This is a genomic window from Massilia sp. Mn16-1_5, assembly GCF_004798585.1.
GTDB lineage: Bacteria > Pseudomonadota > Gammaproteobacteria > Burkholderiales > Burkholderiaceae_D > Telluria.
Genome location: NZ_PPXQ01000006.1, coordinates 109,979 through 167,649 on the forward strand (window position 1 = coordinate 109,979; position 57,671 = coordinate 167,649).

Sequence of the window (57,671 nt, forward strand, 5' to 3'; positions counted from 1 at the left end):
GACGGCGGGCGCGTGCTGACCAGCATGCTGCCGAACCGGCTCGCCTTCAAGTTCGCCAAGATCGAGCCCTATGGCTTCTTCATCCTGCTGGCGCTGCTGTACTTCGGCGTGTTGTCGTTCTGGGTGCAGCCGCTCATGTGGATCGGCGGCCAGGCGGTGAAGCTGCTCGCCTCGCCCATCACGATGCTGCTGACCTGATGCACGCACCGCTCGACAACCCGTCTTCCTGGGTACGCCGCTTCGCCGCCAGCGTGCCGGCCGGCGAAGTCCTCGACCTCGCCTGCGGCAGCGGCCGCCACGCGCGCCTGTTTGCGCAGCTTGGCCACCCGGTGCTGGCGGTCGACCGCGATCCGCAGGCGCTGGCAGCGGCGGCCGGTCCCGGCATCGCGACCCTGCAAACGGACCTGGAAGAAGCGGGCGCGCGCTGGCCCTTCGAGGCGGGCCGTTTCGCCGGCATCGTCGTCACGAATTACCTGCACCGGCCGCTGCTGGCCGACCTGGTGAAGAGCCTGGCGCCGAACGGCGTGCTGATCTACGAAACCTTTGCGCTCGGCAACGAAATCTATGGAAAGCCGTCGAATCCGGCCTTCCTGCTGCGTCCGGGCGAACTGCTGGAGATGGCGGCCCAGGGCGGCCTGCGGGTGCTGGCTTTCGAGGACGGCGTGATCGCCGAGCCGAAGCCGGCGCGGGTGCAAAGGCTATGCGCCGCAGGGCAGGCCTTCCTGCAAACCGAGGTAAAGCTCGACCATTTAGTTGGTCGGGAATGAACCATATTGGCGGACGATCCGCTACAATCAGATTTTTATTTCTTGGCACGTTCCACTGATTATGATTAAGGGCAGCATTGTAGCAATCGTCACGCCGATGTTCGAAGACGGCAGCCTCGACAAGGATGGCCTGCGCAAACTGATCGACTGGCACGTGGAAGAGGGCACCGACGGCATCGTGATCGTCGGCACCACCGGCGAATCCGCCACCGTCACCCCGGAAGAGCACGTCGAATTGATCAAGCTGACGGTCGACCACGTCGCCGGCCGCATTCCCGTCATCGCCGGCAGCGGCGGCAACTCGACCGCGGAAGCCATCGCACTGACCCGGGCCGCCAAGGAAGTCGGCGCCGACGCCTCGCTCCAGGTCGTTCCTTACTACAACCGTCCGACGCAAGAGGGCATGTATCGCCACTTCAAGGCGATCGCCGAAGCGGTCGACCTGCCGGTGATCCTGTACAACGTCCCGGGCCGTACGGTTGCCGACATGAGCAACGAGACCATCGCGCGCCTGTCGACGATTCCGAACATCGTCGGCGTGAAGGATGCGACCGGCAACATCGGCCGTGGCATCGAACTGCTGCGCATGGTCGACAAGTCCTTCGCCGTCTACTCGGGCGACGATCCGACCGCGATGACCCTGATGTTCTGCGGCGGCGCCGGCAATATCTCGGTGACCGCGAACGTCGCGCCGCGCGCCATGCACGAACTGTGCGTCGCGGCCATGGCGGGCGACGTCAAGCGCGCGGTCGAGATCAACAACCGCGTGCTCGACCTGCATGCCAAGCTCTTCGTCGAGCCGAACCCGGTGCCGGTGAAGTGGGCCCTGGCCGAGATGGGCAAGATGCCGTCCGGCCTGCGCCTGCCGCTCGCACCGCTGTCCGAGCCGTTCCACGACACCGTCCGCGGCGCCCTGCGCGCTGCCGGCCTGGTCCAGTAATCCCGATGGCCTTCCGGTTCACCGATCCGTTAATCGATCCGAAATACGATATGACTAAAAGCAACAAGACGACCTCTCTTTCCACGCCTCTGCGCGTGCTGGCCGTGGGCGCAATGGCGCTGAGCATGGCCGCATGCACCACCGTTTTCGAATCCGACAAGGTGGACTACAAGTCGTCCAAGAAGGCTGCACCGCTCGACGTGCCGCCGGACCTGACCCAGCTCCAGAAGGAAAATCGTTACGCCGTGCCGGACGCCCGCGGCGTCGCCACGGCCTCCGGCATGCAGCAGGGTGCCGCTGCGCAGGCGGGTTCGGCCGTCATTCCGGCCGCCGGCAGCGCGGTCGTCGGCCCGATCGCGACCGATGCCGTGCGTGTCGAACGCGCCGGCGACCAGCGCTGGCTGGTGGTCAAGCAGACGCCTGAACAGCTCTGGCCGCAGGTGCGCCAGTTCTGGCAGGACGCCGGCTTCAACCTGGCCGTCGAATCGACCCAGACCGGCATCATGGAAACCGAGTGGAACGAGAACCGCTCGAAGATCCCGCAGGACTTCCTGCGCAACACCCTCGGCCGCGTGTTCGACCGCGCCTACTCGACCGGCGAGCGCGACAAGTTCCGCACCCGCCTCGAGCGCCTGCCGGACGGTTCGACCGAGATCTACATCAGCCACCGCGGCGCCGAGGAAGTCCTGACCGGCGCCCAGAAGGAAACCACCACCTGGACCGTGCGTCCGAACGATCCGGCCCTGGAAGCCCAGTTCCTGGCGCGCCTGGTGGCGCGCCTGACCGGCGCCACCGAGCCGGCCCAGGTCGCGGCTGCCGAGACCACGGTCGCCAACGCCGTCGTCGCGCCGCAGCACGCCAAGCTGCTGGGCGACCGCGTCGAAGTCGACGAAGGTTTCGATCGCGCCTGGCGCCGTGTCGGCCTGGCGCTCGATCGCGTCGGCTTCACCGTCGAAGACCGCGACCGCGTGCAGGGCATCTACTTCGTGCGATACGTCGATCCGGACGGTTCGAACAAGGGCGGCTTCTTCTCGCGCATCTTCGGCGGTTCGGACAAGGACAAGGAAGCCCAGCGCTACCGCGTGCTGGTCAAGGCCGAGCCGAACGCCAGCGTGAGCAGCGTGACCGTGCAGGATGGTACCGGTGCACCGGATGCGACGCCGACCGGCAAGAAGATCCTGTCGCTGTTGAACGAAGAGCTGAAGTAATCGGCTTCGAATAAGAAAAACCGGCCTCGGCCGGTTTTTTTTCGTCGTTGTAGGGTGGGCATGAATGCCCACCCTACAACTACAAAACCCTAAACGAAAAAAAACCGGCCCGAAGGCCGGTTCTCAAATCAGAAAAGATCTGATTACTTCTTAGCAGCGTCAGCAGCAGCGTCAGCAGCGGTCGAAGCAGCCGAAGCGGCTTCCGAAGCAGCAGCCGAAGCGGTAGCGGCAGCAGCAGCAGCGTCAGCGGCTGGGGTGGTAGCAGCTGCGTCGGTGGTGGTGGTAGCAGCTGGAGCAGCAGCGTCGGTGGTGGTGGTGGTGGTTGCAGCAGGTGCTTCAACAGCAGCTGGGGTGGTGGTAGCAGCTTCTTCTTTCTTCGAGCAAGCAGCCAGAGCAACGGCCATCAGGGAAACGATCAGCAGGGATTTTTTCATGGTTTTTCCTTAATTAAGTAAGTACTTGTTGTTGCGATGAATAATTACCGGTAATTATCGCTCGTTGGAATTCTCGTGTACTTTCATACTGGTAACAGTGCCTGATAGACAACGGAACCTTCCTAACCCGATATTATAGCCAAATTTACTGAATCGCAATAGAAAACACATGCCAAAATGGAAGTATTTTGTGAATTAATAAGCTTCATTTTGTTACAAGATGCTACAAACATCAAGATTAGTTTGCGTGTGTTGACATACCTCTAATTTACAGCCCCGTGATCGTCGGCGCCAGCGTTAAAACCGACTCTTCCCACAGCGCTTCAAAGCGGTGCGCGGGCAATTCGACTTCCGCCGGCGCGTCGAATGCCGCTTCGCCACGCAGGTGGTCGCAATGGAAGCGGCGCACCACGTGCAGGCCGTCGGCAAGTGCGAACGAGTCGCTCAAGTGGCGCAGCGAGCGCGGCGTCTGGCGGCACTCCACCCGGTGGCTGTAGTCGCGTACGGCGCGCAGGAAACGCGGACAGGCGCGCTCGATGTGCCTGCTATCGTGCAGCGCCAGGCGCAGGCTGCCGCCGGCGTGCAGGAAGGCGCGCAGGCGCGCCTCGGTATCTGGCGAGCCCAGCGGCCAGACCGCGAAATCGGGATCGAACAGGTCGAGCCGGCCCTGCGCCCGCGCCAGCAGCGCGTACCAGTGCGCCTCGAGCTCGCGGCGCGTATCGAAACGGGCGATGGCCGGCTCGTTCACGATTCAGCCCAGTTCGACCCAGCCGTCGCTGTACCAGGTGTACAGCGCTTCCAGCACGTCGTCCGAGCCTTGCGCCAGCTGTTCGCCCGTCAGGCGGCGCTCGTTGGCCAGCACGTCGAGGACAATCTTGTCCGCACGGCTGACCGCGAAGGATTCGCCGTTGATGAAGACGTGCTTGCCGCGGTAGAGCATCAGGGTCTTTGCCGACAGCTTCAGGCCGCGCTTGGCGGCCGTTTCCATGAAGCGGCCGACGGTGAGCGGCTTGGCAGGCGGCGTGAAGAACACGTTGTGCTTCGGCTCGGACATGTACTCGCCGAAGAAAACGGTCACGTCTTCCTCGTCCCAGCGCACCTTGTTGAGTTCCTCGGTGATGGACGTCAGCATCTCGCGCGGGATCTCGGCCGGGTTCTTCGCGGGCTGCAGCTCCGGGTCGGCATAACGGCCGGGCAGGTCGATCGAGTCGGCCATGAACTGCAGGAAGGCTTCGCCGATTTCCTGGAACGAAGGGGAGCGGAAGCCGATCGAATACGTCATGCACTCGCCTTCGGCGATGCCGTCGTGGGCATAGTGCGGGGGCAGGTACAACATGTCGCCCGGTTCCAGCACAAATTCTTGTTCCGGGGTAAAGTTCGACAGGATCTTCAGCGGCAGGCCTTCGACCAGGGAAAGGTCTTGCTGGGCGCTGATCTTCCAGCGTCGCTTGCCGTGCGCCTGCAGCAGGAACACGTCGTAGGAATCGAAGTGGGGACCGACGCCGCCGCCATCGGTGGCGTAGCTGACCATCAGGTCGTCCAGGCGTGCATCGGGCAGGAAGCGGAACTCGCGCAGGAGGGCGTCGGCTTTTTCGTCGAACAGGTTGACGCCTTGCACCAGCATGGTCCACTCGCGCTGGGTGCGCGGCGGCAGTTCGGTCAATGGGCCGTGCTGCATGTCCCATTGGCCGTCGCTGAGCGTCACCAGGCGCGATTCGACGTGGTTTTTCGTGGCGGCTTCAGCCAGCTTCGAGAAGGTGAGTAAGGGCTTGAAACCGGGGATGGCGTTGCGGATCAACAGGGGCTTCTTGTGCCAGTAATCGCGCAGGAATTGGGCAGGGGTAATGTTCCCGAGGAGCTGTAATTTTTTCATGCATCATTATAACCAGCCCGGCATGGCGTAGCAGCGCGGGCGGCAGCGGAGGAAGGGTATAATCCGCTCCTTACAACGAAAGGAAGTGCGATGAAGATTGCGAAGAATACGGTCGTGACGGTGAACTACAAGCTGTCGGATGCCCAGAACAACCTGATCGAAGAAGGCGCACAGCCGATGGTGTACCTGCACGGCGGCTACGAGAACACCCTGCCGAAGATCGAAGAGCACCTCGACGGCAAGGAAGTCGGCTTCACCTCGCAGCTGCAGGTCGAACCGGACGACGCGTTCGGCGACTACGACGCCGAGCTGGTCAAGGTCGAAGACCGCAAGCGCCTGCCGGAGCCGCTCGAAGTCGGCATGCAGTTCGAAGGCATGGCCGACGGCGCGCCGGACGAAGAGCCGATGATCTTCACCGTCACCGAAATCGCCGACGACAAGGTCGTCCTCGACGGCAACCACCCGCTGGCCGGCATGGCCCTGCGCTTCGAACTTTCGGTGGTCGACGTACGCGCCGCGACCGACGAAGAGATCGCCCACGGCCACGTGCACGGCGCCCACGGTCACCACCACGGTGAAGACGAAGGCGGCGACGACAGCGAGCCGGGCGATCATTTCCGTAGCCAGCCGCTGCATTAAATAGAATCGGGGACCTTGGTCCCCGTTTTGCATTTGGTGGGCACGGGGCGCCCACCCTACGGCTGCGGCATTTGTAGGGTGGGCGCCCCGTGCCCACCTTGTTCCGACGATTACTCCCCCGCGTCCTTCACGGTAAATAAGGCCTTCTCCCCCGGCGTCACCTTGATCTCGACCGCCTCGCCTCCCACCGACACGTGCCCGATGTTGTCGCGCCACTCGATGCGTGGATGCGCCTTCTTCGGCAGCGCCGCGCTGTCCACCAGCAGCACCTTGCCGTCGAATTTCTGGGCCAGCGCCTGCAGCTGCTTGCGCGTGGCCGCGAAGCCGTCCTGCGTGCTTGGGGCGCGCCGCAGCAGCGAGCGCAGGCCGGTCGGCTCGGCCAGCGGTTTCACATCGCCCTCGGTGAACAGCACGATCGCATCGACCTTGTCGCCGCGCGCCAGCGCGAACAGGCGGTTCAGCCAGAAGCGGGTCGCCACCAGCCGGTCTTCGTACTCGCTGTTGCGCCCGGCCGCGGCCAGGTAGTGGTTGTTGTTGGCGGGGAGGTTGACGGTGGCGTAGAGCACCGAGTCCACCGTCCAGTGGGCGTTCTCGGCATAGCTGCGAAAACGCGGGCTGGTCGAGAGACGGGTCAGCGCCAGCTTTTTGACGCCCAGCGATTGCGGATCGCCGTGGAACAGCTCGCGCAGCCGGTTCAGACGCTCGATCGCGTTGGTGCGGCCGGCCGAGTTGCGGCACTCGGTCCAGTCGCTACCGGCCGGCAGCACGATCATGGGGCGTTTGGCTTTCTCGACCAGTTCGCGCCTTTCCTGGTACAGCTTGTCGCCGCAAGGCTCGCCCGCCGCCTTGATGCCGGTGACGACGACAAAGGAGAGCGACTTGTCGTTGGTGCGCGCCAGCGCCTTCCTGAAATGCTCGTCGCCCGGCTTGTCGAAGCTGTGGCCGATGACGCCGAAGCGGTGGGCGTCATGCGTCTCGCGTCCGTCACGCGCTGTGGCCTGCAGCGGCGCCGACAGCAGGGCGCACAGGGCGGTGGCGAGGACGAGCCGCGGACTGTACATCAGGCGGCGAGGCGCTTCAGTTCGTACAGGCGCTCGAGCGCCTCGCGCGGGCTCAGGGCGTCCGGATCGAGGTCGTCGAGGGCGGCCAGCAGCGCGGGCGGCACAGCTGCGACCTCCGGCTGCGGCGCCTCGGCTTCCAGCTCGGGCTCGTCAAGCGGCTGTGCGAACAGGTCGCGCTGCGGCGTCGCATCCAGCGCCTGCGATTCGAGCCGCGCCAAGTGCTTGCGCGCGGCCTTGATCACGCTTGGGGGCACGCCCGCCAGCTGCGCCACCTGCAAGCCGTAGCTTTGCGACGCCGGCCCGTCCTGCACCGCGTGCAGGAACACGATGGTGTCCTTGTGCTCGACCGCCGACAGGTGCACGTTGGCCGCGCTCGGGTGGCTTTCCGGCAGCTGGGTCAGTTCGAAATAGTGGGTCGCGAACAGGGTAAAACTGCGGCTGATGTCGATCAGGTGCCGCGCGATGGCCCAGGCCAGCGCCAGGCCATCGAACGTCGAGGTGCCGCGTCCGACTTCGTCCATCAGCACCAGCGAATGCTCGGTGGCGCCGTTCAGGATCGCGGCCGATTCGGTCATCTCGACCATGAAGGTCGAACGGCCGCCGGCCAGGTCGTCGTTGGCGCCGATACGGGTGAAGATGCGGTCGATCGGGCCGATGGTGGCGCTGGTAGCGGGAACGTAGCTGCCCACATAGGCCAGCAGCACGATCAGCGCGGTCTGGCGCATGAAGGTCGATTTACCGCCCATGTTCGGGCCGGTAATCAAGAGCAGGCGGCGCTCGTTGGAGAGCCGGCAGTCGTTGGCGATGAAGCGTTCGATCTGTTTTTCGACGACCGGATGGCGGCCCTCGACGATGTTCAGGCAGGGCGCGTCGACCAGTGTTGGTGCGCACCAGTTGTGGCGCATCGCGTGGCTGGCCAGCGCGACCAGGGTATCGACCTGGGCCAGGCCCTGGGCAATCGTCTGCAGCTCGCCGATGTGCGGCGCCAGGCAGGCCAGCAGCTCGTCGTACAGGGCTTTTTCGCGCACCAGGGCCTTGTCCTGGGCCGACAGCGCCTTGTCCTCGAAGGCCTTCAGTTCCGGCGTGATGTAGCGCTCGCAGTTTTTCAAGGTTTGGCGGCGGCGGTAATCGTCGGGGACTTTGTCGGTCTGGCCGTTGGTGACCTCGATATAAAAGCCGTGCACCTTGTTGTATTCGACACGCAGGTTGGCGATGCCGGTGCGGGCGCGTTCGCGTGTTTCGAGGTCGACCAGGAACTGGCCGGCGTTCTCGGATAGCGCGCGCAGCTCGTCGAGTTCGGCGTCGAAGCCGCGCGCGAACACGCCGCCGTCGCGCACCATCGCGCTCGGCTCCTCGGCCACCGCGCGCTGCAGGAGGTCGAGACAGGGCACCGGCGTATCGATCGCTTCGTGCAGTTCGCGCAGCAGGCAGGAGTCGCCTGGGATGAAGCAGCGCGCCAGCTGGCGGCGCAGTTCTGGCAACTGCTTGAGGCCGTCGCGCAGGCTGGCCAGGTCGCGCGGGCGCACCGATAGCAACGCGATGCGCGTGGTGATGCGCTCGATGTCGGGCACGTCGTTCAGCGTGGCGGACAGGCCGCCTGCTGCATCGGCTTGCGCCAGCGCTTCGATCGCCTCGTGGCGCGAACGGGCGACTGCCTGGTCGCGGCGCGCATGGTGCAGCCAGTGGCGCAGCATGCGCGAACCCATCGCGGTGCGGCAGCCGTCGAGCAGGGAAAACAGGGTCGGCGCTTCCTGGCCGCGGATGGTTTCCGTCAGCTCCAGGTTGCGGCGGGTGGCGGCGTCGAGGCCGATGAATTCGTTTTCGGACTCCACCGCGAGACTCTTCACGTGCTGCAGGCCGCGTCCTTGCGTCGATTGCGCATAACGCAGCAGCGCGCCGGCCGCGCCGAAAGCGGCGCCGAGGCCGTCGGCGCCGAAGCCGGTGAGGGTGGCCACACCCAGCTGTTCGAGCAGGGCCTTGTGGCCTTTCACCACGTCGAAATGCCATTCCGGCACGCGCTGCGTGTGGGCGACGGGGTTGTCCTCGAACAGGTCGCCGTCGTCGGCGCGCAGGATCTCGGCCGGAGAAATACGCTCCAGTTCCTGCGCCAGGCGCGACGCCACCGTGCGTTCGTCGCCGGAGAATTCCATCAGGCGCAGCGCGCCGCTGGCCAGCGACAGCCAGGCCAGGCCGACGGTGGCGGACTTGCGCTGGGAGACGGTGCACAGGGCCAGCAGCGAGCGTTCGGCCTTTTCGGGCAGCAGGTCGGAATCGGTCAGCGTGCCGGGCGTGACCACGCGCACCACCTTGCGCTCGACCGGGCCCTTGGACAGGGCCGGATCGCCGATCTGTTCGCAGATCGCGCAGGACTCGCCCAGCTTGACCAGCTTGGCCAGGTAGGGATCCAGCGAGTGGAAGGGCACGCCCGCCATCTTGATCGGATTGCCGCCGTTGGAGCCGCGCGCGGTCAGGGTGATGCCGAGGATGCGTGCGGCCTTCTCGGCATCCTCGAAGAACAGCTCGTAGAAGTCGCCCATGCGGTAGAACACCAGCATGGTGGGGTAATCGGCCTTGATGCGTAGGTACTGCTGCATCATGGGCGTCACTTTTTCCGACGTTGCACGTGCGGCGGCGGCATTGATTTCGGTGGGAACGGTGGTCATTTCTGTTGAATTCGGTAAGGCCGGGCGAACAGCCGAGCCAAGACCGCCATTTTACAACCATCGGCTGGGCAGCAGCATGTCGGACCGGTCATGCCGGTGCCGCAAGGAGGGAACTCAGCTACGCAGCAGCTGCATGATCGTATCGAGCCGGTAGGGCTTGGCCGTGAACAGGTAGCTGCGCGCGCGGTCCAGCATCATCTCCGGCACCGTGAAGCCGGAAGTGAGCACGATCTTGACGCGCGGGTAGAACTCCGAGACGGCGTCGGCCAGCTGCAGGCCGTTCATGCCCGGCATCATGATGTCGGAGAAGACGGCGTCGATGTCGCCCTCGCTGCCGAGGAGGCGCAGCGCGTCCATCGCCGAGTAGGCGACCACGACCTCGAGCCCGCGGCTGCGCAGCAGCGCTTCGGCCAGGTCGGCCAGGTCTTCCTCGTCGTCCACGACCAGCACCTTGCGCACCAGGCCGGCCGTGCCCGCGAAATCGTCCTGCGCGGACGCATCGCGGCCTTTCACGCCGGGCGGGACGGCGTTCGACGACAGCCGGTAGACAGACGACGTACCAAACACGACAGCTCCTTCGGAAATGCGGGTGTTCCCCATGGAGGGCAGTATGCAGGAATGTGGAAATGCACCGCGAACGATTGCCCGTTCGAATCGTGCCGTGCGGAACGCTGCCAAAATAATTCGGCTGGCTGCCCTTGATTTTTGCGAAACAGGCGTAACCCCAAGCATATGCCCAACCATCGCAAAACGATTCTCGTCCTGTATCCAACTGCTTCCGATGCCGCCAGCCTGCGCCGCCTGTTCGGCAAGCTGGGGCATATCGCGGTCACGGCGGACGGCCCACGTGCCACGCTCAAGGCGCTCGACACCGTGCGCTTCGACATTATCCTGACCAGCATCGGCGCGGCCCGTGCCGGCAAGCAGTTCAGCTTCGTGCAGGAATTGCGCGTGGCCGCGCCCGGAAGCGCCGTGATCGGTATCAGGGAGGCGGGAGGAGAAGCCGTGAACGAGGCATGGCTGGGCGAATGCGATGCATCCGTGCCGGCGCCGCTGTCGCCGTCGCGGATGCAGTGGGTGCTCGATTTCGAGCTGCGTTATTTCGGCAGCTGAACCTGCCTGAATCAATCAGCAGGACGGTTGAGCGCGACGGTCGCAGCGTCGAGCAGCAGGTTGTGCAGTTCGGCCACCAGCTGGTCGCCCATGACCGGCTTGGCCAGGACGCGCACGCCGGGAATGGTGGTCTTCAATTCGTGGCCGAATGCCGAGACCATCATGGCCGGCAGGCCGGGCTGGCGCGCGCGCAGGGCGAGCAGCAGGTCGTCGCCGTTCATGCCCGGCATGCGGAAGTCGGTGATGACGGCATCGACCGCATGTGAGGAATGCAGGGCCAGCGCGTCGCGGCCGTTGTCGGCCATGAGGACGCGAAAACCCGCTGCGTCGAGGTAGCGCCGGAACACGTAGCTGACGGCGAGGTCGTCTTCGACCAGGAGGATGTTCTTCATGCTTATCCTTCGTGCTGGAATCCCGCCGCTTCCTGGCGCGGCGAGACCTCCAGCGCCAGGCGCACACGCTCGGTCAGGTCGCTGAGGCGATAGGGCTTGGACAGCACCGCGAAACCCGAGGTGGCGCCCGTGGACGGCGGCAATTCGTTCATGTAGCCGGTCGCCAGGATGACCGGCACCGTGCTCTGGCGTTCGCGGATGATTTCGGCCAGCCGGATCCCGTTCATCCCGCCCGGCATGATGATGTCGCTGAACAGCAGGTCGATGTCGCCATAGCGCTCGACCAGTTCCAGCGCCTCTTCGCCGCTCTGCGCGGCCAGCACCCGGTAGCCCAGCGCGCGCAAATGGGTTTCGGCCAGTTCGCGCACGTCGTGGCTGTCGTCGACCACCAGGATGGTGCGCCGTCCGAGGATCGCGGCCGGCGTCCAGTTCAGGCCCTGGCCTTTGCTGCGCTCGCCCATCATCTCGATGCCGGACTGCTGGGCCAGCGGGAAGATCATGCGGATCGTCGTGCCCTTCTGCGGGGTGCTGTCGATCTCGAGCCGTCCCAGCGATTGCTGCACGAAGCCGTGCACCATCGCCAGTCCCAGTCCGGTGCCCGGCCCCTTGGTCGTGAAGAAGGGTTCGGTGGCGCGTTCCGCCACTTCGGGCGGCATGCCTTCGCCTTCGTCGATGACGCAGATCACGACGTAGGTCCCGGGCGGCAGTTGCAGGCGCTCGAGGCGTTCGCTGTCGGCCAGGGTCGAGGTCGCGATCGTCACACGGCCGCCACGCGGCATGGCGTCGCGCGCATTGATCAGCACGTTGAGCAGGGACATTTCCATGTGCGTGGCGTCGAGCGTACAGGAGGGCAGGCCGGGCTTCAGGTCGAGGTGCAGGTCGACCTTGTCGCCCAGCGTGCGCACCAGCATCTCGCTGAATTCGACGACCAGGGCATTCAGGTTCAGGCGCTTCGGCTCGAGCCGCTGCTTGCGCGCGAAGCTCAGCAGCTGCTGGGTCAGCTTGCCGGCCTTGTCGCCGGCCAGCTGCGCGCGTGCGATCGCCTGCAGGCTCGCCTCGCGGTCGTCGATCGAGGAGGTGGCCACTTCCAGGTTGCCGGCCACGACCTGCAACAGGTTGTTGAAGTCGTGCGCGAGGCCGGCGGTGAGCTGGCCGATCGCTTCCATCTTCTGCGCCTGCAAATACGACTGCTCGGAGACGCGGCGCCGCGTGATGTCCATCTGCGAGGCGAACCAGTACAGCAGCTTGCCTTCGGCATCGAAGACTGGGCCGGTGAACAGGCCGTTCCAGAACGGGCGACCGTCGGCCTTGTAGTTGAGGATGTCGACGGCCACGGCGCGCTGCTCGCGTACGGCATGGCGCAGCTCGGCGACGGTGTTCTGGTCGGTCTGTTCGCCCTGCAGGAAGCGGCAATTGCGTCCCAGGACCTCGTCCTCGCGGTACTGGGTCAGGTCGAGGAAGGCGCGGTTGACGAAGACGATCGGATTGTCGGGCTGGTTGGGATCGGTCAGCACCATCGGCATGCGCGTCATCTCGATGGCGGCGAAGAAGATGTTGCCGCGCTCGTCGAGGCCGGGGCGTGAAATCTGGCTCGCCTGCCAGTGGCGCACGCCGGGATCCCCCAGCGGGTTATAGCTGCTGCCTTCGAGCTTGCCGGCGGCCGGGATGCCGACGCTCTGGCCGCCGCCTTCGGGGTCGCCGGGCAGGCGCTCGCGCTCGTCTTTCGAACTGCCAGTGGTCATGCGTCCTCCGTGATCGTCTTGGTTCGAGGTCGCCAGTTCGGACCCATGGCCTGCCTCGGGCACGGATTATAGCAAGATGCAATTTGCATATCGTTCCCCTGCGTGCAGCCCCCGGGCAGGAAATGGTATCGTTCCCGGTCGCGATCTGTTTCTGACGCACATTTTATAGACTCGAAACGAATGCCCATGCTCCAGCTGCCTGTCTTCGCCGCCCGTTCCCCTGTAGCCATCCACTATGCTGCCGCCCGGCACGCCGGGAGGGCCGCATGACCGGGGGCGCTGTGCCGGAAGCCGACGGCAGGTTCCGCGCCTTCTTCGACCAGGCCACCCACTTCGCGGCCATCCTCGACCTGGAGGGCCGCATCCTCGACATGAACCGCGTCTCGCTCGAACTGGGCGGCTATGCGCGTGCCGACGTGATCGGGCGTCCGCTGTGGGAATGCCGCTGGTGGGACCATTCGGACGAGCTGGTCGCGACCGCGCGCGCGGCCATGCTGGCGGCCTCGAACGGCGAAACGGTGCGCCGCGTGCTGCCTTACCGCGCGCCCGACGGCAGCGAACGCTATGCGGAGGTCGTGGTCGCGCCGGTCAGGGATGAGGAGGGCGGCATCCTGTTCCTGGCCGCGACCGGCGTCGACGTCACCGAGCGGCGCCGCGTCACGCAGCGCCTGCGTTTGCTCGACGAGATCGGCGAGGCGACCCGCATCGCGCTCGATCCGAGGGCGATCATGGCCGAAGCGACGCGCCTGCTGGGCGAGCACCTGGGCGTGACCCGGGTCGCGTATGCCGACCTGGAACCCGACAACGACCGCTTCACGATCCGCTACGACTGGCGTGTCGAAGGCGTGATGAGCACCGTCGGCACCTATTCGCTCGACCTGTTCGGCTCGCGCGCGACCTCGAACCTGCGCGTCGGCCGCACGCTGCTGGTGAGCGACGTCGACCGCGAACTGGCGGCCGCGGACGGCGCCGACATGTTCAACGCGATCGGCATCAAGGCCATCATCTGCTGTCCGCTGGTGAAGGATGGGCGCCTGGTGGCGATGATGGCGGTGCACCAGCGCGAGCCGCGCGCCTGGAGCGAGGACGAGGTGGCGCTGGTCGAGGCCGTGGTCGAGCGCTGCTGGGCCCACATCGAGCGGGTGCGAGGGGCCGAGGCGCTGCGCGAGGCCGATCGCCGCAAGTCGGAATTCCTGGCCACGCTGGCGCACGAGCTGCGCAACCCACTGGCGCCGATCCGCAACGGCCTCGAGCTCTTGCGCCTGGGGACCACGAAGCCCGAGTTGCAGGCGAATGTGCGCGCGATGATGGAGCGCCAGGTCGGGCACATGGTCCACCTGATCAACGACCTGCTCGACATCGCGCGTGTTTCCAGCGGCAAGGTGGTGCTGAAGGTCGAGCCGCTCGACGTGCAGGCGGTCGTCGCCAGCGCGGTCGAGACCAGCCTGCCGCTGATCGAGGCCGGCGGCCATGCGTTCGAGGTCGACCTGCCGCGCGAACCCTTGCCGGTCGAGGGCGATGCCGTGCGCCTGAGCCAGGTGCTCGGCAACCTGCTCTCGAATGCGGCCAAGTACACGCCGCAGGGCGGACGCATCACGGTGGCGGCGCGGCGCGAGGGAGAGGAGGCCGTCATCGCCGTGAGCGACACCGGCATCGGCATCGCCGCCGAGTCGCTGCCGGACGTGTTCGAGATGTTCACCCAGGTCTCGCGCAGCATCGACCGCGCGCGCGGCGGCCTGGGCATCGGCCTTGCGCTGGTGCGGCACCTGGTGCAGCTGCACGGCGGCAGCGTGAGTGCGGCCAGTGACGGCATCAACCAGGGCAGCACCTTTACCGTGCGCCTACCGCTGGGCAGCGCGCGTGCAGGGCAGGCGCCGGCGCTGCCCCCGTCCGTGCAGGCACGGCCGGGGCGTGCGCAGCGCGTGCTGGTGGCCGACGACAACGTCGACGCCGCCGATACCCTGAGTGCGCTGCTGCGCCTGGACGGCCACCTGGTGCAGGTGGCGCATGACGGCGCGGAAGCGGTGCACATGGCCGAGGCCTTCCGGCCCGAGACTGCCTTCCTCGACATCGGCATGCCGCGCCTGGACGGGTATGGCGCGGCGCGCGCGATCCGTGCGCTGCCCGGACTGCAAGGCCTGCGCCTGGTCGCCCTCACCGGCTGGGGCGCGCAGGAAGACCGGCGCCGCTCGCGCGAAGCCGGCTTCGATGCGCACCTGCTCAAGCCTGCGGTACCGGAGGAAGTACGGGGCCAGCTCGCCTACGGGAACGTTTCCGATCTTCCCGGAAACGTATGAAAACTTTCACAGTTTAGCCAGAATACATAGCGAATCGACTACCCTCGCAGTTCCTTTTCTCGCTTTAAAAACATGTACGAATCCGCCGACGCACCCAGCATGCCCAAGTCCCCGGGCACGGTCCGCAGCAACCTCGATTTCCCCGTAATCGGTATTGGCGCGTCGGCCGGCGGCCTGCTCGCCCTGTTGCACCTGTTCGAGAACATGCCGGCCTCGCACGGCATGGCCTTCGTCGTCATCCTGCACCTCTCGCCCAAGCATCCGAGTTCGGCCGATGCGATCCTGCAGCGCGCCACGCGCATGCCCGTGATCCAGGTCACTTCGCGCGTGACGATCGAGCCCGGGCACGTGTACGTGATCGCGCCGAACCAGCAGATGTCGATGATGGACGGCCTGCTGCTGGTCGATGAACTCGACCGGCCGCGCGGGCGCCACGTCGCGATCGACATGTTCTTCCGTACCCTGGCCGAAACCCACCGCGAACGCGCGGTGGCGATCGTGCTGTCGGGTACCGGCGCGGACGGCGCGGTGGGCCTGGCGCGGGTCAAGGAGCAGGGCGGCGTGACCCTCGTGCAGTCCCCCGAGGACGCCGAGCACGAAGGCATGCCGGCGGCGGCCATCCTCACCGGCGCGGTCGATTTCGTGCTGCCCGTGACCGAGATGCCGCAAAAGCTGATCGAGCTGTGGGACAACGCGCGCGCCATCGAATTGCCGCCGGCGGGCGACGGCGAGGCGCCGGTCGCGCGCACGGTCGATCCGGCCGATACGGCCGAGGCGGAGAGCGCGCTGCAGGGCATCATCGGCCTGCTGCTGAGCCATACCGGCCACGACTTCCGCCACTACAAGCGCGCCACCGTGCTGCGCCGGATCGAACGGCGCCTGCAGGTGCGCGGCGTGCGCACGCTGCCAGAATACCGGGCCCTGCTCGAGACCGACGCGGCCGAGCACAAGGCGCTGCTGGGCGACATGCTGATCGGCGTGACCAACTTCTTCCGCGACCGCGAAGCCTTCGAGTCGCTCGAACGCGACATCATCCCCGAACTGTTCAAGGACAAGGGCCCGACCGACGAGGTACGGGCCTGGGTGGCGGCCTGCGCCACCGGCGAAGAGGCGTATTCGATGGCGATGCTGCTGGCGGACCAGGCCGCGCAGTCGGAGCGTCCGCCGGGCTTCCAGGTGTTCGCCTCGGACATCGACGAGCGCGCGATCACCAGCGCGCGTGGCGGCAGCTTCCCGGCCGCGATCATCACCGACGTCACGCCGACCCGCCTGCGCCAGTATTTCACCAAGGAAGACAGCCGCTACCGGATCCGCAAGACCTTGCGCGACCATATCCTGTTCGCCTCGCACAACCTGCTGCGCGATCCGCCGTTCTCGCGACTCGACCTGATCTCCTGCCGCAACCTGCTGATCTACCTGAACCGCGACGTGCAGGTGCGCGTGCTGCAGACCTTTCACTTCGCGCTGAAACCCGGCGGCTACCTGTTCCTCGGCTCATCCGAATCGGCCGAATCGGTGGCCGACTACTTCATCCCGGTCGACAAGAAGAACCGTATCTACCGCGCCCGCGGCGGCATGCGCTCGATGCAGTACCAGCCGGCGCATGCGGCGGCGGCCAATCCGCGCCTGGCAGAGGCGGTCCGGGCCAAGGTGCCGGGCAAGCGCCAGTACTCGTACGCCGCGCTGCACCAACGCGCACTGGCCCAGCTCGCGCCGCCGTCGGCCGTGGTCGACCACGAAGGCAATATCGTGCACATGTCGGAGCAGGCCGGTGCCTTCCTGCGCATGGCGGGCGGCGAGCCCTCGCGCAGCCTGCTGACCCTGGTGCTGCCGGAACTGCGCCTGGAACTGCGCTCGGCGCTGTACCAGGCGACGCAGAACGGAAGCCGGGTCGAATGCCGTCCGATCCAGCTGCCCGAGAAGAAGGAACTGGGCACGATCGCCATGACGATCAGCCCCTTCCGCGACGAGGACGCCGAGACCGACTTCCTGCTGGTGCTGTTCAACCGCGTCGAGCAGGCGCCCGACCGCGCGGCGCCCTTGCTGCAGAACGGCAGCCAGGACGTGGTGCTGTCGCAGCTGGAAGCCGAACTGCAGCGCAAGCGCGAGCAGCTGCAGGAAACGATCGAGAATGCCGAGATCTCGACCGAGGAACTGCGCGCCTCGAACGAGGAACTGCAGGCCATCAACGAGGAGTTGCGCTCGGCCACCGAGGAGCTCGAAACCAGCAAGGAAGAGCTGCAGTCGGTGAACGAGGAACTCGTCACCGTCAACTACGAGCTGAAGGTGAAGGTCGAGGAAACCGGCAAGGCCAACGACGACCTGAACAACCTGATCGCCTCGACCGACATCGCCACCATCTTCGTCGACAGCGGCCTGCGCATCAAACGCTTCACGCCGCGCGCGGCCGACCTGTTCTCGATCATCGCCTCCGACATCGGCCGTTCGTTGCTCGACCTGACCCACCGCCTCGACTACGACCAGCTGGCCGAGGACGCGAACGCCACCTTCGAGACCCTGCGCCTGGTCGAGCGCGAGGTGCGCAGCAACGACGGCCGCTGCTACATCGTGCGCCTGCTGCCCTACCGCACCAACGAAGACCGCATCGAGGGCGCGGTGATGACCTTCTTCGACATCACGGCGCGGCGCCAGGCCGAGGACCAGGTGCGCGCCAGCGAGGAGCGCATGCGCATGGTGGCCGAGAGCGCCGACGACTACGCGATCATCACGCTCGACGAGGAGGGGCGCGTCACCAGCTGGAACAAGGGCGCGCAGCACCTGTTCGGTTTCCGCCCCGAGGAGATGCAGGGCCAGCCGATCGAGCGCGTGTTCGTGCCCGAGGACGTCGCCGCCGGCGTGCCCGCCGAAGAGTTGCGCCGCGCGCGAACCGACGGCCGCGCCGAGGACGAGCGCTGGCACCTGCGCAAGGACGGCAGCCGCTTCTTCTGCAGCGGCGTGACGACGCCGCTGCGCAACGGCGTTTTCCACGGCTACGCGAAGATCGCGCGCGACGCCACCCGGCGCGAGCGCCAGGGCCTGGAACGCGAACAGGCCTCGCGCGACCGGGAAGCGGTGACGCGTTCCGAGACGGCCAATACGCTGGCCCTGAAAGACGAGTTCCTGTCGGTGATGTCGCACGAGCTGCGCCATCCGCTGAACATGATCAACATAAACGTCGAGCTGCTGGCCCGCATGCCCGAGATCCGCAAGTCGCTGCCCTTCATGCGCGCGGCCACCATCATCCGCAATGCGGTGCTGAGCCAGGCGAAGATCATCGACGACCTGATGGACATGTCGCGCGTACGCACCGGCAAACTGTCGCTGGCGATGGCCCCGGTGGCCCTGGGCGCGGTCCTGCAGAACATCGCCGACGTCCAGCGTGCCGACCCGGCCACGGGCGACATCCGGATCGACGTGATCGACGAGGCCGAGGGCGTCTACGTGCTGGCCGACCTGGTGCGCATCGAGCAGGTGGTCATGAACCTGCTGAGCAATGCGGTCAAGTTCACACCAAGCGGCGGCCATATCGAGGTGCGCCTCGGCCGCGAGGAAGGTGGCGTGCGGGTCGACGTGATCGACAGCGGCCAGGGCATCGCCCCCGACTTCCTGCCGCACGTGTTCGACATGTACGGCCAGGGCGTGTCGGTGACGACGCGTTCGAAAGGAGGGCTGGGTATCGGGCTGGCGCTGGTGCGCGAGATCGTCGCGCTGCACGGCGGACGGGTCGAAGCCTTCTCGGAAGGTATCGGCAAGGGTGCGCGCTTCAGCTTCTGGCTGCCGCCGCTCGACCGCCATGGCGCACCCGTCCACGGCGCTGAAAGCGAGGCCGGCGATTCGCTGGCCGGCCTGCGGATTCTGGTGGTCGACGACATGGAAGAGATGCTGATGGTCTTCAAGTCGCTGCTCGAGGTGAGCGGGGCGACCGTGTTCGAGGCCACCAGCGCGCGTGCCGGACTCGCGATCCTCGAACGCGAGGAGATCGACCTCCTGATTTCTGACATTTCGATGCCCGAAATCGATGGCTACGAGTTCCTGGCCCGCGTTCGCGCCAATCCGAAGCTGGCCGCGTTGCCGGCGATCGCGATCAGCGGCATGCGGCGCGACGTCTCCAAGGCGCGCGCCGCCGGCTTCTCGGCCCACCTCGGCAAGCCGGTGTCCTTCGACCGCCTGAACGCGATCGTGCACGACCTGCTGCCGCGGCGCGCTGCGCCGGACGCTTCCTGAACGCAATTTATGTCAACTGCATGTCGGCGGATCTTACAATTGCGAGATGGGAATACGGAGCTGTGGCGCTAAGCGCCTGATAAGGCTACGGTTTCCCTGGTTGGCGCAAAAATTGCTTTTATGTACACGCCAACCATAAGGAGAACCCATGCGCCACGCCCGTCAGTTTGCCGCCTTCCTGTTTGCCATCGTTACCTGCGCCAGCGCATCGGCCACGGTCGTCGCCACCAACAACAGCTATGCCAACGTCGACGGCAGGGAAGTCACGCGCGCGCTGAACGTGACCGAGCGCGGCACGATCCGCGACGTGAATATCGCCGTCGAATTCTCGAAATGCGACGACCCGCCAATCGGCCCGAACGGCGTGGCCTGCCGCGGCGCCGGCATTCCGTTCAACGACGAATTCACGATCGTGCTGATCGCACCAAGTGGGCAGCAGGTGACCCTGGTCGCGCCTTTCGAGACCTATTCGGTCGGCCGCGTGGGCGCCGGGCGCGAGTTCGTGGTGTTCGACGACGAGGCGGCACGCGCCGCCGGCCCGAACATCGAGTCGGGCCTGTTCCGTCCGGCCGAGATGCTGTCCCTCTTCGACGGCATGGACCTGTACGGCAGCTGGACCCTGTACCTGCAGGATTTCGTTCCGGGCGACCCGCTCGAGTTCTTTTCCGCCTCGCTCGACATCAGCTATGACCCGGCACCGGTGCCCGAACCGGCCACGCTGGCGATGCTGGGCCTGGGGCTGGCAGGGATGGGGACGGCGCGGCGCCGCCGCGGATGATCAGCGCAGATCAGCGAGAAGCGATCAGCTTCGCGCCCAGCGCGATGAAGACGGTGCCGGCCAGGCGGTCGAGCCATTTGCCGGCGCCGGGTTTGCGTTCCAGCCAGGCGCCGATGGCGCCGGCAAAATAACCCAGCAATCCGAACAGGACCGCTGCCTGAAGCGTGAAGGTCACGCCCAGCGCCAGCATCTGGCCCGGCACGTTGCCGTTCGCCGCGATCACGAACTGCGGCAGCAGCGACAGGAAGAACAGCACCACCTTGGGGTTGATGGCGTTCGCCAGCAATCCCTTCATGAACAGGCTGCGCAGCGACTGCGGCGCGCCGTCCTTCCTCGCCGCCTGCCCGCCGGTGCTGCGCAGCGCCCCGATCCCCAGCCACACCAGGTACAGGCCGCCGCCGATGCGCAATGCCGTAAAGGCGGCAGGCGAGGCGGCAATGATGGCGCTCACGCCGATCACGGCCAGGAAGGTGTGGCTCAGGCAGCCGAGGGCGCAGCCGAGGCCAAAGACCATGCCTTGCTTGCGGCCCTTGGACATGCCCAGGCCCAGGACCATCAGGTTGTCGGGACCGGGGGAGGCGGTGAGCAGGATGGCGGCGAGCAGGAAGCCGAGGAATTGTTCGGGTGCGAGCATATGTTAGTAGGGTGGACGGGTTCCCCGTCCACGCGGTGATAGTTAGCGGCAAGATCATCCGGCACGATAGCGGAGCCGTCAACCATCACCGCGTGGACGGCAGAGCCGTCCACCCTACGCTTCAGCAACCCGCTTGGCGATATGCGCCAGCGCCTCGTCGACCTGGTCGATCAGGATCAGGCACAAATCGCCCTCGGCCACGCGTTCCAAGGCACGGTCGATGGCGACGAACTCGCCGTTGATCTCTTCGATGTGGCCGGTGCGCGTGGCGCCGTTCAGGCCCTCGCGCAGCAGGCGCACGACTTCGCCGTCGGCGCGGCCGCGCTGGCACTGGTCCTGGTACAGCAGCACCTCGTCGAAGGCGCTGCCCAGGATCTGCGTCTGCTGGGTGATGTCCTGGTCGCGGCGGTCGCCGGCGCCGCTGATCACGACGTGACGGCGCTTGGCCGGCATGTTCTCGACCGCCGACACCAGGGCCGCGATCGCGTCCGGGTTGTGGCCGTAGTCGGCGATCAGGGTCGCACCTTTGTAATCGAAGACGTTGAAGCGGCCTGGCGCGTTGTCGCTTTCGCCGACAAAAGTCTTGAGGCCCAGGCGAACCTTGTCCCAGTCCATGTTCACGGCCCAGGCCGCGGCCACGGAGGCCATCACGTTCTCGACCTGGAAGCCGATCACGCCACCGCGGGTGATCGGCACCTCGGCGAGGTCGATGCGGGTTTCGTTCTTACCCTGGGCGCAGACCAGGAAGCCCTTGTCGACGTAGACGACGCGCTTGCCCTGGGCGCGGTGCATGGCCATCAGCGGATGGCTGCCGTCCTGGGCGAAGAAGGTGACCTCGCCCTTGGTGTGTTCGGCCATCTCGGCCACCACCGGGTCGGCCGCGTTCAGCACGGCCATGCCGCCGTCGCGCACGTTCTGGACGATGACGCGCTTCAGGACCGCCAGGTCTTCCAGCGTGGTGATGTAGTTCAGGCCGAGGTGGTCGCCGGCGCCGATATTCGTCACCACCGCCACTTCGCAGCGGTCGAAGGCCAGGCCTTCGCGCAGCAGGCCGCCGCGCGCGGTCTCGAACACGGCCGCATCGACGTCCGGGTGCAGCAGCACGTTGCGCGCGCTGCGCGGGCCGCTGCAGTCGCCGCTGTCGATGCGGCGGCCTTCGATGTAGACGCCGTCGGTGTTGGTCATGCCGGTACGCAGGCCGGAAGCGGTCATCAGGTGTGCGATCAGGCGCACGGTGGTGGTCTTGCCGTTGGTGCCGGTGACGGCGATCACGGGAATGCGGCCGTCGTCGCCTTCCTTGAACAGGGTGTCGATGATGGCTTCGCCGACGTCGCGGCCCTTGCCGAAGGAAGGAGACAGGTGCATGCGCAGGCCCGGCGCGGCATTGACTTCGACGATGCCGCCGTGCTGCTCTTCGATCGGTTTCAGGACCGAATCGCAGACCAGGTCGACGCCGCAGATGTCCAGGCCGACCATGTGCGCGGCGGCGATCGCGCGCGCCGCGACTTCCGGATGGACGTCGTCGGTCACGTCGGTGGCGGTGCCGCCGGTGGAGAGATTCGCGTTGTTGCGCAGGACGACGCGCTGGCCCTTGTCAGGGACGGACTCGGCATTCATGCCCTGTTTCGCCAGGCTGCCGAGGGCGATGTCGTCGAAACGGATCTTGGTCAGCGAGGTCGAGTGACCATTGCCGCGGCGCGGATCGAGGTTCACCTGGTCGACCAGCTGGCGCACCGTGTGCACGCCGTCGCCGACCACGATCGGCGGCTCGCGGCGCGCGGCGGCGACCAACTTATCGCCGATGACCAGCAGGCGGTAGTCGTGGCCCGGCAGGTAGCGCTCGACCAGGATGTCGTCGCGGAATTCGGACGCCGAGTGGAAGCCGGCGGTGATTTGCTCCTTGGTCGTGATGTTGACCGTCACGCCCTTGCCCTGGTTGCCGTCCTTCGGCTTGATCACGACCGGCAGGCCGATTTCCTGGGCTGCGGCCCAGGCGTCCTCGGGGTCGCTCACGGTACGGCCGAGCGGCACCGGCACGCCGGCGGCGTCCAGCAGCTTCTTGGTCAGTTCCTTGTCCTGGGCGATGGTTTCGGCGATCGCGCCGGTGGCGTCGATCTCGGCGGCCTGGATGCGGCGCTGCTTGCTGCCCCAGCCGAACATCACGAGGCTGCCTTCGGTCAGGCGGCGGAAGGGGATGTTGCGCTCGACGGCGGCCTGCACGATCGAGCCGGTCGAAGGGCCAAGGCGCACGTCCTCGTCGAGGTCGCGCAGCTGGGTCAGCGCAGCCTGCAGGTCGAAGGGCGCATCATTGCGCGCGGCTTCGATCAGCTGCTGCGCCAGGGTCAACGCCAGGCGGCCGACGTCTTCTTCGGTGTATTCGACCACGACCTGGTAGATGCCCGTTTCGACGGTGGCGGTAGTGCGGCTGAAGGTGACCGGGCAGCCGGCTTCGGCCTGCAGGGCGAGGGCGACGATTTCCAGCACTTCGGCCATCGGCACCGGATCGAGTACGTCTTCTTCGTGGCCGAAAGGCTGCAGCTGGCCGAGCTGGGGAAAGCGCGAGCGCAGGCGCGTCTCGAAGCCGGGCAGGGCGGCGATCGATTCTTCCTCCGGGGTGCAGGCGACGATCGCCTCGACCGAGGTGTGGTGGCTCCAGAGGTTAGGGCCGCGCAAGGCCCGTACGCGAGATACTTCCATAAACCTTCATTCCTTTAAGTGGGGATTGGCCCGCCATGCTTGGGCGGCGGGCTCCCTTGGACTCCGGCGAACCGGGTACTGCTGTTCAATAGGCTGATTTCTTCGTTGCGTCGAAAGCGCGCAGGCCGCCGCAGATCAGGTCGTGCGGCAGGTCCAGCGCCCAGGCGGCGGCCACCGCGGCCAGCACGCTGGCCGGATGCTTGACCGTGGCCGGCTTGATCTTGCCGAGGTCGAGCAGCGGGGTTTCCTTGCCGCCCTCGGCCAGCATGATGTGGTTGTTGCGCGCGAAGACGATGCGCTCGCCGGCTGCACGATGCTGGGCCATCACCGGATTGGACTCGTCCATTCCGTAAAAGATCACGCGTCCGTCCGACAGCTCGGCCAGCTTCACTACCTCCGGATCGGCGGCGTTCAGCACGGCCGCGCCGCTCGAGAGGATCACGTCGACCTGGCTGCGCACCACGTTGGCCAGCGCTTCCTCGTCGCGGATGTGGAACTCGGCCACGTCGGAAAGGGGGCCCATGTCGGTCACCACGCCCACCGTGCAGCGGTCGTAGGGCAGGCCCTCGGCCAGGATGCTGCGCGCGTTCGATTCGAACACGGCCGCTTCGATATTCCGGTTGATGAGCAGGCGTTCACCAAGCGCGAAGCCGGTGCAGTCGCCTTTTTGCACCTGGCGGCCGTCGAGGTACAGGCCCTCGCCGTTGGCCACGCCCGCGTGCCTGCCGGCCGCGTGCAGCAGGCAGCCGAGCAGGCGGGTGATCAGGCTGGTGCCGAGCGTGCCGGTGACGCCGACCAGCGGGATGCGGCCGTTCTCCTTTTCACCAAACAAGTGGTCCACGATGGCCTTGCCGACGTTGCGCGGCTCGCCCGAGGCCGGCTTGATGTGGGCCAGCAGGCCCGGGCTGGAATTGACTTCGATGATCGCGCCGCGCTGCTCGTGCAGCGGACGCGAGATGTCTTCGCACACCAGGTCGATGCCGGCGATGTCCAGGCCCACGATGCGCGCCGCCAGGGCCGCCATGTGCGCCACTTCCGGATGCATCAGGTTCGTGACGTCGTCGGCGACGTTGCCGTTCGGCTGGATCAGCACTTTCTGCCCAAGCTGCGGAACCGACTCGGGCATGAGGCCCTGGCGCTTCAGGTCGAGCAGGATTTCGTTGTCGTGCGGGTTGACGCGGCCGAGCGGGAATTCTTCGCTCTCGCCGCGGCGCGGATCGGTGTTGATCTGGGTGTCGCAGAGTTGAATGACGGTCGACGTGCCGTCGCCCGTTACCCACAGCGCTTCGCCGCGTGCGGCCGCCACGACCTGGCGGCCGACCACCAGCAGGCGGTGCTCGTTGCCGGGAATGAAACGCTCGACCAGCACTGCGCTGCTGTCGCCCGCTTCGGAGGCGATGTCGTAGGCGGCGCGCACGTCGGATTCGGTCATCAGGTTCAGCGTCACGCCGCGGCCGTGGTTGCCGTCGACGGGTTTGACCACGACCGGCAGGCCGATGTCCTGGGCTTCGTCCCAGGCCGCGTCGGCGCTGCGTACCAGGGCGCCTTCCGGCACCGGCACGCCGCAGGAGGCGAGCAGGGTCTTGGTCAGGTCCTTGTCGCTGGCGATCGATTCGCCGATGGCGCTGGTGCGGTCGGTCTCGGCGGTCCAGATTCGGCGCTGGGCGGCGCCGTGGCCGAGCTGCACCAGGTTGCCTTCGGTCAGGCGGATCGAGGGGATGCGGCGCTCGGTTGCGGCATCGACGATGTTCGCGGTCGAGGGGCCCAGGCAGTAGCGGTCGACCAGCTCGGTCAGCGATGCGACGGTGCCGGCCATGTCGAAACTCTCGTCATTGACGGCAGCCATCAAGAGGCGGTGCCCGGCTTCCAGGGCGGCGCGGCCGACGACGGCGTCGCGCGTGCGGAAGGCCATCTTGTAGATGCCATGGTCGCCGGTCGAACGGGTCTTGCCGAATCCGGTCTTCATGCCGGCCATGTTCTGCAACTCGAGCACGACGTGTTCGAGGATGTGGCCAGCCCAGGTACCGCTGTCGAGGCGCTCGAGGAAGCCGCCGCGCTCGCCGACGCCGCAGCGGTGCTCGATCAGGCCGGGCAGCCAGGCAGTCAGGCGCTCATTGAAACCGGGCAGTTTATTCGAAGGAAAGTCTTCCAGCTCACCAATATCGATCCAGGCCTCGATGACCGGACGGTAGGTCCAGACGTTCGGGCCCCGCAGGTGAGTCACACGGAGAAACTTGATATCTTTCTTCTTTGTCATGTAGTGATGTCTTGCCGCCAAGGTCCGCTCGTGCACCATGATGGCGTTGCCTATGTTTGCCTGCCTGTGCGCTACCGCACCCAAATACGGTTATGCAGCGCACATGTTGTATACTTTTGCCGGCCCGAAGCTTACAGTGCCGGCCCAATTTATGCCAAATGGCATACTGGCTGGCATCGGAGCGCTCGGTCCGCAGGGGACTTTTTCCTCTGATCCATGTAAACCGCCGAGCCGGTCACCGCGTTACCCCTCTATTCAGAACATGCCTGTCACAGGGCGGCAACTTAATGACAACTCAACAACTTGCTATTCCGACATCGCTGGCGGCTACCGCCGGCTTCCTGCCTGACGGCTGGGACAGTGACGTCCGGAAACAGCTTGCACCAGGGGAAAACGTTCTAACCGGCGTGGAGGTTGACCTCGATTCGAAATTACGTTTCACCAAGGGTCTGTTGGTGGTGACAAGCCGCCGCCTGCTGTCGCGCGCGCCGGGCGACACGGCCTGGCGCGACTGGGGTTTCCGCCCCGGCCTGGTCCTGCGCCACCACGATCATGCCGGCGTCGGCCATCTGGAACTGGTGGACCAGCAGGGTTTGCTGGCTTCCTGGCGCTTCACCCTGGGCCAGAACCTGCACGCGATCCGCGTCGCCGATGCCTTTGCCGACCAGATCAAGAGCGTGGAAACGGGCCTGCCCGTCGTCCCGCCGGAACAGCACACTTGCCCGAGCTGCAAGGCGCCGCTCGAACCGAACCAGGAAGAGTGCCCGATCTGCGCCAAGGTCGTGCATACGCCGCCGTCCACCTGGACCCTGTTTCGCCTGTGGCGTTTCGCCAAGCCGTACAAGATCCAGCTGCTGATGGGTTTTCTGCTGATGCTGGGGTCGACGGCGGCACACATGATTCCGCCTTACCTCACCAAGCCGCTGATGGACAACGTGCTGATTCCTTATCAGAATGGCCAGACCATCGACGTGACGCTCATCTACTTGTACATGGGCGGCCTGTTCGGCGCATCGATGCTGGCCTGGGCGCTGGGCTGGGGCAAGACCTATGTGCTGGCCCTCGCGTCCGAGCGCATCAGCGCCGACCTGCGCTCGACCACCTATGAACACCTGCTGCGCCTGTCGCTGGAATATTTCGGCGGCAAGCGCACCGGCGACCTGATGAGCCGCATCGGCAGCGGTTCGGACCGGATCAGCGTCTTCCTGTCGCTGCACCTGCTCGACTTCCTGTCGGACGTGTTGTTGATCATCATGACCGGCGTGATCCTGTTCAGCATGAACCCGTGGCTGGCGCTGGTGACCCTGGTACCGCTGCCTTTCATCGCCTGGATGATCCACGTCGTGCGCGACAGGCTGCGCACCGGCTTCGAGAAGATCGACCGGGTCTGGGGCGAGGTCACCAACGTGCTGGCCGATACCATTCCCGGCATCCGCGTCGTGAAAGCCTTTGCCCAGGAAAAGCGCGAGGCGTTGCGCTTCCGCGAGGCCAACAAGCACAACCTGGCCGTCAACGACAAGCTGAACCGGGTATGGTCGCTGTTCTCGCCCACCGTCTCGCTGCTGACCGAACTGGGCCTGCTGGTGATCTGGATCTTCGGCATCTGGCAAGTGTCGCAGGGCGACATCACGGTCGGCACGCTGACCGCCTTCATCGCCTACAGCGGCCGCTTCTACGTGAAGCTCGATTCCATGAGCCGCATCGTCTCGGTCACGCAGAAATCGGCCTCGGCGGCCAAGCGCATCTTCGACATCCTCGACCACGTCTCGAGCGTGCCGGACCCGGTCAACCCGGCGAAGGTGCAAAAGGTCGAAGGCAATATCGAACTGCGCGAAGTCGGTTTCCGCTACGGTAACCGCGCCGTCAACCGCGGCATTTCGCTGAACATCAAGGCCGGCGAGATGGTCGGCCTGGTCGGCCACAGCGGATCGGGCAAGTCGACCCTGGTCAACCTGATCTGCCGCTTCTACGACGTGGCCGAAGGCGCGATCCTGCTCGACGGCGTCGACATCCGCTCGTTTGCTGTCGCAGACTACCGCCGCAACATCGGCCTGGTGCTGCAGGAGCCTTTCCTGTTCTTCGGCACGATCGCCGAGAACATCGCCTACGGCAAGCCGGATGCGACGCGCGAAGAGATCATCGCGGCCGCCCGCGCCGCCCATGCCCACGAATTCATCCTGCGCCTGCCGCAGGGCTACGACTCGATGGTCGGCGAACGCGGCCAGGGCCTGTCAGGTGGCGAGCGCCAGCGCATCTCGATCGCGCGCGCTCTGTTGATCGACCCGCCGATCCTGATCCTGGATGAAGCGACGTCCTCGGTGGACTCGGAAACCGAAAAGGAAATCCAGAAGGCGCTCGACAACCTGGTGCAGGGCCGCACCACGATCGCGATCGCGCACCGCCTGTCCACGTTGCACCGCGCCGACCGCCTGGTCGTGCTGGACCGCGGCGTGGTGGTGGAAGAGGGCAGCCACGACGAGCTGATGGCGCGCGAGGGCGCCTACCACCGCCTCTACGAAGCGCAGGCGCGCAACGTGGACCAGGACATGGACGACGCGGACAAGGACGATTGATTTTATGAGCACTGACATTCAACTGCGCCGCGATGCGTTCGGCAAACTCGTGTTCACGGGAGACGATGGCGTCGACGTCGTCGGCGTCGTCCCCGTGCGCGCCTTCCCGATCCAGGCCCCGACGCGCGGCATCTCGCTGGTGCGCGACGGCGGCAAGGAAGTCGCCTGGATCGACGACCTGGCCAACGCCTCGGAGCAGGTCCGTTCGCTGGTCACCGAAGAACTCGAAGGCCGCGAATTCATTCCCGAGATCCTGCACATCACGGACGTGTCGAGCTTCGCCACGCCCTGCACCTGGTTCGTCAAGACCGACCGCGGCGAGACGCAATTCGTGCTGAAGGTCGACGAGGACATCCGCCGCGTGGGTGAGGCCTCGCTCCTGATCGCGGATAACCACGGGATCAACTTCCTGGTGCGGGATATGTTCAGGATCGATAAGCACAGCAGGAAGATCCTCGATCGGTTCCTGTAATCGTTCGAATGTACGCGACGCTGATCCCGACCACTAAGCTCGGCGCACCGTAGGGTGGGCATTCATGCCCACGCAGTACGCACGTTCGCGGTTCGAATCCACATTTCGACTGCATAAACTCTGCACCGCGTGGGCATAAATGCCCACCCTACGAATCCCTCACCTCGAGCACCGCCTCTAAAATCCGAGCGTTTTTGAGCCATCGCACTGCTTCGGTGTTAATGTCGTTAACACGTTAACTATCTCCCGTGCCGCGATGACTCCCGAATCCCACGCGATCCCGACCGCCAATGGCGCCACGCTTGCCGCGACCCTGTTCAACGCGTCCGCACCAAAAGCCCTGGTCCTGATCCATCCCGCCACCGCCGTCACGCAAGCCTTCTACGAACACTTCGCCCGCCACCTGGCCGGCATCGGCCTCACGGCGCTGACCTACGACTACCGCGGCACCGGCGCCTCGCGCGGGCGCAGCCTGCGCGGCGAAACGCTCACCATGGCCGACTGGATGCTGGAAGACGTCCCCGCCGTCACGCGCTGGGCCGCCGAACGCTTTCCGGGTCTGCCGTTGCTGGCCGTCGGCCACAGCGTCGGCGGCCACGCGCTGGTGCTGTCCGGCGACGGTCACCCGGTGCGCGCGGGCGTGCTGGTCGCCTCGCATGCCGGCATCACACGTACCATCCGCGGCCGGGCGGAGCAGGCCAGGGTCTGGTTCGTGATGCGCGTGCTCGGGCCGCTGCTGTGCGCCCTCAACGGCTACATGCCCGGCCGGCGTATCGGCCTGGGCGAGGACCTGCCGAGTGGGGTGATGCTGCAGTGGAGCCGCTGGGCCACGCTGCCGCGCTACTTCTACAACGATCCGGCGCTGGACGCCGTGCGGCGCGCCGCGGCAGTGCGCATGCCCTTGCTGGCGCTTGGCTTCGATGACGATCCTTGGGCCAATCCGCACGCGATGGACATCCTTCTCGAGCCGGTAAGCGGCGCGCCGGTCGAGCGGCGCCAATTCGATCCGCGCGGGCTGGGCCTGGGAGGCATTGGCCACATGGGCTTTTTCCGCAAGCGCTGCGGGCCGGCGCTCTGGCCCGCGGTCGACGAGTGGCTGCTGGCCCGGGCCGCTGAGCGGGAGCGCGTATGAGCGCGGTGAAACGCGCGCCGCGCTTCGTCTTCCTCGTCAACCGCGCCCAGCGTGCGATGATGCGCTGGATCGAAGGCCGGCCCGCCGCCTGGGAAGGGGCCAGCGCCGCCCAGGCCGGCCTGCTGTTCCTGCTGGCCGGACGCCCGTCCGCGTCGGATGCGGCATCGATCGGCGAGATCGCCGCGGCACTGGAGGTGGCGCCGGCCGCCGTGACGAATCTGTCGAAGCGGATGGAGGCGGCGCGGCTGGTCGAGCGCGTCGCCGATCCGCTTGACGCCCGCATGACGCGCTTGCGCCTGAGCGCGGACGGGATGGCGGCCAGCCTGCAGGCGAAGGCGGTGCTGGCGCAACTCAACGCCAGGCTGTGCCGGGGCTTCAGCACGGAAGAATTGCAGATCGTCGCGCGCTGGCTCGAGCACTCGGCCGCCGTCTTGAGCGAACCGGACGATTCCTAGTTCGCGCTGCGCTTGAAGCGCGGCGCGGGCTACTTTATGCTGATTCCAGTCCAACATCAGCGGAGGCGAGTATGTTGCTTGGTGGCTGTTATTGCGGCGCGGTGCGCTATGTCGTCGACGGCGAGATCTTCCACAACACCTTGTGTCACTGCAGCGATTGCCGGCGCATCGCCGGGGCGCCGGCCGTGGCCTGGTTCAGCGCGCACATGAACGCCCTGCGTTTTACCAAGGGCAATCCCGCCACCTTCCGCTCCAGCGAGCACGTGCTGCGCGGCTTTTGCGCCACCTGCGGCACGACGCTCACCTACCAGGACGACCGCCAGCCCGACGAGATCGACATCGCCACGGCAAGCCTCGACGATCCGGAAGCGGCGGCGCCGCAGGACCATACTTTCGCCGGCGAGCGGCTGAGCTGGATGCGCATGGCGGACGGCTTGCCGGCCTATCCGCGCACCCGGTCGGAGGGATACGGATGAACTCGTTTTGTCCCGCGTTTTTTCCTCTCTTGCGGCAAACAGCGTGAAGCCGTTCACAGACGCGTACACAGCAGACCCGTAATGTCGTTCCATTGCCAACCACCGAGGAAGCCGACATGGATTCGATCAACCGCAATCAGCCCGAACTCAACCGCCGCGACCTGAGCGGCGAAGAAGCGCGCAAGCGCATTCGCGAAACGGCCAAGGAAGCCAAGACCTGTTTCTTCTGTACCGCCAACGGCACGGGTGCGGACGGCGGCGTGCGCCCGATGAGCGTGCTGCAGGCCGACGAGGCCGGCCACCTGTGGTTCCTGAGCGCCATCGACAGCCACAAGGACGCCGAACTGCTCACGAACCCGCAAGTCAAACTGTATTTCCAGCGCAGCACCCATGCCGGTTTCATGGAGCTCGACGGCATCGCGACGGTGTCGCAAGACCGGGCCAAGATCAAGGAGTTGTGGGACTTCACCCTGAAGACCTGGTTCACCGAGGGCGAGGATGACCCGCGCATTTCCGTCATCCAGGTGGTGCCGAAAAGCGGCTACTACTGGGACAACAAGCACGGGCAGGCGGTTGCCGGCGCCAAGATGCTGGTCGGCGCGGCGATCGGCAAGACCCTCGACGATTCGATCGAAGGGACGCTGACGCCATAAGGCATCGCAAGCGTGGGGGAGGGAGGAATGATCGAGCTCGACCATGTAATCGTGTCGGCACGCGACCGGGTGGCGTCGGCCCGGCTGCTGGCCTCCCTGTTCGACGTGCCCTGGGACGAGACGGCGCTCGGCATTTTCTCCGCCGTCTACGTCAACCCCGGGCTGACGCTCGACTTCATCACGACCGACGAGGACTTCCCGGTCGAGCACTTCTGTTTTCGCGTCAGCGATGCCGAGTTCGACGCGATCCTCGACCGTCTGGAAGCCGCCGGCATCGGCTGGCGCGGCGACGTGCGCGGCCGCAACGACGGCCAGGTCGGCACTGCGCACGGCGGACGCAACATCTATTGGGACGAGCCGGACAATCATCGCTGGGAGATCCTCACCAAAAGCTATGCGCGACGGCCTGGCTGAGCCGGCTCCCCCCGTTTTTCATTGCCGCGCACGCCATTGTCAGCCTGCCGTTAGAATGGGCCTCACTGAAAAACGCAGGAGCAGCACATGCAACGTAAGGCTTTGGTAGTAGGGATCACGGGTATCGGCGGCAATCACGTCGCGCGCGAATTGCTGGCGAACGGCTGGGAAGTGGTCGGTTTGTCGCGCCGCGCGCCCCAGGATTTGCCGGGCGTGCGCCACGTCGCCGCCGACTTGCTGGATGCAAGCGGATTGCAGGCCGCACTGGCAGGGGTGGAGCCGACCCACGTCTTCATCACCACCTGGATGCGCCAGGATACCGAGCAGGAAAACATCCGCGTCAACGCCGCGCTGGTGCGCAACCTGCTCGACGCGCTGTCGCCGCAGAAGAGCGTGCGCCACGTGGCGCTCGTCACCGGCCTGAAGCATTATCTCGGCCCCTTCGAGGCCTATGCCAGCTCGGGCACGCTGCCCGACACGCCGCTGCGCGAAAGCCAGCCGCGCCTGCCGCTGGATAATTTCTACTATGCCCAGGAAGACGAAGTCTATGCCGCGGCCGCGCGCGACCGCTTCACCTGGAGCGTGCACCGTCCACACACCATCATCGGCCTCGCGGTCGGCAACGCGATGAACCTCGGCACCACGCTGGCCGTGTACGCCACCATCTGCAAGGAGACCGGGCGTCCCTTCCAGTTCCCGGGTTCGGAGGCGCAGTGGAAAGGCCTGTCCGACGTCACCGACGCGCGCATGCTGGCCAAACAACTGGTCTGGGCCGCCGATACCGACGCGGCCAAGAACGAAGCCTTCAATATCGTCAACGGCGACGTGTTCCGCTGGAGCTGGCTGTGGCCGAAGCTGGCGGACTGGTTCGGCGTCGAGGCAGCCGGCTACAGCGGCCGGATCCAGCCCCTGGAAGCGGCGATGGCGCAGGATGCGCCGCTGTGGCGCGAGATCGCGACCCGCCACAATCTCGCCGAGCCCGACCTGGATCGCCTGGCATCGGCCTGGCACACCGATCTGGATCTCGGCCGTCCGCTGGAAGTCATGACCGACATGGCCAACAGCCGTCGCCTGGGCTTCACGGCCTACCAGGCCACCGACGCCTCCTTCTTCGATTTGTTCGAACGGCTGCGTGCCGAGCGCCTGATTCCCTGAGCAAGTCAGGACTGGCATGGACGGGAAGGCCAAGCAGCCGCGCCATATTGTCCTGGTGACGATCGGCTCGGCAGGCGACCTGTTTCCCTTCCTGCGCATCGCGCTGGCGCTGCGCGAGGCCGGACACCGGATGAGCTTTCTCGGCCCGGTCCAGCACGAAGCTTTCGTGCGCGAGGCCGGCTTGCCCTTCCACGGCTTGCCGGCCGACCCGGCCGTGCTCGACCATCCCGACCTGTGGCACCCGACGCGCGGCTTTGGCGTCGTCTGGGAAGCCACGCGTCCGGCAATGGCCGCCGTTCCCGCCTTCATGGCCGCGCTGCCGCCAGACGAAAAATGCACCATGTTGGTGCATCCGCTGGCCTTGCCGGAAGCGGACCTGTGCCGCGCCGCGCGTCCGGGCCTGCGCATCGCCGCCGTCTTCCTGGCGCCGTCGAATCTGCCGACCGTCCACGACCCGCTGATGCTCGGTCCCTGGCGCGTGCCGTGCTGGGTCCCGATTGGTGTGCGCCGGCGCCTGTGGCGGGCGGCGGCCAAGCGCTTCATCGATCCGGTCGCGCTGCCCGGCGTGAACGCGGCGCGCGCCTCGGCCGGCCTGGCGCCTGTCAACACGCTCATCGACAGCATCACCGCTATCGCCGACCTGTCGATCGCGCTCTTTCCCGACTGGTTCGCGCCGACGCAACCGGACTGGCCGCGTCCGCTGGTGCGCAGCGGCTTTCCCCTGTTCGACCCGCAGCCGGACGCCGCCCTGTCCGGCGAATTGCAGCATTTCCTCGGGCAGGGCGGACGCCCGCTCGTGTTCACGCCCGGCACCGGCAACCGCCAGGCGCGTGCCTACTTCGCCCACGCCATCGAGGCCACGCGCCTGCTGGGCGAACGCGCCGTCTTCCTCACGCCGCACCGCGACCAGCTGCCCGCCGAGCTGCCGCACCACGTGCTGTGGCAGGACTACGTGCCCCTGCGCGCCTTGCTGCCGCAGATCGCGCTGCTGGTGCACCACGGCGGCATCGGCACCACGGCCGAGGCGCTGCACGCGGGCACGCCGCAGCTGGTGGTGCCGCTCGCGCACGACCAGTTCGACAACGGGGCGCGGGTCGAGGCATTGGGCGTGGGCCTGTCGCTGCCCGCCACGCGCCTGAATACGCGCAGGCTGGTCGCCGGGTTGGAGGCCTTGCTGGACGACGATGGCCTGCGCGGGCGTTGCCGGGCGGTAGCAGCCAACTTCAGCCACGATGCCGGGATCGGGGACGTACTGGACGCGCTCGAGGCACTGGCGCGCTAAGCCCGTGTCGATCGCCGCAGGCGGCGCTTTGGTGTGTCAACGCACCGTCAATGTTCCCTGGGCACGGTTAAATGAGGCGATCGACAGCACAGCGACGGAGCGGGCGATGCGACGCAAAGCGGAAGGCCATGACACGGCAGGTGCCAACAGGGACAACCCGGCCGGCGGCAAGACGGGAGGCACAACGCGCCCCGGCTATGTACGCGTACGCGGCGCGCGCGAGCACAACCTGAAGAACGTCAGCCTCGACATCCCGCGCGACGCCCTGGTCGTGTTCACCGGCGTGTCCGGCTCCGGCAAATCCTCGCTCGCCTTCGGCACCCTGTATGCCGAAGCCCAGCGGCGCTACCTGGAATCGGTCTCGCCCTATGCGCGCCGCCTGTTCCACCAGATGCCGGTGCCGGAAGTCGACGAGATCGACGGCCTGCCGCCGGCCGTCGCCCTGCAGCAGCAGCGCGGCTCGCCGACCACGCGTTCCTCGGTCGGCAGCGTGAGCACCTTGTCCAACTCCTTGCGCATGCTGTATTCGCGCGCCGGCGACTATCCCGAAGGGCAGGAGCTGCTCTACGCCGAGTCGTTTTCGCCGAACACGCCCGAAGGCGCCTGTCCCGAGTGCTCGGGCCTGGGCCGCGTATACGAGGTGACGGAACAGTCGATGGTGCCGGACGATTCGCTGACCATCCGCGAGCGCGCGGTGGCCGCCTGGCCACCGGCCTGGCATGGCCAGAACCTGCGCGACATCCTGGTCACCATGGGCTACGACGTCGACACGCCCTGGCGCGACCTGCCGAAGAAGGACCGCGACTGGATCTTGTATACCGACGAGACGCCGACCGTACCCGTCTACGCCGGCCTGACGCCCGAGGAAACCAAGCGCGCCCTGAAACGCAAGGAGACGCCGAGCTACCAGGGCACCTTCACCGGTGCGCGCCGTTACGTGCTGCAGACCTTCGCCACCACGGAAAGCGCTTCGATGAAGAAGCGCGTGGCGCGCTACATGGTCAGTACCGAATGTCCGCTATGCCGCGGCAAGCGCCTGCGCCAGGAAGCCTTGTCGGTCACCTTCGGCGGCGTCGACATCGCCGACATCTCGCGCATGCCGCTGGCGAGATTGCACGCCATGCTGCTGCCTTATGCCGGCGGCAAGGCGGCCGACGACAAACGCCGCGCCAAGCTGCACCCCGAGCAGTTGATCGTCACCCAGCGCATCGCCGAAGACCTGGTCGCGCGCCTGGAGGTGCTGCTGGCCCTGGGCCTGGGCTATCTGGCCCTGGAACGCAGCACGCCGACCCTGAGCCCGGGCGAACTGCAGCGCCTGCGCCTGGCGACCCAGGTGCGCTCGAACCTGTTCGGCGTCGTCTACGTGCTGGACGAGCCTTCGGCCGGCCTGCATCCGGCCGATACCGAAGCCCTGCTGACGGCGCTCGACCAACTGAAAGCCTCGGGCAACTCGCTGTTCGTGGTCGAGCACGCGCTGGACGTGATCCGCTGCGCCGACTGGATCGTCGACGTCGGGCCGGCCGCCGGCGAGAAGGGCGGCGAGGTGCTGTACAGCGGCGAACCGGAGGGCCTGAAGAAAATCGAAGCGTCGCAGACCCGGCGCTACCTGTTCGACGAGGCGCAGCTAGCGGTGCGCGAGCGGCGCGAACCGGCCGGCTGGCTGCGCCTGGAAGGCGTCACCCGCAATAACCTGAACAAGCTGAAGGTCGAATTCCCGCTCGGCATACTGACCGCCGTCTGCGGCGTGTCGGGTTCCGGCAAGTCGAGCCTGGTCAGCCAGGTGCTGGTCGACCTGGTCGCACGCGAGCTGGGGCAGGGCACCACGGCACTCGAGATGGAGGAAACCGACGAGCTCGAACAGGAGGCGGCCCTGCCGCTGGAGGGTCACATCGTCGGCGGCATGGAGGCGATCCGGCGCATGGTGCGGGTCGACCAGAAGCCGATCGGGCGCACGCCGCGTTCGAACCTCGCCACCTATACGGGCCTGTTCGACCAGGTGCGCAAGCTATTCGCCGCCACCAAGCTCGCCAAGTCGCGCCGCTACGACGCCGGCCGCTTTTCCTTCAACGTCGCCAAGGGCCGCTGCGAAAACTGCTCCGGCGAGGGCTCGGTGATGGTCGAGCTGCTGTTCCTGCCCAGCGTCTACGCGCCATGCCCGGTCTGCGCCGGCGCGCGCTACAACGCCAAGACGCTGGAAGTGACCTATAAAGACAAGAACATCGCCGAAGTGCTCGGCATGACCGTCGATGCGGCGGCCGAGTTCTTTGCTGGTGAGCCGCTGGTCGAGCGCTCGCTGGAAGTGCTGCGCGAGGTGGGCCTGGGCTACCTGCGCCTGGGTCAGCCGGCCACCGAACTATCGGGCGGCGAAGCCCAGCGCATCAAGCTGGCCACCGAACTCCAGCGCACCGGCCGCGGCAATACCTTGTATGTGCTGGACGAGCCGACCACCGGCCTGCACCCGTCGGACGTCGACCGCCTGATTGTCCAGTTGGAGCGCCTGGTCGACGCCGGCAACACGGTGGTCGTGGTCGAGCACACGATGCGCGTGGTGGCTGCCTGCGACTGGGTGCTCGACATCGGACCCGGCGCCGGCGACGAGGGCGGCACCGTGGTCGCGGCCGGCACGCCGGAAACGGTGGCGGGCGCCGCGAAAAGCCGCACTGCGCCGTATTTACGTCCGGCGCTGGGCCGGTAAACACAGGGAAGGAGCGCACGGTTGAAGTGACCAGAAAGGTGTCATTTGCGTTACACTTAAGAACTTTTTTCTTAAAATAAACGCAACACATGACCGGCACCTCGCTCGATAACTCCCAGTTCCGCCGCATTCTTGCCCGTAACGTTGCCCTCCCGCTTGGCCTCTCGGTCCTGAGCGCGATTGTGTTCGTGGCGATCGTCGCCTACCTGGTCAGCGTGCTGAACTGGGTCGAGCACTCGCAGGAAGTCATCGGCAAGGCCAACGAGGTCAACAAGCTTGTGTCCGACATGGAAGCGGGGATGCGTGGCTACGTGATCTCCGGAGACGAAAGTTTCCTCAGCCCGTACACGGTCGCCAAGCCCAAGGTCGCAGTCGAGATGGATGCCCTGCTGCGCCTGGTCGGCGACAACAACGCCCAGGCCGACCGCCTGAACCGGGTGCGTGGCGCCCATGCCGAGTGGCTCAAGTTCACCGAGGACATGATCGAGCGCCGCCGCGAGAAGCAGGATGTGGTGCAGTCGATCATGAGCGGCCGCGGCAAGAGCCTGACCGACGACATGCGTGCGCAGTTCGCCGCCTTCGTGAACAATGAAAACGCGCTGCTGGTCGAGCGCGGCGAAGATGCACGCTCGGTGATCGCCTGGTCGGTCGGCTCCTTCCTGATGTTCACGCTGGTCGTGGGCGGCTTGCTGGCCGCCTTCGGACGGCGCGAACTGGTGCGCCTGTCGACCAGCTACGACGACATCCTGCGCCACGAGAACGAACACAATGCCGAGCTGCGCCACCTGAGCTGGCTGCGCAGCGGCCAGACCGAGCTCGCATCGAAGAGCATCGGCCTCAATTCCCTGGAAGCGCTGGCCGAGGCCGTGCTGGACCACGTGGTGCGCTACCTGGGCGGCTCGGTGGCGGCCATGTATTTCCGTAACGAAGAAGGCACGCTGCGCCGGATCGGCGCGTACGGGTTCTCGGTAGACGAGGAGCGCGCGAAAATCATCCCGCGTGGCGCTTCGCTGGCCAGCCAGGCTGCCAACGAAAACCGCCTGGTGCGCATCAAGGAATTGCCCGAGGATTACGTCAAGGTGATGTCCAGCCTGGGCGAAACGGCGCCGCGCGAAATCGTGATCGCGCCTTTCAACAACTTCGGCAAGGTCAAGGGCGTGATGGAAATCGGTTTCCTGCACCCCGTGCGCGACCGCGACATCGAATTCCTGAAGCTGGTCGGCGACGCCATCGGCGCCTCGGTCGGCGCGGTGGTGTACCGCCAGCGCCTGCAGGATGCGCTCGACGAGAGCCAGGCCCTGAACGAAGAGCTGCAAGTCCAGCAGGAAGAACTGCGCACCGCCAACGAGGAACTCGAAGAACAGTCGCGTGCCCTGGAAGAATCGCAGACCAGCCTGGAAAACCAGCAGGCCGAACTGGAGCAGACCAACGACCAGCTGGCCGAGCAGGCCCTGAACCTGGACATGAAGAACGCGGCCTTGACCGAAGCCCAGGAGCAATTGCGCGCACGTGCGATGGACCTGGAACGCGCCAGCCGCTACAAGTCGGAGTTCCTGGCGAACATGTCGCACGAACTGCGCACGCCGCTGAACAGCTCGCTGATCCTGGCCAAGCTGCTGGCCGACAACGTGCCGGGCAACCTGAACGAAGAGCAGGTGCGCTTTGCCCAGACGATTTATTCGGCCGGTAACGACCTGCTGCACCTGATCAACGACATCCTCGACATCTCGAAGGTCGAGGCCGGCAAGCTGGAGCTGCTGCCGGAAGACCTGCCGATCCGCCGCACCGTCGAGGGCCTGGGCCGCACCTTCGAGCCGCTGGCCAAGCAGAAGGACCTGCGCTTCAGCCTGACGGTCGAGCCGAACGTCCCACCGACCCTGCACACCGACCGCCAGCGCCTGGAACAGGTACTGAAGAACCTGCTGTCGAACGCCGTCAAATTCACCGAGCAGGGCGAGGTCAGCCTGACAGTCAGCGCGACCGACGAAGGCTGGGTCCAGTTCACGGTCGTCGATTCGGGCATCGGCATTGCGCCGGACCAGCAGGAACGCATCTTCGAAGCTTTCCACCAGGCCGACGGCACCGCGAACCGCCGCTTCGGCGGTACCGGTCTCGGCCTGTCGATCTCGCGCGATCTGACCAGCCTGCTGGGCGGCACCCTGGTGGTGTCGAGCACACCGGGCGAGGGCAGTACCTTTACCCTGAGCATGCCGAGAAACGGCATGGTTTCGGCCGCGCCACCGGCCCCGCGCGCTGCGGCGCCCGCTCCCCGTCCGGCGCGTCCGCTGCCGGCCCCGGCACCGGAGCCCGTCGAACCGGTCGAGGAAGCGCCAAGCCGTTCCTCCTTCCCGGATGACCGCGCCCAGAGCCCCGAGGGCGTGCGCACCGTGCTCGTGATCGAGGACGAACCCGACTTCGCGCGCATCCTGTTCGACCTCGCGCACGACATGGACTACCGCTGCCTGGTGGGACTGACGGCGGGCGAAGGCCTCGAGCTGGCCGCCAGCGAAAGCCCGGACGCGATCCTGCTCGACATCCGCCTGCCGGACAGTTCCGGCCTGTCGGTGCTGCAACAGCTGAAGGACAACCCGGCCACCCGCCACATCCCGGTGCACGTGGTGTCGAGCATGGAAAACGGCGGCGAGGCCCTGCACCTGGGTGCGATCGGCTATGCGCTGAAGCCGACCAGCCGCGAGCAGCTGGAAGACGTGTTCCGCAAGTTGCAGGAAAAGAGCGCGCAGCAGATCAAGCGCGTGCTGCTGGTCGAGGACGACGAGCGCCAGCGCGAGAGCGTGGTGCAGCTGATCGCCGACGAGGACGTCAAGATCGACGCCGTCGGGTCCGGCGAGGAAGCCCTGGCCTTGCTCCGCAGCGAGATTTTCGACTGCATGATCATCGACCTCAAATTGCCCGACATGCAGGGCAAGGAATTGCTCGAGCACATGTCGCAGGAAGAGCTGGTGTCTTTCCCGCCGGTGATCGTGTACACGGGACGCAACCTGACGCGCGACGAAGAAGCCGAACTGATGAAGTACTCGCGTTCGATCATCATCAAGGGCGCCCGTTCGCCCGAACGCCTGCTGGACGAGGTGACGCTGTTCCTCCATAAAGTGGAATCGCAGCTCTCGACCGAGCGCCAGCACATGCTGAAAACCGTGCGCGGCCGCGACCGCGTGTTCGAGGGCCGCACCATCCTGCTGGTGGACGACGACGTGCGCAACGTCTTCGCCCTGACGAGCGCGCTGGAGCAGCGCGGCGCCAACGTGGAAGTGGCGAGAAATGGCTTCGAAGCCATCGCAAAAGTCGACGAGGTGGCAGGGATCGACCTGGTGCTGATGGATATCATGATGCCAGGCATGGACGGCCTGGAAGCGACGCGCCGCATCCGCGCCGACGGCCGCTTCAACCGCCTGCCGATCATCGCCATCACGGCGAAAGCGATGAAGGACGACCAGGAGCAGTGCCTGGCCGCCGGCGCCAACGACTACCTGGCGAAGCCGATCGACCTGGCGCGCCTGTACTCGCTGCTGCGCGTATGGATGCCGACCATGGAGCGTATCGGCTGATGAAGCACCCTCCGGACAATATCGACATCGAACTGCGGATGCTCGTCGAGGCGGTCTACCTCAAGTACAATTACGACTTCCGCGACTACACTGGCGCCTCGCAAAAGCGCCGCGTGCTGGTCGCGCTGCGTGAAATGGAATGCGCGACCGTCTCCGAGCTACAGGCGAAAGTGCTGCACCAGCCGGAAGCGTTTGCACGGCTGCTGCAATATCTCACCATTCCCGTGACCGAAATGTTCCGCGACCCCGAGTACCATGCGGCGCTGCGCAGCCAGGTCGTGCCGCACCTGTCGACTTACCCGTCGCTGAAGCTGTGGGTGGCCGGCTGCTCGACGGGCGAGGAGGTGTATTCGCTGGCGATCCTGCTGCACGAAGAGGGGCTGCTCGAACGCAGCATCATCTACGCCACCGACATCAATCCGGAATCGTTAGAAAGCGCGCGGCGCGGCGTGTTTCCGCTCGACCGGATGCGCCTGTACACCGAGAACTACCAGAAGGCGGGCGGCAAGCGCGCGTTTTCCGACTATTACACGGCGGCCTATGGCGGCGCGCTGTTCGAGCGTTTCCTGGTCGACAACGTGACCTTCGCCGACCACAGCCTGGCCACCGACAGCGTGTTTTCGGAAACGCATTTCGTCAGCTGCCGCAACGTCATGATCTACTTTAACCGGCGCCTGCAGAACCGCGTGCTGGGCCTGTTCCACGACTCGCTCTGCCACCGCGGCTTCATGGCCCTGGGCAGCAAGGAAAGCATCGACTTTTCGACCTACGCGAACAAGTTCGAGCCGATCGCGCGGCGCGAACGCATCTTCCGCAAGGCGGCGGAATGAAGGCGAAGGTGGACACCGCCGCGCAATCGGCGCAGTCTGTCGAGGATGCCCTCGCGGGCCGCCGTATCGAGGCGATCGTGATCGGCGCCTCGGCCGGCGGCGTGGATGCGCTGGTCGAGCTGCTGCCGGCGCTGCCGCCGGATTTCAGGCCGGCCACGGTGTGCATCCTGCACGTGCCGTCCGACCGTGAAAGCCGCCTGGCCGAGCTGTTCGCCGCGCGCCTGGCCCTGCCGGTGCGCGAAGCGGTCGACAAGGCGCCGGTGGAAGACAATACCGTGTATTTCGCGGGCGCGGGCTACCACCTGTCGATCGAACAGGACCGCGTCTTTTCCCTCAGCTGCGAGCCAAGCGTACACTATGCGCGTCCGGCCATCGACGTGCTGATGGAGTCGGCCGCCGACGCCTATGGCGACGGCCTGGCCGGCATTCTGCTTACCGGCGCCAACATCGACGGCGCCGAAGGGATGCAACGGATCAGGCAGCGCGGCGGCCTGACCATCGTCCAGGACCCGGCAGGGGCGCAGGCGAGCGCCATGCCGGAAGGGGCCATCCGGCTGTGCGCCCCGCACCTGGTTTTGCCGCTGGCCGCGATCCGCGCGCTGCTGCCACAGCTGGAGACAACATGAGCCTACAAGAACCAAGCAAACTCCTCATCGTCGACGACCTGCCGGACAACCTGCGCGCCCTCGATGCCCTGATCCGCGACGAGCAGCGCCTCGTGTTCCACGCCCACTCGGGCGAGGAGGCGCTGGCGCTGCTGCTCGAGCACGAGTTCGCGCTGGCCATCCTCGACGTCCAGATGCCGGGCATGGATGGGTTCGAGCTGGCCGAGCTGATGCGCGGCACCGAGCGCACGCGCCACATCCCGATCGTTTTCGTCTCCGCCGCCGGCCGCGAGCTGAACTATGCCTTCAAGGGCTACGAGACGGGTGCCGTCGACTTCCTCTACAAGCCGCTTGACCCGGACGCGGTGCGCGGCAAGGTCAACGTGTTCGTGGCCCTCGACCAGCAGCGGCGCGAGACGCGGCGCCAGATGGAAGCGCTGGAAAAGAGCCGGCGCGAACAGGAAATCCTGCTGCAGGAATTGAACGCGACCCAGGCCGAGCTGCAGCGCTCGCTGCGCATGCGCGACGAATTCATGTCCCTGGTTGCCCACGAGCTGCGCACGCCCCTGAACACCCTGTTCCTGGAAACGCAGATGCGCACGCTGCATTTGAAACGCGGCAATCTGCAGGCCTTTGCCGGCGAGCAGATGGGCGCTATGATCAAGCGCGACGAGCGCCAGATCAAGGCCATGATCCGCCTGATCGACGATATGCTCGACGTCACGCGCATGAGGAACGGCACCCTGTCGGTGCGTCCGGCCCAGGTCGAACTGATGGGCATGCTCGAGCGCGTGGTCAGCGACCTGTCGCTGCAGGCCGCCGCCAGCGGCTGCGCCATCACGCTGGCGCCGCACCCGCCGGTCACCGGCGTCTGGGACGAGTTCCGCATCGAGCAGGTCGTCGTTAACCTGCTCACCAATGCGCTGCGCTACGGCGGCGGCTGCAATGTCGAAGTGCAGGTCGTGGTAGAAGGCAAGTGCGCCCGCATCGACGTCATCGACCAGGGCAAGGGGATTTCGCCGGAAGACGTCGAGCGCATCTTCCAGCCCTTCGAGCGCGGCGCCCGCAACGGCGAGCCGAAAGGCCTGGGCCTGGGCCTGTACATCTCGCGCCAGCTGGCCGTCGCCCACGGCGGCGAACTGAGCGTGACCAGCACGCCGGGGCAGGGCTCGACCTTCAGCCTGGCGCTGCCTTGCGATGTGGCGGTGGCCTGCGCCGCGGTGTCCGCCTGAACCGGCAGAAGGACCAGCGAGCCGCCATGGAAACGCCCTCCGATCCGATGGCACAGCCCGCGCTGGATTTCAAGGCGCTGTTCGACGCCATACCCTCGCCCTGCCTGGTGCTGTCTCCCGAGCTCCGGATCGTTTCGGTAAATCAGGCATATCTGAACGCAACCAGTACGCGGCCCGAGGATCTGCTGGGGCGCGGCATGTTCGACGCCTTTCCGGACAACCCCGACGATGCCTCGGCAAGCGGCGTGGCCAACCTGCGCGCCTCGCTGCAGCGCGTCCTGCATACCGCTTGCGCCGACACGATGGCGATCCAGAAATACGACATCCGGATTGCGACGGAGGGGAACCAGTTCGAAGAGCGTTTCTGGAGCCCGGTCAATACACCGGTACTGAATGCCGACGGCGTGGTCACGCACATCATCCATCGTGTGGAAGACGTGACCGATTTCGTCCGGACGAAAGTCCGTAGCGCCCTGATGGCGTCCCGGCTCGACGACCAGGCGGTCGAGATCGAAATCGCGAACCGGCGGCTGCGCGAAGCGAACGAGACGCTCGAGCAAAGGGTGGCGGCCCGCACCGAAGCGCAACGGCTGACGAAAGAAAAACTGCGCGCCAGCGAACTGCGTTTTCGCCTGATGGCCGACTCGATTCCGCAAATCGTCTGGATCGTCGACGACCGTGGTCATGGGGTGTACTTCAACAAGCAGTGGGCGGCGTATACAGGCATTACCCTGGACCCGACCGATCCCGCCGAAGTCTCGGCGCAATTCGTGCATCCCGACGATCACGTGGTCACGATACGGGCATGGGACGCCGCGCGCGCGGGTGGCGGACATTTCAGCGTCGAGCACCGGATCCGGTCCGCGGCCGGCGAGTATCGCTGGTTCCTGGTCCGCGCGGAGGCCTACCGCGATCCGCAGTCGGGGCGGATACTGATGTGGTTCGGCACCTCCACCGACGTCCATGACCGCAAGCTGGCCGAGGCCGAGCTCGGCGCGCGCGAAGAACAGCTGCGCCTGGCCACCGACGCCGCCGACGTCGGCGAATGGGATGTCGACCTGGCCAGCCAGACCATGTACTGGCCCGCCCGGGTAAAGGCCATGTTCGGCATATCGCCCGATCGTCCCGTGACGCTGGCGGACTTCTACGCCGGTGTGCATCCGGAGGACCGGGAACGCACCTTTGCCTCCTTCGAGGCGGCCGCCGATCCGCAGCTGCGTCTCCAGTACGACGCCGAATACCGGACGATCGGCAAGGAAGACGGGCGCGTCCGCTGGGTCGCCGCCAAGGGCCGCGGGCTGTTCAACGAGGAGGGCAAATGCGTGCGTGTGATCGGGACGGCCATCGACATTACCGGACGCAAGGCGAACGACGAAGCCTTGCGGGAGAGCGAAGAACGCCTGCGCCAGGCCGATCGCCGCAAGGACGAGTTCCTGGCCATGCTGGCGCACGAGCTGCGTAATCCCCTGGCGCCGATCAGCGCGGCTGCCGAGCTGCTGCAAATGGGGAAACTGGACGAGGAACGCATGCAGCGCACCAGCCGCATCATCGGGCGCCAGGTCAGGCACATGACAGGTCTGGTGGACGACCTGCTGGACGTATCGCGCGTGACGCGCGGCCTGGTGGAGCTCGAGATGCTGCCGGTGGACCTCAACCACGTCATTGCCGACGCCGTGGAGCAGGTCACGCCGTCGATCCGCGCGCGCCACCACCACCTGGAAATGCGCTTGACGCCGCAGGCGACGCTGGTGCAGGGCGACAAGAAACGGCTGGTGCAGGTACTTGCCAACGTCCTCAACAATGCTGCCAAGTACACGCATGAATGCGGCAACATCCGCGTGCGGACCGATGTGCGGGACACTTCCTTGCTGGTCGAGGTGTTGGACGACGGCATCGGCATGACGCCGGAACTGGTGTCGCGCGCCTTCGACCTGTTTGCGCAAGCCGAGCGCTCGCCGGACCGCTCTTCAGGCGGGCTCGGGCTCGGACTGGCGCTGGTCCGCAGCCTGGTCGAGCTTCACCACGGTACGGTGAGTTGCGCCAGCCCGGGCCCCGGCCAGGGCAGCACCTTCACCATCTGTCTGCCGCGCCTGGAGACCCAGGGGAGCGGTCACGCAAGCGATGCAAGGACCAACGACGCTTCAGATCGGCAGGCGCGCGGCCTGCATATCCTGGTCGTGGACGACAACGTGGATGCGGCGGCGCTGCTGGCCATGCTGCTGGAAGCATCCGGGCACGTGGTCGTGGTCGAGCATGCCGCACGCCGGGCGCTGGCACGGGCCAGGGAAGAGGCGTTCCAGGTTTGCCTGCTCGATATTGGCCTGCCCGAAATGGATGGAAACGAACTGGCACGCCAGTTGCGCACCTGCCCGAGTACCGCCGGATCGGTACTGATTGCCGTTACCGGCTACGGCCAGGAAAAAGACCGCGAACAGACCAAGGCTGCCGGGTTCGATCATCACCTCGTCAAGCCGGTCGATAACCATATGCTCGCTTCGATACTGGCGACGGTGAAACCGTCCTGAGCCGGGAATACGCCTGCGCGGCTCCTATCGCGCTCATCCACAGGTTTCGACATAGGCCACTGCGGGTTGCAGGCCCGCACGCATCTTCGTCACCTTACCGCCCGTCACTTCCAGGATAATGGCGGCGCGGCCGTCGGCGCTGGGGAAGCTGACGTAGTTTCCGTTCTCGTCGTATTTGTGGGCGCTCACCTGCGCCTTCGGATGGCGGCTGCGGACCTGCTCCAGCGTATCGCCATAGGAAACGCCTACCGCATTGTCGACACCGGGCCCGGCATCGGCACGCGTCACGATACCGTTCTCCACCATGAAGCGGAGATTCGGCAGGGCGGGAAAGCGCACCATGCTGCAGGCCGGATCAAAGGCTTGCGGCAATGCGGCCTTGCCGCCCGTGGCCTGTTCGGCCTGCGCGAGGGACATGCCGAAGCGAATCGGACCGATTCCCCCGGCGCTCAGCAGCGCTGCCGCCGGCGCGGCGGGTAACGGGGGCGAGGACGGCATCTCCCTTGAACATGCGCTCATCAGCGCGATCATCCCAAGCACCAGATAAGTTCGCATCGTCCAGCCTTTCCTCGTGATCGATGTCCCGACTATACGGCGAACGCTACATGGATGGCGCGGCGTCCAATCGGACCCGCGGTTGCAAAGACCGTGGGTTTCCCTCACACTGGCGAGTCTTGCGAGAACGATAGGAAACTGATCCCTGCCAACGACGGCCGGCCCTTTTTCCTCCTCGCGATAGTAGAAATTAATCGATTGGATGAGATCAATTAATTTTACAAACGGATGTGAGCGCTCTACACTTGCATCCATCAACTTTGATTCACAACACAACAGGAGCTTCCATGTCCCTTATCAACACCGAGATCAAGCCATTCAAAGCAACCGCTTACCACGCAGGCAAATTCATCGACCTGACGGAAGAGAATTTCAAGGGCACCTGGTCCGTCCTGATGTTCTACCCGGCCGACTTCACCTTCGTTTGCCCGACCGAACTGGAAGACCTGGCTGACTTCCAGCCTGAATTCGAAAAGATGGGCGTGAAAGTCTACGGCGTGTCGACCGACACCCACTTCGCCCACAAGGCATGGCACGACACCTCGGACGCCATCAAGAAAGTCAACTACCCGCTGATCGGCGACCCGACCGGCACCCTGGCACGCAACTTCCAGGTCATGATCGAAGAAGAAGGCCTGGCACTGCGCGGCACCTTCGTCATCAATCCTGAAGGCCAGATCAAGGTCATGGAAGTGCACGACAACGGCATCGGCCGCGACGCGTCGGAACTGATGCGCAAAGTCAAGGCTGCCCAGTACGTCGCCGCTCACCCAGGCCAGGTGTGCCCAGCCAAGTGGACCGAAGGCGCAGAAACCCTGACCCCTTCGCTCGACCTCGTCGGCAAGATCTAAGCAGTCAGTAGTACGTAGTTAGCAGTACCGGGATGCCGGCCAGGGAAACCGCCGGCATCCATTCTTCACCGAATAAAAGGAAAAACCATGCTGGATGCAAATCTCAAAAAGCAGTTACAAGCCTATTTGGAAAAAGTGGTGCAGCCGATTGAGATCGTTGCATCGCTCGATGACTCGCCAAAAGCGCGAGAAATGGAAGAGCTGCTCAAGGAAATTACTTCCCTGAGCGCCAAGATTACTTATCGCGATGACGGCAAGGGCGCACGCAAGCCGTCCTTCGCCATCAACCGCGTCGGCACCGACATCGGCATCGAATTCGCCGCGATTCCGCTCGGCCACGAATTCACCTCGCTGGTCCTGGCCCTGCTGCAAGTCGGCGGCCACCCGATCAAGTTCGACGACGCGGTGATCGAACAGATCAAGAACCTCGACGGCGACTACGTCTTCGAAGCCTTTATTTCGCTGTCCTGCCATAACTGCCCGGAAGTCGTGCAGTCGCTGAACTCGATGTCGATCATCAATCCGCGCATCAAGGTCACGACCATCGACGGCGGCCTGTTCAAGGATGAAGTCGAGTCGCGCCAGATCCTGGCCGTGCCGATGATGTTCCTGAACGGCGAGCACTTCGGCCAGGGCCGCATGAGCGCCGAGGAAATCCTCGCCAAGCTCGACACCGGCGCCGGCAAGCGCAAGGCCGCCGAACTGAGCAAGAAAGAAGCCTTCGACGTGCTGATCGTCGGCGGCGGTCCTGCCGGCGCGGCCGCGGCGATCTACGCCGCCCGCAAAGGCATCCGTACCGGCGTCGTGGCCGACCGTTTCGGCGGCCAGGTGCTCGACACCCTGGCGATCGAGAACTTTGTCTCGGTCAAGGAAACCGAAGGTCCGAAGTTTGCCGTCTCGCTGGAAGAGCACGTCAAGCACTACGAAGTCGACATCATGAACCTGCAGCGCGCGGCCAAGCTCGAGAAGAACGAGGACGCCAAGTTGTTCGAAGTGACGACCGAGGACGGCGCCGTGTTGAAATCGAAGTCGGTGATTATCTCGACCGGTGCCCGCTGGCGCGAAATCAACGTGCCGGGCGAAAAAGAGTACAAGAACCACGGCGTGGCCTATTGCCCGCACTGCGACGGTCCGCTGTTCAAGGGCAAACGCGTGTCGGTGATCGGCGGCGGTAACTCGGGCGTCGAAGCGGCCATCGACCTGGCCGGCATCGTCGAGCACGTGACCCTGATCGAATTCGGCGCCGAACTGCGCGCCGACGCGGTCCTGCAGCGCAAGCTCTATAGCCTGAAGAATGTGGACGTGATCAAGAGTGCCCATACCACGGAAATCCATGGCGACGGCAAGAAAGTCACGGGCCTGTCGTACAAGGACCGCAACAGCGGCGAGGTCAAGACCATCGAGCTGGCGGGTGTGTTCGTGCAGATCGGCCTGGTGCCGAACGCCGAATGGCTGAAGGGCACGATCGAGCTGTCGCCGTATGGCGAGATCGAAGTCGACGTGCGTGGCGAAACCTCGCTGCCGGGCGTATTTGCCGCCGGCGACGTCACCACGGTGCCGTTCAAGCAGATCGTGATCGCCGTGGGCGAGGGCGCCAAGGCTTCGCTGGCCGCCTTCGACTACATGATGCGCCTGCCGACCGACGAGACCGATGCGGTCGATATGGAAGCCAAGGCTGCCTGATCGATTGCTTCACAAAATAAAACGCCATCCCGGTGCAAGTCGGGATGGCGTTTTTTTCGGCCGCGCCGCACAGAAAACAAAAACGCCATCCCGATCGGATGGAGTTGCTCTTTTATTAATTGCCGGTTCGTACGCTGAACCGGTCTGAAACTATTGCCCGGCGTTATCGTGCGCCGGGACAGGCCATGTTTTGCGACAATAGATTTCAGCCAGACATCACTGGCGAAACCTGTCGCACATGGCGCAGGATTCAGTGAAACATCAGGACCGCTGCGCTCTGCAGGGTGTTCGTTTCGAAGATCAGCCAGGCAGCGGCGCTGGCGAGGGCAAGTTGGAGCGCGGTCAGGGTAGTGGGGATCGAGCGCATCATGATTGTTTCTCCGGGTCTTCACATTTCGCGTTGGTATGGTGCCATTCTGAGGCCAGGGCGCTTTGCGCGGCATCGGCGGGGATTCCTCCGTTCTGTAGGAATAGACCTTGCGCAACTGTCTCAACAGCGAGAAGGGCCACCAAGTGCCGCTCCTACGCCGCATCTAGCCGGCGTCCTATAGTCGTGCTCGCGGCCGCATCTTAGAGTGCGGGCATGACCCGACACGACCCCCAACTCCTGCATAACGGCCTGCTCGCAGTGCGCCGTCACTCCATCAACAAGCTGCTGCGCTCCGTGTTCGGCATCGCACGCCTACGCGACGGCCAGCAGCGCGTCATCGACAGCGTCCTCGACGGCAAGGACACGCTGGCGATCATGCCCACCGGCGGCGGCAAGTCGCTGTGCTACCAGATTCCAGCGCACCTGCTCAAGGGCCTGACGGTCGTCGTCTCGCCGCTGATCTCGTTGATGAAGGACCAGCTGGGCAAGCTGGAGGAGCTGGGCATCGGCGCCTGCCAGGTCAACAGCAGCCTGCATGCCGACGAAGAACACGCAGCGCTGGAAGCCATCGCCGCAGGCACCTGCCGTATCGTGTTCTGCACGCCCGAACGATTGTCTTCGCCGGAATTCCTCGCCGTGCTCAAGCAAACCGACGTGGCCCTGGTCGCCATCGACGAAGCCCATTGCATTTCCCAATGGGGCCACGATTTCCGTCCGGCCTATATCGAGATGGCGGCCGCCATTGCCGCGCTCGGCCATCCGACCGTGCTGGCCCTGACCGCTACCGCCACCGATGAAGTAATCGAGGACATCGGCCGCCAGCTGAACCGGCCACGCATGAAGGTCATCAATACCGGCATCTACCGCCCGAACCTGCACTACAGCGTGGTGCAGGTCACCAATCCCGACGAAAAATTCTCCGAAGCCCGGCGCCTGGTGGCCGACACCGAGGGCGTCGGCATCGTCTACGCCGCCACCGTCAAGGCGGCCGAAGAGATGCACCGCATCCTCGAAGAGGCCGGCGAATCGGTGACGATCTACCACGGCAAGCTCTCCAGCGCCGAACGCAAGGCAAACCAGGACCTGTTCATGAACGACGAGCGGCGCGTCATGGTCGCGACCAACGCCTTCGGCATGGGCATCGACAAGAGCGACACCCGCTTCGTGATCCACCTGCAGATCCCGGCGAACCTCGAATCCTATTACCAGGAGTCCGGACGGGCTGGGCGCGACGGCAAGGATGCCCAGTGCACGCTGCTCTTCCTGCAGAACGACAAGCGCCTGCAGCAGTTCTTCCTCGTCAAACACTATCCGGACGCCGACGAGATCCGCTCGGTCTACGAGGCCGCCCGCGAACTGGCGGAAGAGGGCACGGTCACGACCGAAGGCATCGAGGAAAAGCTGGGCGACCTGAACGAGGCGAAGATCAAGGTCTGCCTCAAGCTGCTGAAGGACGGCAAGTTCGTGCGCCAGAACCGCAAGCTCGAGTTCGTCATCACGGCCAACGAACCGAAGGCGGCCAACTTCGCGCAGCTGGCCGAGATCTACGTGCAGAAGCAGGAGCACGACCGCGAATCGCTGGAAAAGATGGTCGGTTATGCCGTGAGCGGCTTCTGCCGCTGGAAACTCATGCTCGACTATTTCGGCGACGAGGTGGAAGGCTTCGAGAAGTGCTGCCGCTGCGACAACTGCAAGAATCCACCGGCGCTGGCGCTGGAAGACATCGAAATCCGCGACGACGAATTCGATCACACGCCCGAGCCGGAACCGGCCGGCCCCCATTTCGAAGCGGGGATGAAGGTGAAGGTGCCGAAGTACGGCGCGGGCGTGGTGGCCTCGGTAGCCGGCGACCAGGTCAGCATCGACTTCCCGGACGGCGAGCAAAGGAGCTTTATGGCAGACTTTGTCGAGATCGTTTAAGCCGGAAAGGTCCGCATGGGAGATATGGTCGTCGTACGCAAGGAGGGGCTGTACTGCGTCCCTGGCGGTTTCTATATCGATCCCTGGCGCCCGGTCGAACGCGCCGTGATCACCCACGCCCATGGCGACCATGCGCGCTACGGCCACGGCAAATACCTGACCGCCGCCAGTGGCGTGCACGTGCTGCGCTCGCGCCTGGGCGACATCAACGTCGACGGGCTCGAGTACGGGCAGACCGTCGTCCATAATGGCGTCACCATCTCGCTGCACCCGGCCGGCCACGTCCTTGGCTCGGCACAGGTGCGCATGGAATACCAGGGCGAAGTCTGGGTCGCCTCCGGCGACTACAAAATCGAGCCGGATAAGACCTGCGCGCCCTTCGAACCCGTGCGCTGCGACACCTTCATTACCGAATCGACCTTCGGCCTGCCGATCTACCGTTGGGAACCCGAGCAGAGCATCTTCGACGACATCAACCGCTGGTGGAAGAAGAACGCCGAGGAGGGGCGCTGCAGCGTGATCTTCGGCTATTCCTTCGGCAAGGCCCAGCGCATCCTGTCGGGCCTGGATCCGGCCATCGGTCCGATCGTCTGCCACGGCGCCGTGGAACCGCTCAATCGCGTCTACCGGGAAGGGGGCGTCCTGCTCCCGCCGACCCTGATGGTGAGCGATGTCGACAAGGCGGCCCTGAAACAGGCCATTGTCGTGGCGCCGCCGTCCGCTTCCGGTTCGCCCTGGATGAAGCGCTTCGGCGACTACAGCGACGCCTTCGCCAGCGGCTGGATGCAGCTGCGCGGCGCGCGCCGGCGGCGTGGGGTCGACCGCGGCTTCGTGTTGTCCGACCACGCCGACTGGCCGGGCCTGATGAGCGCGATCGCCGCCACCGGCGCCCAGCGCATCATCGTCACCCACGGCTCGATTCCCGTCATGGTGAAATGGCTGTGCCAGCAGGGGCTGGATGCCGCCGGTTTCGACACCGAATACGGCGACGACGATGACGACGTCGGCATTGCCCCGCAGCCGGCGGCGGAGGGTGAAAAGGCAGTAGAACAGCAGGAGGCGAAAGATGCGTGAATTCGCCCGCCTGTTCGCCGAACTCGACGAAACGACCGCCACCAACCGCAAACTCGAGGCCCTGCAGCAGTATTTCTCGACAGCCGCGCCCGAAAACGCGGCCTGGGCCGTGTACTTCCTGGCCGGCGGCAAGCCGCGGCAGGCGGTGCCGACCAAGCTGCTGCGCCAGTTCGCGATCGAATACGCGGTACTCGACGAGTGGCTGTTCGACGAGTCCTATCATGCGGTGGGCGACATGGCCGAAACCATCGCCCACATCCTGCCAGCGCCGGAAAAGCACAGCGACGTCGGCCTGGCCGAGTGGATGACCGAACGCATCGGCCCCTTGCGCGGCGCCGACCCGGGCGTGATCCGCGAAGCCCTGTTCACTTATTGGAACGAGCTGACCACGCCCGAGCGCTTCCTGTTCTGTAAACTGATCGGCGGCGGCTTCCGGGTCGGGGTCTCGAAACTGCTGGTCACGCGCGCGCTGGCGAACATCGCCGCCGTGGACAGCAAACTCATCGCCCAGCGCCTGATGGGCTGGACCGACGGCAGCGTGCGCCCGACCGCCACCAAGTTCCTGCAACTCATCGCCGCGCAGTCGGACGAGGAACACAAGTTGCGCGGCGGCCAGCCGTATCCCTTTTTCCTTGCGCACCAGCTGCAGGGCGACCCAGCTGCGCTGGGCGATTTGCACGACTGGCAAGTCGAGTGGAAATACGACGGCATCCGCGCCCAGCTGGTGCGGCGGGGAGGGCAGAATTACCTGTGGTCGCGCGGCGAAGACCTGATCAGCGAGCGCTTCCCCGAGCTGTGCAGCGTGCGCCTGCCCGAGGGGACGGTGGTCGATGGCGAGGTGCTGGTCTGGGACCACGCGAACGATGTGCCGGCGCCTTTCGCCGAACTGCAGCGGCGCATTGGCCGCAAGACCTTGTCCGCCAAGCTGCTGGCCGAGCTGCCGGCCGTGCTGGTCTGCTACGACCTGCTCGAACTCGACGGCGTCGACCTGCGCCAGCTGCCCCAGCACGAACGGCGCACGCTGCTGGAAACGCAGGTGGCCGCCATCGACCAGCCGCAACTAAAAATTTCGCCCGTGGTCCGGGCCGACAGCTGGGAAGCGCTGGCCGCCCTGCGCGAAGAATCGCGCAACCGCGGCGTCGAGGGCATGATGGTCAAGGCCAAAAGCGCCCAGTACGGCGTCGGGCGCACCAAGGATGTCGGCACTTGGTGGAAGTGGAAGGTCGATCCCTACTCGGTCGATGCGGTGCTGATCTACGCCCAGGCCGGGCATGGCCGCCGCGCCTCTCTCTATACCGACTACACCTTCGCCGTCTGGGACGACGACGAAGGGCATGGCGAGCGCAAACTCGTGCCTTTTGCCAAGGCGTATTCGGGCCTGACCGATGCCGAGATCGCGCAAGTCGACAATGCGATCCGCAAGACGACCATTGAAAAATTCGGGCCGGTGCGCTCGGTGAAGCCGACCATGGTGTTCGAGATCGGCTTCGAGGGCATCGCGCTGTCCTCGCGCCACAAGGCGGGGATTGCCGTGCGCTTCCCGCGGATTTTGCGGCGGCGCGACGACAAGACGGTCGAGGATGCGGATACGCTCGATACCTTGAAAGGCCTGCTGGCGGCGGCAAGTGCATGAGCGGACCGACGCAAAAAGCCGTCAAGGATTGGTTCGCTTCACGCGGCTGGAAGGCTTTCCCGTTCCAGAAGGAAGTGTGGCAGGCGGCGCTGGCCGGCCAGTCCGGGCTGCTGCATGCGAACACGGGCGCGGGTAAAACCTATGCCGTGTGGCTGGCGGCCTTGCAACGCGGGGCGCTGGCCAAAGGACGGATGAGCGGCTTGCGCGTGCTGTGGATCACCCCGATGCGCGCGCTCGCCGCCGATACCCAGCGCGCGCTCGAAGAGTCCGCAGCGGCGCTGGCGCCCGAATGGACGGTCGGCGCCCGCACCGGCGACACCGGTTCGGCCGAGCGCGCGCGCCAGTCGCGCAAGTGGCCGACCAGCCTGGTCACGACCCCGGAAAGCCTGTCGCTGCTGCTCAGCCACGCGGCGGCGGCCGAGCAGTTCAAGCACCTCGACATGATCATCATCGACGAGTGGCACGAGCTGATGGGCAGCAAGCGCGGCGTGCAGGTGCAGCTGGCGCTGGCGCGGCTGCGTCACTGGCGCCCGGAACTGGTGGTCTGGGGCGTGTCGGCGACGATGGGCGACCTCGACCTGGCGCGCCAGGTGCTGCTCGGTGGCATGGAGGGCGTGCTGGTCGAGGGCGATACCAAGAAGGAAATCGTCGTCGATTCGCTGATCCCGAAGGATGTCGCGCGTTTCCCCTGGGGCGGCCACCTGGGCTTGCAGATGCTCAAGCCCGTGATCGACGAGATCGAGCATTACGACGCGACCCTGGTGTTCACGAATACGCGCGCCCAGTCGGAAATCTGGTACCAGAACATCCTGGAAGCGCGGCCCGACTGGGCCGGCCTGATTGCGCTGCACCACGGTTCGCTGGCGCGCGAGGTGCGCGACTGGGTCGAGCTGGGCCTGAAAAAGGGAGAATTGAAGGCGGTGATCTGCACCGCCAGCCTCGACCTGGGCGTGGACTTCCTGCCGGTCGAGCGCGTGCTGCAGGTCGGCAGCGCCAAGGGCATCGCGCGCCTGCTGCAGCGCGCCGGCCGCAGCGGCCATGCGCCGGGGCGGGTCTCGCGCGTGACCCTGGTGCCGACCAACAGCATGGAGATCCTGGAAGCGGCCGGGGCCAAGAAGGCGGTAGCGGCGCGCAAGATCGAAGGGCGCTACGTGCCGAATAAACCCTTCGATGTGCTGGTGCAGCACCTGGTCACGGTGGCGCTGGGCGGCGGCTTCCGCTCCGAGGAATTTTTCAATGAGGTGCGCCGTGCCTGGTCCTACCGGCATCTCACCGAGGAAGAGTGGCAGTGGGCGCTGGATTTCGTCGCGCGCGGCGGACAAAGCCTCACCGTGTATCCGGAATACCGGCGCGTGCTGCCGGACGAGGAGGGCGTCTACCGGGTGCCGGACACGGCCATTGGCCGGCGGCACCGGATGGGCATCGGCACCATCGTCTCGGACGCGACCATCCAGGTGAAATACGTCAGCGGCGGGCGCATCGGCAGCATGGAGGAATCCTTCATCGGGCGCCTGAAACCGGGCGACCATTTCCTGTTCGGCGGGCGCATCCTCGAATTCGTCCGGGTCCACGAGATGACGGCGTTTGTAAAACGCGCGACCGGCTCGCGCGGCGCGATCGCACGCTGGCAGGGTGCGAAGATGCCGATGTCCTCCGAACTGGCCCATGCCGCGCTCGAGCAGCTGCGTCAGGCGGCCGAGGGCCGTTTCGAGGGGCCCGAGATGCAGGCAATCCGGCCGCTGCTCGACATCCAGTCGAAGTGGTCGGCGCTGCCCACGCTCGACACCCTGGTGCTGGAATCGATGAAGAGCCGCGAGGGCTACCACCTGTTCGTGTATCCCTTCGCAGGACGCTCGGTGCACATGGGCCTGGCCTCGCTGTTCGCCTACCGCATCGGGCGGCGCCAGCCGATTACCTTTTCGATCGCGATCAACGACTACGGTTTCGAGCTGATGTCGCCCGAGCCGGTCGACTGGGAGCAAGAATTTTCAAGCGCGACCGGGCTGGACGTGCCGCTGTTCGATACCGAGCACTTGCTGGAGGACGTGCTCGACAGCCTGAACGCGACCCAGCTGTCGCAGCAGCGCTTCCGCGAAGTGGCGCGCATTGCCGGCCTGGTGTTCCAGGGCTACCCGGGCCAGCCGAAGTCGAACCGGCAAGTGCAGGCCTCGTCCTCGCTGTTCTTCGAGGTGTTTCGCAAGCACGACGCCGGCAACCTGCTGTTGACGCAAGCCCAGCGCGAAGTGCTGGAGCAGGAACTGGAATTGACCCGCCTGCGCGATACGCTGGCCGAGCTGCATGCGCGCAAAGTCGCGTATCGTGTCGTGAAACGCGCGACGCCGTTCGGCTTTGCGCTGATGGTCGAGCGTTTCCGCGAAAAAGTGAGTACCGAGAAATTGAATGACCGCGTGGCGCGCATGGTGCGCGAACTGGAGAAGGCTGCAGCTGTATGACGGGTTCTGTTGTTGACATTGCTGGCGAGCGCTTGCTGCTCTTGCCTGAAAAGGCCGTGTTCTGGCCGGCCGAAAAGATGCTGATCATCGCTGATATTCATTTCGGCAAGGCGGCCTCCTTCCGCGCCCAGGGCATTCCGGTGCCGCGCGGCACCACCACCGAAAACCTGTTCAAGCTCGATGCCCTGATCGACATTCACGGCGCCGAACACGTCGTCTTCCTCGGCGACTTCCTGCATGCGCGCGCCGCTCATGCGTCCAGTACCCAGCAGGCGATGCTGGCCTGGCGCGAGCGGCGCCGCGAGCTGCGCCTGACCCTGGTGCGCGGCAACCACGACAAGCATGCGGGCGATCCGGCGGCGGCGCTCGGCATCGAACTGGTCGACGAGCCGCATGCCGTTGGCCCGTTTTCCTTCTGCCATCACCCCGACCTTGAGACTGGCGGCTATGCCCTGGCCGGCCACGTGCACCCCGCCTGGGTGCTGGCGACGCGCTTCGACTCTCTGCGCCTGCCGTGTTTCGTGGTGGGCAAGGGGCGCATGATCCTGCCGTCCTTCGGCTCGTTTACCGGCGGCCACGTCGTCACGCGCGAGCCGGGCGACGCCATCTTCGTTACCTCAGGCGAGGCCGTGCACAGCGTTCGTTAGCGCACCGTTTCCTTTCAGGCATAGGCGTACCTTGTAATTACGATACGAACATTGTCTGACCGATCTAAAGGAGACATGCCATGAAGCTGAGACTCACCCTGGGCGCGACCGTGGTCGCGCTGTTGCCCTTGTGTTCAATGACGCTGGCGCCGGTCGCTGCGCAAGCGCAGCAGTACGCGCGTGACAACCTGCCGAGCCCGGTGATCCGCGGCTTCAACGTCGAGGAAGTACGGCGCCTGGCGCCCGGCGTCGAACTGCATTTCGACCTGTACGGCACGCCCGGTGGCACCGCGACGCTGCGCATCGACGGTGCCACGCGCAACGTGTACATGACGGAAACCGAGCCGGGCCAGTATGTCGGCACCTACACGATCGGCGCCCGCGACCGCATCGCCAACAACAGCGCCGTCACCGCCAACCTGCGCGTGGGCAACCGTGTGGCAACCGACGTGCTAGCCGAATCCGTCGTGCGCGACGGCGCGCCGCGTCCAAACCGCCGCGGCGACCTGGCCACCGTGCCGAAGATCGAACGCTTCGAGGTGCGCGCCAGCGACGAGCTGGTGCCGGGCAGCGATCTCGGCTTCACTGTGTTCGGCACCCCGGGCGCACGGGTCGAGCTGACGATCACCGGCGCGCGCGGCGTGTTCTTCCTGCCGGAAGTGCGTGCCGGCGAGTATGCGGCCGACTACACGATCCGCCGT

General features: G+C 65.7%; 44 protein-coding genes (2 of these 44 running past the window's edge). 32 read left to right on the forward strand and 12 right to left on the reverse strand.

The features are described 5' to 3' along the window. The 4 genes from C2862_RS08825 to bamC form a co-directional block, all read left to right on the forward strand. On the forward strand, positions 1-198 hold the end of the coding sequence (locus C2862_RS08825) for a site-2 protease family protein (RefSeq protein ID WP_136219756.1). The gene continues 456 nt to the left of window position 1, outside the view; 198 of the gene's 654 nt are visible here — the last part of the coding sequence; its start codon lies beyond the left edge, outside the window; the stop codon is at positions 196-198. After that, on the forward strand, positions 198-767 hold the full coding sequence (locus tag C2862_RS08830) for a bifunctional 2-polyprenyl-6-hydroxyphenol methylase/3-demethylubiquinol 3-O-methyltransferase UbiG (protein WP_136219757.1): 570 nt from the start codon (positions 198-200) through the stop codon (positions 765-767). The genes C2862_RS08825 and C2862_RS08830 overlap by 1 nt, the downstream gene beginning before the upstream one ends. A gap of 61 nt (positions 768-828) precedes the next feature. Further along, a complete protein-coding gene (dapA, locus tag C2862_RS08835; RefSeq protein ID WP_136219758.1) occupies positions 829-1,707 on the forward strand; it encodes a 4-hydroxy-tetrahydrodipicolinate synthase in 879 nt (292 codons plus the stop codon). A gap of 50 nt (positions 1,708-1,757) precedes the next feature. Then, on the forward strand, positions 1,758-2,915 hold the full coding sequence (gene bamC / locus C2862_RS08840) for an outer membrane protein assembly factor BamC (RefSeq protein ID WP_136219759.1): 1,158 nt from the start codon (positions 1,758-1,760) through the stop codon (positions 2,913-2,915). 143 nt (positions 2,916-3,058) lie between these two features. On the opposite strand, the gene C2862_RS08845 is transcribed toward bamC, so the two are convergent. The 3 genes from C2862_RS08845 to C2862_RS08855 form a co-directional block, all read right to left on the reverse strand. Then, positions 3,059-3,349: a hypothetical protein gene (locus tag C2862_RS08845; protein ID WP_136219760.1), complete on the reverse strand. Its 291-nt coding sequence runs from the start codon at positions 3,347-3,349 to the stop codon at positions 3,059-3,061. A gap of 268 nt (positions 3,350-3,617) precedes the next feature. Further along, entirely contained in the window at positions 3,618-4,097 is a 480-nt protein-coding gene (locus C2862_RS08850; RefSeq protein ID WP_136219761.1) for a hypothetical protein, read from the reverse strand. 3 nt (positions 4,098-4,100) lie between these two features. Continuing rightward, positions 4,101-5,222, reverse strand: a complete 1,122-nt coding sequence (locus C2862_RS08855) for a cupin domain-containing protein (protein ID WP_136219762.1) — start codon at positions 5,220-5,222, stop codon at positions 4,101-4,103. Between the two features lie 90 nt (positions 5,223-5,312). On the opposite strand from C2862_RS08855, the gene C2862_RS08860 reads away from it, so the two are divergent. Beyond that, positions 5,313-5,861 (forward strand): peptidylprolyl isomerase, encoded by a 549-nt coding sequence (locus tag C2862_RS08860; protein WP_136219763.1) that lies wholly within the window; start codon positions 5,313-5,315, stop codon positions 5,859-5,861. A gap of 110 nt (positions 5,862-5,971) precedes the next feature. Here the strand turns inward: C2862_RS08860 and C2862_RS08865 are convergent, their stop codons facing one another. The 3 genes from C2862_RS08865 to C2862_RS08875 all read right to left on the reverse strand — a co-directional run bounded on the left by C2862_RS08865 (position 5,972) and on the right by C2862_RS08875 (position 10,152). Further along, complete coding sequence (locus C2862_RS08865; protein WP_136219764.1) at positions 5,972-6,922, reverse strand: hypothetical protein; 951 nt, start codon at positions 6,920-6,922, stop codon at positions 5,972-5,974. Beyond that, complete coding sequence (gene mutS / locus C2862_RS08870; RefSeq protein ID WP_136219765.1) at positions 6,922-9,585, reverse strand: DNA mismatch repair protein MutS; 2,664 nt, start codon at positions 9,583-9,585, stop codon at positions 6,922-6,924. The genes C2862_RS08865 and mutS overlap by 1 nt, the downstream gene beginning before the upstream one ends. Before the next feature lie 114 nt (positions 9,586-9,699). Next, positions 9,700-10,152 carry a response regulator gene (locus C2862_RS08875; protein ID WP_229467356.1) on the reverse strand — a complete coding sequence of 151 codons (453 nt, stop codon included), beginning with the start codon at positions 10,150-10,152 and terminating at the stop codon, positions 9,700-9,702. Between the two features lie 165 nt (positions 10,153-10,317). On the opposite strand from C2862_RS08875, the gene C2862_RS08880 reads away from it, so the two are divergent. Continuing rightward, positions 10,318-10,698, forward strand: coding sequence for a hypothetical protein (locus C2862_RS08880; protein ID WP_136219767.1), 381 nt, complete (start codon positions 10,318-10,320; stop codon positions 10,696-10,698). Between the two features lie 11 nt (positions 10,699-10,709). Here the strand turns inward: C2862_RS08880 and C2862_RS08885 are convergent, their stop codons facing one another. Further along, positions 10,710-11,090 carry a response regulator gene (locus C2862_RS08885; RefSeq protein ID WP_136219768.1) on the reverse strand — a complete coding sequence of 127 codons (381 nt, stop codon included), beginning with the start codon at positions 11,088-11,090 and terminating at the stop codon, positions 10,710-10,712. Between the two features lie 2 nt (positions 11,091-11,092). Further along, positions 11,093-12,832: a histidine kinase famiy protein gene (locus C2862_RS08890; protein ID WP_136219769.1), complete on the reverse strand. Its 1,740-nt coding sequence runs from the start codon at positions 12,830-12,832 to the stop codon at positions 11,093-11,095. A gap of 266 nt (positions 12,833-13,098) precedes the next feature. Between C2862_RS08890 and C2862_RS08895 the strand changes: the two genes are divergently transcribed. The 3 genes from C2862_RS08895 to C2862_RS25490 all read left to right on the forward strand — a co-directional run bounded on the left by C2862_RS08895 (position 13,099) and on the right by C2862_RS25490 (position 20,131). Beyond that, positions 13,099-15,129 (forward strand): ATP-binding protein, encoded by a 2,031-nt coding sequence (locus C2862_RS08895; protein ID WP_136219770.1) that lies wholly within the window; start codon positions 13,099-13,101, stop codon positions 15,127-15,129. Positions 15,130-15,228: 99 nt separating this feature from the next. Then, positions 15,229-19,353, forward strand: a complete 4,125-nt coding sequence (locus C2862_RS08900) for a CheR family methyltransferase (RefSeq protein WP_210735932.1) — start codon at positions 15,229-15,231, stop codon at positions 19,351-19,353. A gap of 148 nt (positions 19,354-19,501) precedes the next feature. Further along, positions 19,502-20,131 carry a PEP-CTERM sorting domain-containing protein gene (locus tag C2862_RS25490; protein WP_210735933.1) on the forward strand — a complete coding sequence of 210 codons (630 nt, stop codon included), beginning with the start codon at positions 19,502-19,504 and terminating at the stop codon, positions 20,129-20,131. 10 nt (positions 20,132-20,141) lie between these two features. On the opposite strand, the gene C2862_RS08910 is transcribed toward C2862_RS25490, so the two are convergent. From C2862_RS08910 to cphA (C2862_RS08920), 3 genes are all read right to left on the reverse strand, one after another. Then, positions 20,142-20,765: a LysE family translocator gene (locus C2862_RS08910; protein WP_136219772.1), complete on the reverse strand. Its 624-nt coding sequence runs from the start codon at positions 20,763-20,765 to the stop codon at positions 20,142-20,144. A gap of 114 nt (positions 20,766-20,879) precedes the next feature. Next, on the reverse strand, positions 20,880-23,462 hold the full coding sequence (gene cphA / locus C2862_RS08915; protein ID WP_136219773.1) for a cyanophycin synthetase: 2,583 nt from the start codon (positions 23,460-23,462) through the stop codon (positions 20,880-20,882). 85 nt (positions 23,463-23,547) lie between these two features. After that, positions 23,548-25,719, reverse strand: coding sequence for a cyanophycin synthetase (gene cphA / locus C2862_RS08920; RefSeq protein ID WP_136219774.1), 2,172 nt, complete (start codon positions 25,717-25,719; stop codon positions 23,548-23,550). A gap of 287 nt (positions 25,720-26,006) precedes the next feature. Here cphA (C2862_RS08920) and C2862_RS08925 point away from each other — a divergent pair, with 287 nt between their 5' ends. The 15 genes from C2862_RS08925 to C2862_RS08995 all read left to right on the forward strand — a co-directional run bounded on the left by C2862_RS08925 (position 26,007) and on the right by C2862_RS08995 (position 45,784). Further along, positions 26,007-28,292 carry an ABC transporter ATP-binding protein gene (locus tag C2862_RS08925; RefSeq protein ID WP_136219775.1) on the forward strand — a complete coding sequence of 762 codons (2,286 nt, stop codon included), beginning with the start codon at positions 26,007-26,009 and terminating at the stop codon, positions 28,290-28,292. Positions 28,293-28,296: 4 nt separating this feature from the next. Continuing rightward, positions 28,297-28,764 carry a DUF1854 domain-containing protein gene (locus C2862_RS08930; RefSeq protein ID WP_136219776.1) on the forward strand — a complete coding sequence of 156 codons (468 nt, stop codon included), beginning with the start codon at positions 28,297-28,299 and terminating at the stop codon, positions 28,762-28,764. A 256-nt stretch (positions 28,765-29,020) separates the two neighbouring features. Next, positions 29,021-29,896, forward strand: a complete 876-nt coding sequence (locus tag C2862_RS08935; RefSeq protein ID WP_136219777.1) for an alpha/beta fold hydrolase — start codon at positions 29,021-29,023, stop codon at positions 29,894-29,896. Beyond that, complete coding sequence (locus C2862_RS08940; RefSeq protein ID WP_136219778.1) at positions 29,893-30,351, forward strand: MarR family winged helix-turn-helix transcriptional regulator; 459 nt, start codon at positions 29,893-29,895, stop codon at positions 30,349-30,351. The genes C2862_RS08935 and C2862_RS08940 overlap by 4 nt, the downstream gene beginning before the upstream one ends. Before the next feature lie 71 nt (positions 30,352-30,422). Next, positions 30,423-30,827 carry a GFA family protein gene (locus tag C2862_RS08945; protein ID WP_136219779.1) on the forward strand — a complete coding sequence of 135 codons (405 nt, stop codon included), beginning with the start codon at positions 30,423-30,425 and terminating at the stop codon, positions 30,825-30,827. Positions 30,828-30,943: 116 nt separating this feature from the next. Continuing rightward, entirely contained in the window at positions 30,944-31,480 is a 537-nt protein-coding gene (locus tag C2862_RS08950; protein ID WP_136219780.1) for a pyridoxamine 5'-phosphate oxidase family protein, read from the forward strand. 27 nt (positions 31,481-31,507) lie between these two features. Further along, a complete protein-coding gene (locus C2862_RS08955; protein ID WP_136219781.1) occupies positions 31,508-31,894 on the forward strand; it encodes a VOC family protein in 387 nt (128 codons plus the stop codon). Between the two features lie 87 nt (positions 31,895-31,981). Then, a complete protein-coding gene (locus C2862_RS08960) occupies positions 31,982-33,049 on the forward strand; it encodes an SDR family oxidoreductase (protein ID WP_136219782.1) in 1,068 nt (355 codons plus the stop codon). A gap of 16 nt (positions 33,050-33,065) precedes the next feature. After that, entirely contained in the window at positions 33,066-34,331 is a 1,266-nt protein-coding gene (locus C2862_RS08965) for a glycosyltransferase (RefSeq protein WP_136219783.1), read from the forward strand. Between the two features lie 106 nt (positions 34,332-34,437). After that, positions 34,438-37,026, forward strand: a complete 2,589-nt coding sequence (uvrA, locus tag C2862_RS08970; RefSeq protein ID WP_136219784.1) for an excinuclease ABC subunit UvrA — start codon at positions 34,438-34,440, stop codon at positions 37,024-37,026. 89 nt (positions 37,027-37,115) lie between these two features. Next, positions 37,116-40,592, forward strand: coding sequence for a response regulator (locus C2862_RS08975; protein WP_136219785.1), 3,477 nt, complete (start codon positions 37,116-37,118; stop codon positions 40,590-40,592). Beyond that, positions 40,592-41,422: a protein-glutamate O-methyltransferase CheR gene (locus tag C2862_RS08980; protein ID WP_136219786.1), complete on the forward strand. Its 831-nt coding sequence runs from the start codon at positions 40,592-40,594 to the stop codon at positions 41,420-41,422. The genes C2862_RS08975 and C2862_RS08980 overlap by 1 nt, the downstream gene beginning before the upstream one ends. Then, on the forward strand, positions 41,419-42,048 hold the full coding sequence (locus tag C2862_RS08985; protein WP_136219787.1) for a chemotaxis protein CheB: 630 nt from the start codon (positions 41,419-41,421) through the stop codon (positions 42,046-42,048). The genes C2862_RS08980 and C2862_RS08985 overlap by 4 nt, the downstream gene beginning before the upstream one ends. After that, positions 42,045-43,259 (forward strand): hybrid sensor histidine kinase/response regulator, encoded by a 1,215-nt coding sequence (locus C2862_RS08990; protein WP_136219788.1) that lies wholly within the window; start codon positions 42,045-42,047, stop codon positions 43,257-43,259. Before C2862_RS08985 ends, C2862_RS08990 begins: the two co-directional genes overlap by 4 nt. A gap of 26 nt (positions 43,260-43,285) precedes the next feature. Further along, complete coding sequence (locus tag C2862_RS08995) at positions 43,286-45,784, forward strand: PAS domain-containing protein (protein ID WP_136219789.1); 2,499 nt, start codon at positions 43,286-43,288, stop codon at positions 45,782-45,784. Positions 45,785-45,817: 33 nt separating this feature from the next. Here C2862_RS08995 and C2862_RS09000 read toward each other — a convergent pair whose 3' ends face one another. After that, positions 45,818-46,339: a hypothetical protein gene (locus C2862_RS09000; protein ID WP_136219790.1), complete on the reverse strand. Its 522-nt coding sequence runs from the start codon at positions 46,337-46,339 to the stop codon at positions 45,818-45,820. A gap of 287 nt (positions 46,340-46,626) precedes the next feature. Between C2862_RS09000 and ahpC the strand changes: the two genes are divergently transcribed. The 8 genes from ahpC to C2862_RS09040 form a co-directional block, all read left to right on the forward strand. After that, on the forward strand, positions 46,627-47,190 hold the full coding sequence (gene ahpC / locus C2862_RS09005; RefSeq protein ID WP_136219791.1) for an alkyl hydroperoxide reductase subunit C: 564 nt from the start codon (positions 46,627-46,629) through the stop codon (positions 47,188-47,190). 87 nt (positions 47,191-47,277) lie between these two features. Further along, positions 47,278-48,873 carry an alkyl hydroperoxide reductase subunit F gene (ahpF, locus tag C2862_RS09010; protein WP_136219792.1) on the forward strand — a complete coding sequence of 532 codons (1,596 nt, stop codon included), beginning with the start codon at positions 47,278-47,280 and terminating at the stop codon, positions 48,871-48,873. A gap of 583 nt (positions 48,874-49,456) precedes the next feature. Further along, positions 49,457-51,163 (forward strand): ATP-dependent DNA helicase RecQ, encoded by a 1,707-nt coding sequence (locus C2862_RS09015; RefSeq protein WP_136219793.1) that lies wholly within the window; start codon positions 49,457-49,459, stop codon positions 51,161-51,163. Positions 51,164-51,178: 15 nt separating this feature from the next. Then, positions 51,179-52,237: a ligase-associated DNA damage response exonuclease gene (locus C2862_RS09020; RefSeq protein ID WP_136219794.1), complete on the forward strand. Its 1,059-nt coding sequence runs from the start codon at positions 51,179-51,181 to the stop codon at positions 52,235-52,237. After that, positions 52,230-53,870: an ATP-dependent DNA ligase gene (locus C2862_RS09025; protein WP_136219795.1), complete on the forward strand. Its 1,641-nt coding sequence runs from the start codon at positions 52,230-52,232 to the stop codon at positions 53,868-53,870. The genes C2862_RS09020 and C2862_RS09025 overlap by 8 nt, the downstream gene beginning before the upstream one ends. Continuing rightward, a complete protein-coding gene (locus C2862_RS09030) occupies positions 53,867-56,323 on the forward strand; it encodes a ligase-associated DNA damage response DEXH box helicase (RefSeq protein WP_136219796.1) in 2,457 nt (818 codons plus the stop codon). The genes C2862_RS09025 and C2862_RS09030 overlap by 4 nt, the downstream gene beginning before the upstream one ends. After that, complete coding sequence (gene pdeM / locus C2862_RS09035) at positions 56,320-56,970, forward strand: ligase-associated DNA damage response endonuclease PdeM (RefSeq protein WP_136219797.1); 651 nt, start codon at positions 56,320-56,322, stop codon at positions 56,968-56,970. The genes C2862_RS09030 and pdeM overlap by 4 nt, the downstream gene beginning before the upstream one ends. An 80-nt stretch (positions 56,971-57,050) precedes the next feature. Beyond that, a protein-coding gene (locus tag C2862_RS09040; protein ID WP_136219798.1) for a glycine zipper 2TM domain-containing protein crosses the window boundary here: on the forward strand, positions 57,051-57,671 show its 5' portion. The gene runs 489 nt beyond the window's last position; 621 of the gene's 1,110 nt are visible here — the first part of the coding sequence; the start codon lies at positions 57,051-57,053; the stop codon falls past the right edge of the window.

Bases quoted from the DNA above. Each gene is read 5' to 3' on its own strand.
- C2862_RS08830 (WP_136219757.1), top strand. From the start codon at position 198: ATGCACGCACCGCTCGACAACCCGTCTTCCTGGGTACGCCGCTTCGCC.
- dapA (WP_136219758.1), top strand. From the start codon at position 829: ATGATTAAGGGCAGCATTGTAGCAATCGTCACGCCGATGTTCGAAGAC.
- bamC (WP_136219759.1), top strand. From the start codon at position 1,758: ATGACTAAAAGCAACAAGACGACCTCTCTTTCCACGCCTCTGCGCGTG.
- C2862_RS08845 (WP_136219760.1), bottom strand. From the start codon at position 3,349: ATGAAAAAATCCCTGCTGATCGTTTCCCTGATGGCCGTTGCTCTGGCT.
- C2862_RS08855 (WP_136219762.1), bottom strand. From the start codon at position 5,222: ATGAAAAAATTACAGCTCCTCGGGAACATTACCCCTGCCCAATTCCTG.
- C2862_RS08860 (WP_136219763.1), top strand. From the start codon at position 5,313: ATGAAGATTGCGAAGAATACGGTCGTGACGGTGAACTACAAGCTGTCG.
- C2862_RS08865 (WP_136219764.1), bottom strand. From the start codon at position 6,922: ATGTACAGTCCGCGGCTCGTCCTCGCCACCGCCCTGTGCGCCCTGCTG.
- mutS (WP_136219765.1), bottom strand. From the start codon at position 9,585: ATGACCACCGTTCCCACCGAAATCAATGCCGCCGCCGCACGTGCAACG.
- C2862_RS08880 (WP_136219767.1), top strand. From the start codon at position 10,318: ATGCCCAACCATCGCAAAACGATTCTCGTCCTGTATCCAACTGCTTCC.
- C2862_RS08885 (WP_136219768.1), bottom strand. From the start codon at position 11,090: ATGAAGAACATCCTCCTGGTCGAAGACGACCTCGCCGTCAGCTACGTG.
- C2862_RS08890 (WP_136219769.1), bottom strand. From the start codon at position 12,832: ATGACCACTGGCAGTTCGAAAGACGAGCGCGAGCGCCTGCCCGGCGAC.
- C2862_RS08895 (WP_136219770.1), top strand. From the start codon at position 13,099: ATGACCGGGGGCGCTGTGCCGGAAGCCGACGGCAGGTTCCGCGCCTTC.
- C2862_RS08900 (WP_210735932.1), top strand. From the start codon at position 15,229: ATGCCCAAGTCCCCGGGCACGGTCCGCAGCAACCTCGATTTCCCCGTA.
- C2862_RS25490 (WP_210735933.1), top strand. From the start codon at position 19,502: ATGCGCCACGCCCGTCAGTTTGCCGCCTTCCTGTTTGCCATCGTTACC.
- C2862_RS08910 (WP_136219772.1), bottom strand. From the start codon at position 20,765: ATGCTCGCACCCGAACAATTCCTCGGCTTCCTGCTCGCCGCCATCCTG.
- cphA (WP_136219773.1), bottom strand. From the start codon at position 23,462: ATGGAAGTATCTCGCGTACGGGCCTTGCGCGGCCCTAACCTCTGGAGC.
- cphA (WP_136219774.1), bottom strand. From the start codon at position 25,719: ATGACAAAGAAGAAAGATATCAAGTTTCTCCGTGTGACTCACCTGCGG.
- C2862_RS08925 (WP_136219775.1), top strand. From the start codon at position 26,007: ATGACAACTCAACAACTTGCTATTCCGACATCGCTGGCGGCTACCGCC.
- C2862_RS08930 (WP_136219776.1), top strand. From the start codon at position 28,297: ATGAGCACTGACATTCAACTGCGCCGCGATGCGTTCGGCAAACTCGTG.
- C2862_RS08935 (WP_136219777.1), top strand. From the start codon at position 29,021: ATGACTCCCGAATCCCACGCGATCCCGACCGCCAATGGCGCCACGCTT.
- C2862_RS08940 (WP_136219778.1), top strand. From the start codon at position 29,893: ATGAGCGCGGTGAAACGCGCGCCGCGCTTCGTCTTCCTCGTCAACCGC.
- C2862_RS08945 (WP_136219779.1), top strand. From the start codon at position 30,423: ATGTTGCTTGGTGGCTGTTATTGCGGCGCGGTGCGCTATGTCGTCGAC.
- C2862_RS08950 (WP_136219780.1), top strand. From the start codon at position 30,944: ATGGATTCGATCAACCGCAATCAGCCCGAACTCAACCGCCGCGACCTG.
- C2862_RS08955 (WP_136219781.1), top strand. From the start codon at position 31,508: ATGATCGAGCTCGACCATGTAATCGTGTCGGCACGCGACCGGGTGGCG.
- C2862_RS08960 (WP_136219782.1), top strand. From the start codon at position 31,982: ATGCAACGTAAGGCTTTGGTAGTAGGGATCACGGGTATCGGCGGCAAT.
- C2862_RS08965 (WP_136219783.1), top strand. From the start codon at position 33,066: ATGGACGGGAAGGCCAAGCAGCCGCGCCATATTGTCCTGGTGACGATC.
- uvrA (WP_136219784.1), top strand. From the start codon at position 34,438: ATGCGACGCAAAGCGGAAGGCCATGACACGGCAGGTGCCAACAGGGAC.
- C2862_RS08975 (WP_136219785.1), top strand. From the start codon at position 37,116: ATGACCGGCACCTCGCTCGATAACTCCCAGTTCCGCCGCATTCTTGCC.
- C2862_RS08980 (WP_136219786.1), top strand. From the start codon at position 40,592: ATGAAGCACCCTCCGGACAATATCGACATCGAACTGCGGATGCTCGTC.
- C2862_RS08985 (WP_136219787.1), top strand. From the start codon at position 41,419: ATGAAGGCGAAGGTGGACACCGCCGCGCAATCGGCGCAGTCTGTCGAG.
- C2862_RS08990 (WP_136219788.1), top strand. From the start codon at position 42,045: ATGAGCCTACAAGAACCAAGCAAACTCCTCATCGTCGACGACCTGCCG.
- C2862_RS08995 (WP_136219789.1), top strand. From the start codon at position 43,286: ATGGAAACGCCCTCCGATCCGATGGCACAGCCCGCGCTGGATTTCAAG.
- C2862_RS09000 (WP_136219790.1), bottom strand. From the start codon at position 46,339: ATGCGAACTTATCTGGTGCTTGGGATGATCGCGCTGATGAGCGCATGT.
- ahpC (WP_136219791.1), top strand. From the start codon at position 46,627: ATGTCCCTTATCAACACCGAGATCAAGCCATTCAAAGCAACCGCTTAC.
- ahpF (WP_136219792.1), top strand. From the start codon at position 47,278: ATGCTGGATGCAAATCTCAAAAAGCAGTTACAAGCCTATTTGGAAAAA.
- C2862_RS09015 (WP_136219793.1), top strand. From the start codon at position 49,457: ATGACCCGACACGACCCCCAACTCCTGCATAACGGCCTGCTCGCAGTG.
- C2862_RS09020 (WP_136219794.1), top strand. From the start codon at position 51,179: ATGGGAGATATGGTCGTCGTACGCAAGGAGGGGCTGTACTGCGTCCCT.
- C2862_RS09025 (WP_136219795.1), top strand. From the start codon at position 52,230: ATGCGTGAATTCGCCCGCCTGTTCGCCGAACTCGACGAAACGACCGCC.
- C2862_RS09030 (WP_136219796.1), top strand. From the start codon at position 53,867: ATGAGCGGACCGACGCAAAAAGCCGTCAAGGATTGGTTCGCTTCACGC.
- pdeM (WP_136219797.1), top strand. From the start codon at position 56,320: ATGACGGGTTCTGTTGTTGACATTGCTGGCGAGCGCTTGCTGCTCTTG.